Origin of the sequence: Pseudomonas sp. MWU16-30323 (assembly GCF_020515595.1) — a bacterium.
Lineage (GTDB): Bacteria > Pseudomonadota > Gammaproteobacteria > Pseudomonadales > Pseudomonadaceae > Aquipseudomonas > Aquipseudomonas yamanorum.
In genome coordinates this window covers 225,521-280,412 of the sequence record NZ_JAIWYM010000002.1, presented here as the reverse complement: position 1 = coordinate 280,412, position 54,892 = coordinate 225,521, and the positions used below count along the sequence as shown (strand labels likewise).

The following is a 54,892-nucleotide window of genomic DNA, read 5'->3' as shown; positions in this document are numbered from 1 at the left end:
TGGTGGGGGTGGGCAACATCTACGCGACGGAGGCGCTGTTTGCCGCCGGGATTGATCCGCGTCGGGAAGCCAAGGGCATTTCCCGTGGGCGTTACCTGAAGCTGGCGATCGAGATCAAACGCATCCTGGCGGCGGCCATCGAGCGCGGCGGCACCACGCTGCGGGACTTTATCGGCGGCGACGGGCAGCCGGGGTATTTCCAGCAGGAATTGTTCGTTTATGGCCGTGGTGGCGAGGCGTGCAAGGTCTGTGGGACCGAATTGCGCAGCGTGACGCTGGGACAGCGGGCAAGTGTGTTTTGCCCGCGGTGCCAGAGCTGACAATTTGTGGTGCTGCTGATGGCCTCTTCGCGAGCAAGCCCGCTCCCACATTCGTCCGAGTTCCACCTTTGGAATGCAGTCGAAGGTGGGAGCGGGCTTGCTCGCGAAGGGGTCTAATGAAGCGCCAAGGGACTTAGGCCTTCCCGGTAATCAACCGGTACTTCTCCATCAGTTGCTCTTCCGTCTCCGGATGAGCCTCGTCCAGCGGAATGCAATCCACCGGGCAGACCTGCTGGCACTGGGGTTCGTCGTAGTGGCCGACACACTGGGTGCACAGGTTGGGGTCGATCACGTAGATCTCTTCACCCTGGGAAATGGCAGCGTTCGGGCACTCGGGTTCGCAGACGTCGCAGTTGATGCAATCGTCGGTGATGATCAGGGACATGGAAACTCCTGCCAGGGCTGTCAGCCAAGGCATCTGAAAACGAATGCGCGCAATTGTGCCGCATTGACGCCCGCAGTGCGAGCGGGCGCCGATTGAGCGGTCTTACTTCTTGAAGCGCAGCGTCAGCGCATCCGCCACAGCCGGGTGCACAAACTTGGTGATATCCCCGCCCAACGCCGCGATTTCTCGCACCAATGTCGAGGAAATGAACGAATAACGCTCCGACGGTGTAAGAAACAGGCTTTCCACGTCCGGCGCCAGTTGGCGGTTCATGTTGGCCAGCTGGAATTCGTATTCGAAGTCCGACACCGCTCGCAGGCCGCGCAGGAAGACATTGGCGTTCTGTTCCTTGGCAAAGTGCGCCAGCAGCGTCGAGAAGCCGACCACTTCAACGTTGGGCAGATGCTTGGTGACCTCACGGGCCAGCTCCACGCGCTGTTCCAGGGGAAACAGCGGGTTTTTCTTGGGGCTGGCAGCGACCGCGATAATCACATGGTCGAACAAGCGCGAGGCGCGTTCGACCAGATCGCCATGGCCCTTGGTGATTGGGTCGAAGGTACCTGGGTACAACACTCGGTTCATCGCGTCGTCCTGGCGGAGTCCGTTGGGGAACCGGATGGTATCGCAGCCATCCCGGTCGGCCAAGTCAACTTATTCAGAAGAAAGCACTATAGACACCGCGAATACCCGGTTTTTTCAGGCCGTTTTCAGACGTTCGGCCAATGCTGTCGCCAGTTGCGCGGTCAATCCATACACCGATAGCTGCGGGTTAGCCCCAATGCTGGTAGGGAATAGCGAGCCATCGTGGATCGACAAGTTGCGCAGTTGGTGATGGCGCCCAAGGCTGTCGGCCACCGCGTTTTTCGGTTCTTCACCCATGGCGCAACCGCCCATCACATGCGCGCTGCCGAGCCGCGTGCGATGCAATTCGAGGTTCAGGCCGTCAATCATGCTGCGGGCTTCGGCCAGCGTGTTCACGTAGCGCGCATCCCCGTGCAGCGGCATGACCGACTTGGCGCCGCCGGCAAACTGAATCTCCGCCATGCTGTGGAACGCCCGGCGCAGGCCGTCCCAGGCGTAGGGCGAGACCTGATAATCGAGCACCGGGGTGCCATCGCCGCGCAATTCAACGGTGCCGCCCGGGCTGTCGGGGTGGAAACCGTCGCGCAAGAGGGCAAGCATTGCGTGGGTCTTGGGCAGTTGGCCCATATCCAGCGCGTTCTGCGTGCCGTAGCCGCCAAGCAAGGTACTGGCGAGGCCCGGATGCAGCGGCGGTACTTCGAGCTTGTAGGACATTTTGCCGGTAGTGCCGTCCTGCCATTGGAAGTGGTCGGAATAGATCGACTGCGGCGCCCCGTAGAACGGGTTGATCACCTCGTCGAACAGCCCGGCGGAAAAATTCACCAGGTGCAGAAAGGTCCGTTTGCCCAGGCGCGAGTGGGGGTCGGGTGCATCGGAACGAAGCAGCAGCGCCGGGCTGTTGATGCCGCCGCCGGCCAGTACGTAGTGCTTGGCCTTGACCGTGATTTTGCGGCCTGTCGGTGCCACGCAATACTGATCCATGGCCACACATTCGAGGCTGGTGATGCTGTCACCGCTGAACTTCAGGCGTTCGGCACGGGCCAGGTACAGCAGTTCGCCACCTTTCTCCAGGGTGGACGGAATGGTGGTCACCAGCATCGATTGCTTGGCATTGACCGGGCAACCCATGCCGCAATACCCCAGGTTGAAACAGCCGCGCACATTGCGCGGGATCACGTGCCAGCTGTAGCCGAGCTTTTCGCAGCCTTTGCGGATCACGTCATTGTTGGCGTTCGGCGGCATCGCCCAGGGCGCGATGCCCAGGCGCTGTTCCATTTTTTCAAACCAGGGCGCCATCTCGGCGCTGCTGTGGCCCTTGACCGCGTACTCGCTGGCCCAATGGGCGAGGGTCGGGTCCGGGGTGCGGAAACTGGAGGTCCAGTTGATCAGCGTGGTGCCGCCGACCGCGCGGCCCTGCAGGATGGTGATGGCGCCGTCCTTGCTCATGCGGCCAATGCCTTCCTGGTACAGGGTGGCGTAGGCCTCGTCCTCCAGCAGCTTGAAGTCGTTGCTGGTTTTCAGCGGGCCTTCTTCGATCAACAGCACCTTGTAGCCGGCGGCGCTGAGGATTTCGGCGGTGGTGCCGCCGCCGGCGCCGCTGCCGATGATTGCGACGTCAGCTTCCAGGGTCAGGTCCTGGTCGAGGGCGGCGCCATTGTGGGTTTTCCAGCCGCGGGCCATGCCATCGCGGAACAGATCAGGTACGGGCATCAGGGTCGTCTCTTGTTTTTATCGGGATGCGAATCAGATTTTCGGTGGGCCGGGGTAGCCGCAATGCGCCCAGGACTCGGGGCGGAAATACCAGGCCATGATCACCAGTTTGAGCAACGAGCACTGGCCCATGCGCAGCAGGTTCAGGTAGCTGTTTTCCCAGCGGTGCAGGAAGTTGCGGATCTGCTCGGCGCTGGCGTTTTCCCAACTGCCCCACACGCCGGTCAGCGGTCCACGGGTGACCGCCATGCCCAGTACGTCGAACAGTTGCTGGGTCAGCTTGAACATCTCGGGCGAGAGGTGTTGCAGGCTGAAATCGAGTTTTTTCAGGGTGTCGTCGATGCCGGCCACCACCACCTCGGCGCTGGCCACGCCCTCCAGCAGCACCGGGATCACTGCCCGCAAAAACGGCAGGTCACTGCTGCGCAACATCGCAAAGCCGCTGGCCGGGGTGCTGCTGGAGCAGCCGCTGAGGCTGGCGCCCAGCCCGGCGGTGGCCAGGAAGGCGCTGGCGCACAGGCCGAGTTTCAAGACGCCGCGCCGTGACAGCGCGGGTGATTCAGTCAGGCTAGGGTTCATTCTTATTGTTATCCCGGTGATGGGTGTGTTAGCGGACGAATAGCTTCTGGATCAACTTCTGGATGGATTTGCCATAGGGCGGGTAAATCAGCTTGGCGGCGTTCAGGCGTTGCTTGATCAACACACCCTTGGCCTTGCTGAAGGTCAGGAAGCCTTCATGGCCGTGGTAGTGGCCCATGCCCGACGGGCCGATGCCGCCGAAGGGCATGTCGTCCTGGGCCACGTGCAGCAAGGTATCGTTCAGGCACACGCCGCCGGAATGGGTCTCGTGCAGTACGCGGTCCTGTTCAGCCTTGTTGTAGCCGAAGTAATACAGCGCCAATGGGCGAGGGCGCTGATTGATGTAGGCGAAGGCCTGGTCGAGACCGCGATACGGCACGATCGGCAGCACCGGGCCGAAGATTTCCTCCTGCATCACCGTCATGTCGTCGCTGACATTCAGCAGCAGGCTGTGGGCCATGCGCCGGTCCTGGCCCTGGTCGTACAGCGGGACCAGGGTGGCCCCCTTGTCGGTGGCGTCTTTCACGTAGCCGTTGAGCCGGGCCAGTTGTCGTTCGTTGATGATGGCGGTGTAGTCCGGGTTGTCGGCCAGGGTCGGGTAAAACCCGCGAACCGCCTTGCTGTAGGCCTCGACGAAACCGTCCACACGGTCTTCCGGCACCAGCACGTAGTCCGGTGCCACGCAGGTTTGCCCGGCATTCAGCGCCTTGCCGAAGGCGATGCGTTCGGCGGCGTCCTTGAGCGGCACGTCGGCGGAAACAATCGCCGGTGACTTGCCGCCCAGTTCCAGGGTGACCGGTGTCAGGTGTTCGGCCGCCGCGCGCATCACGTGCTTGCCGATGCTGGTGGCCCCGGTGAACAACAGGTGATCGAAGCGCAACTTGGAAAACGCCATGCCGACTTCCGCTTCGCCGAGCACTACGCACACCAGGTCTTCGGGGAAGATCTTCGCCAGCAGCGCCTTGAGCAACTGGCCGGTGGCGGGGGTGGATTCGCTGAGCTTGAGCATCACCCGGTTGCCGGCCGCCAACGCGCCCACCAGCGGGCCGATGGCCAGGTACAACGGGTAGTTCCAAGGTACGATCACCCCGACCACGCCCAGCGGTTGATAGATAACCTTGGCCGACGCGGGCTGGAAGGCGATGCCCACAGCGCGGCGGGAAGGTTTCATCCAGCCCTTGAGGTGTTTGCTGGCGTAGTGAATGCCATGCAGGCTGGGCATCAATTCGGCGAACAGGGTTTCGTCGGCGCTGCGGTGGCTGAAATCACTGCTGATGGCGTTGATCAGCGCCTGGCGCTCATCGCTCAGCAGGTCGCGCAAGGCCTTGAGCCATTGCTGACGCTGGGCAGCGGGCGGCATCGGGTTGGCCGCGTAGGCCCGGCGTTGAGCGTCGAACAGGTCCTGGAGCTGGTCCAGCGCCTGGGAATCTTGCAGGTAGGCAACGTTGGCAGACATGGCGAAGTTCCCGGTTGTTATTGGAATGCTTCATTTATTAGAGTCATTACTCTAAATTGTCAAATAACATTGCACGTACGTGCCGATTTATCCGGACAAGGATAGTCCGTAAGATGCCGCCATCACGGGTCTAGAAGTTGATTTCCCATGGCACCACGAGTAAAGACCAGCGAGCGCATTGTGCAAACCAGCCTGGAGCTGTTTAACCAGCAGGGCGAGCGCAGTGTCAGCACCAACCATATCGCTGCCCATATGGAAATTTCCCCGGGCAACCTGTACTACCACTTCCCCAACAAGCAGGCGATTATCGCGGTGCTGTTTCGTGAGTACGAAGCGTTGGTGGACAGTTTCCTGCGCCCGCCCCAGGGCCGCGCGGTGACCGTGGAAGACAAGCGCTTCTACCTGCAGGCGGTGCTCGCCGGCATGTGGCGCTACCGCTTTTTGCACCGTGACCTCGAACACCTGCTGGAAAGCGACCCGGAGCTGGCTACTGGCTACCGGCGGTTTTCCCAGCGCTGCCTGATCCAGGGCGCAGCCATCTACCAGGGTTTTGTCGATGCCGGCATCCTGAACATGGACCCGGTACAAACCGAAGCCCTGACCCTCAATGCCTGGATCATCCTCACCTCGTGGGTGCGCTTCCTGTGCACCACCAATGAAAAGTCCGCGCACCTGAGCGCGGAGGCCATCAAGCGCGGTGTGTACCAGGTGCTGGTGCTGGAAGCCGGGTTTATCACCCCAAAAGCCAAGGACGCGGTGGATGCGCTGTTCAAAGAGTTTTACGTGCCGTTGAATCAGGCGCTGGAAGAAGTGAAGTAGGATGTTTCCCGAACGCTAACCTAGCCACAGGAGTCAGTCATGCCGCTTGCCCAACTGATCAGCCCCCAGCAACTGGCCGAGCGCCAGCAGTCCGGCGGGTTGGTGATCCTCGATTGCCGCTTTGCTCTGGAAGACCCGGATTACGGCCTGTGCAGCTACGCCGAAGGGCATATCGAAGGGGCGCAGTATGCCGATCTGGAACGCCACCTCAGCGGGCCGGTAACCAAGGGCGTGACCGGCCGCCATCCGTTGCCGGCGCCGGATGCGTTTATCCGGCAACTGCGGGCATGGGGCGTTAACGCCGACAGCGATATCGTTTTGTATGACGACGGCCCCGGTGCCTACGCCGCCCGCGCCTGGTGGCTGCTGGCCTGGCTGGGCAAGCGCGACGGCGTATTTATCCTCGATGGCGGCCTGAAAGCCTGGCACGCAGCGGGCTTCCCGTTGAGTCTGGATGCCCCGGCGATCGAGCCCGGCACCTTCAGCGGCTCGCCGGACAACCACCTGCAACTGGATGCCGAACACCTGCAAAAACGCCTCGGCCAACCCGGCCTGACCCTGATCGACGCCCGCGCCCAGCCGCGCTTTCGTGGTGAAGTGGAGCCGATCGATCCGGTTGCCGGGCATATTCCCGGTGCGCAATGTGCGGCGTTCAATGAAAACCTGGGCAGCGACGGCCGTTTCCTGCCGGCGGACCAGCTCAAGCAACGCTTCGCCGCCAAGCTGCAAGACCGCTCGCCGGATGACCTGGTGGCTTACTGCGGCTCCGGTGTGACTGCCTGTCACAACCTGTTTGCGCTGTGCCTGGCGGGTTACCCGTTGGGCAAGTTGTACGCGGGGTCGTGGAGCGAGTGGATCACTGATCCAAAGCGGGAAGTTGCAACAGGCGACTGAGGTTTACCAGACCTGGTCTGATCCAAAGTGTGGGAGCTCCCACATTTTTATCGGCGTTGTGCCAGCAGCCACTCCGGGATTCGTCGTTCCAGGTAGTAAGTTGGCTGTTTCAGTGAACCATCGACAAACCCCACATGCCCGCCCTTGGCCAGCAGTTCGAACTCGGTGCAGTCCGACAGTTCGCTGGCCTCGGGCAGGCTGTGGGCGAACACGAACGGGTCGTCCGCGGCCTGGATGATCAGGGTTGGTGTGCGAATGCCCCCGAGGTAATAGCGGCTGGAGGCGCGGCGGTAGTAGTCCTCGGCACTGAGGAACCCGTGCAGCGGCGCGGTGACGCGGCCGTCAAAGTCCCAGAATGTGCGCATCTTCTCCAGCGAGCCCAAGTCGGCCAGGGTTTTCAGGCCAGCCTCGTGGCCTTCCTTTAGAAAACGGCTTTGTTTGACGCGGATATAGGCCAGCATTTCGCGCATGAAGTGCTTTTGATAAACCCGTGAAAAGCCCAGGCCGATGCGATCTGCACACTGATCCAGGCGAAATGGCACCGACACGGCGGCCGCGCCTTGCAGCCCGGAGGCTTCGCCGGTTTCACCCAAGTGCTTGAGCAGCACATTGCCGCCCAACGAATAACCCACCGCATACAGCGGCGCCAACGGGCGCTTGGCCCGCAAGTGAGCGATGGTTTCGGCCAGGTCTTCACTGACGCCGGAATGGTAGCTGCGGGCGAGCAGGTTGGGTTCGCCGGAACAGCCACGCCAGTTCAGTGCCACGCTGGCCCAGCCTTGGGTTGCGAGGGCTTTTTGCAGGCCGGCTACATAGGGCGAGTTGGACGAGCCGGTCAGCCCGTGCAGCACCAGCACCAACGGGGTGGTTGCGTCATGGGGGCCGTGCCAGTCGAGGTCGAGAAAGTCCCCGTCTGCCAGCCACAGCCGTTCGCGCTGGCGTTCGATGTGGGTGGTTTTGCGCCACAGCGGTCCCCACAACGTTTGCAGGTGCGGGTTGCCGAGGCCGAAGGCGGGGGTAAAGCGGTCGGACGTTTTTGACACGATGGTTCTCGCGGCAGGTGGCAGAGCGGGTGAGCAACCTGTGGCGAGGGAGCTTGCCGTGGCGAGGGAGCTTGCCGTGGCGAGGGAGCTTGCTCCCGCTGGGCCGCGAAGCGGCCCTGAAAACTGACCCCTCAATCTCTCAGAAAACTCGGTCGCCTGCTTTGGGGCTGCTGCGCAGCCCAGCGGGAGCAAGCTCCCTCGCCACAGCAAGCTCCCTCACCACAGGGTTAGCTTTGTGTCGTACGTTGCCACAACGCGTAATACACCCGCCCGGATTTCTGCTCGCGGTGCAGGCGCCAGGTGCCCGGCAGGCCGAGTGTGGACGGTGCCGTTTCGCTTTCAGTGTAGATCCAGGCATCCGGCGCCAACCACTGACGCTCTTCCAGCAGCGCACATACAGTCGGCAGCAGGTTCTGGTTAAACGGCGGATCGAGGAAGACTACGTCAAACTCACGGGCTTCCTGGGTTTCCAGGTAGCGCAACGCATCAGCCGTCTGCACTTGCCCGGTGGTGCAACGCAGCGTGCCCAGGTGTTCCTTGAGGCTGGCGACCGCCACATTGCTGGCATCCAGCGCCTGGCCCAGCGCCGCGCCACGGGACAGCGACTCCAGGAACAACGCGCCGCTGCCCGCGAACGGGTCCAGCACCTTGGCCCCGGCGATATACGGCGCGAGCCAGTTGAACAGGGTTTCACGCACGCGGTCGGGCGTCGGGCGCAGGCCCACGACGTCAGGGAAGCTCAGCTTACGGCTGCCCCATTCTCCACCGATGATGCGCAGTTGGCCCACACCGTTGTGAACGTTGTGGACGGGTTTCTTGGGACGGGATGGACGGGCCATTAATGCTCCGGAACCCCGAGCGGCTGCTCGGCGGGTTTATCTGTGGGGGGCGGTAGTGGCTTTTGCGCAATCGTCGGGCCGGCGGTCACGATGACCAGCTTGTCGGCACTCAAATGTTTGTTCAAAGCAGCTTTGACCTGATCAACGGTCAGCGCCTGGGATTGTTTCATGAAATCTTCCAGGTAGCTCAGCGGCAGGTTGTAGAAACCCATGGCGCCCAGCTGCCCGACGATATCGGCGTTGCTCGCGGTGGACAGCGGGAAGCTGCCGGCCAGTTCGCGCTTGGCGTCATCGAGTTCTTTTTGCGTCGGGCCGGTCTTCAGGTAATCGGCCAGCACGTCCTGCACCAGTTTCAAGGTGCCAGCGCTCATTTCGGCGCGGGTTTGCAGGTTGATCATGAACGGGCCGCGCACCTGCATCGGTGAGAAACCGGAGTATACGCCGTAGGTCAGGCCGCGCTTCTCGCGCACTTCGCTCATCAAACGGGTGCCGAAACCACCGCCGCCGAGGATCTGGTTGCCCAGGGACAGCGCGGCGTAGTCCGGGTCGGCACGGTCGATACCCAGTTGTGCCAGCAGCAGGGTTGTCTGCTTGGACGGGAACTCGATGTGTGTGGTGCCAGCCTTGGGCTCCACAGGTTGGGCGATCTTCGCCAGCGCCGGGCCTTTAGGCAGTGAAGCGGAGACCTTGGCAGTCATGGCTTCGGCTTCGGCGCGGGTCAGATCGCCGACTACAGAAATCACCGCGTTGCCGGCGGCGTAGGCCTTGGCGTGGAAGTCCTTCAACTGCGCGAGGGTGACCTTCGGCACGCTCTCGGCGTTGCCTTCGCTTGGATGGGCGTAAGGGTGGTCGCCATAGAGCTGCTTGAACAGCTCGATGCTCGCCAGTTTGCCGGGGTTCTGCTTCTGGTATTCAAAGCCGGCCAGCAGCTGGTTCTTGATCCGCGCCAGGGAGTCGGCCGGGAAGGTCGGCTTGCCGATCACGTCGTCAAACAGCGACAGGGCGGCATCACGCTTGTCGCTGGCGCTCAGGCTGCGCAGGGAAACCAGCGCCATGTCGCGGTAGGCACCGTTGCTGAAGTCGGCACCCAAGCCGTCGAAACCGGCGGCAATCTGGCTGACGTCCTTGCCTGGCACGCCTTCGTTGAGCATTGCGTTGGTCAACAGCGCCAGGCCCGGTGTGTCGCCGTCCTGGCTGCTGCCGGCGGCGAACAGGATGCGCATGTCGAACATCGGCAGTTCATGGGCTTCGACGAACAGCACCTTGGCGCCTTCGGCGGTGGTCCAGGTTTGTACGTCGAGCTTGCGGTTGGTCGGTGCCTTGTTGTCCAGCTCGGCCAGGGATTGCAGCGTGTTGGCCGACTTGGCCTGCTCCAGCGCCTGGCTGGCGACGGATTCGCTCGGGCGCAGGAAATACACCGCGCACGCGGCAGCCAACGTGACCACGATCAAACCGGGCAGCACCAGACGGTTGTTTTTACGTTCACTCATGAGCGGTCTCCTCAGGCAAGACATGGGCGACGCTGAGACGTTCGCGGGTGAAATAGGTGCGTGCAGCTTTCTGGATATCTTCGGCGGTGACGCTTTGCAGCTCGGCCAGTTCGGTGTCCATGAGTTTCCAGGACAGGCCGACGGTCTCCAGGGAGCCGATGGCAGTGGCCTGGCTGGTGATCGAGTCGCGCTGGTAAACCACTCCGGCGATGACTTGGGCGCGGATACGCTCCAGTTCTTCTGCGCTCGGTGGCTTGGCCTTCAGTTCATCCAGCAGGCGCCACAGGCCGGCTTCAGCCTGGGCCACGGTCTTTTTCTTCTGCAGGTTCGGGGTGGCGGTCAGGGTGAACAGGCTGTCACCGCGGGTGTAGGCGTCGTAGCTCGACGAGCCGCCGGACACCAGCTCTTCGCCGCGCTCCAGTTGCGTCGAGATGCGTGCGCTGTAGCCGCCGTCCAGCAGGGCTGAAATCAGGCGCAAGGCGTTGACCGAACGCTTGTCTTCAGCGGTAGCGAGGCTCGGCACGTTGAATCCGAGGATCACGCTCGGCAGTTTGGTCTGTACGTGCAGGGTCAGCAGGCGTTCGCCGGGCTCGGCCAGTTCCAGCGGGATTTTCGCCGGTGGCACGTCGCGCTTGGGGATCGGGCCGAAGTAGCGTTGGGCCAGGGTCTTGACCTCATCCGGGGTCACGTCGCCCACCACTACCAGGGTGGCGTTGTTCGGCACGTACCAGGATTGGTACCAGTGGCGCAGTTCTTCAACCTTCATGCGGTCCAGGTCGGCCATCCAGCCAATGGTCGGCGTGTGGTAGCCGCTGGCGGGGTAGGCCATGGCCTTGAAGCGCTCGTAGGCCTTGGACATCGGGTTGTCGTCGGTGCGCATCCGGCGCTCTTCCTTGATCACCTCGATCTCGCGGCTGAACTCGTCGGCCGGCAGGCGCAGGCTGGCCATGCGGTCGGCTTCCAGTTCGAAGGCAACGCCCAGGCGGTCACGGGCCAGCACTTGGTAGTAAGCGGTGTAGTCGTCGCTGGTGAAGGCGTTTTCCTCGGCGCCCAGGTCACGCAGGATCAGCGAGGCTTCGCCGGGGCCGACCTTGGCGCTGCCCTTGAACATCATGTGCTCCAGGGCGTGGGACAAACCGGTCTGGCCCGGGGTTTCATAGCTGGAGCCAACCTTGTACCAGACCTGGGAAACCACCACCGGGGCGCGATGGTCTTCGCGCACGACGACCTTGAGGCCGTTGTCGAGGGTGAATTCGTGGGTGGGTTGTGGGTCGGCAGCCAAAGCTGAAAGGGGCAGACAAACTGTGCTGAGCAGCAGGCCTGCGGCGCGGCGGGCTAGAGCATTCATTCGTTTTTAAACCTGTTGAGCTGCCCGCTTGGTCTTAGCGTCGGCGGGCGAGGAGGTGCTAGGATACTGATCCGACCTAGGGACGGCCACTACGGCTGTCTTGTTGAGGCCTTATTTAGGCCTTACAAAATGTTGCGCATGAACGAGCTGGCTAAAAAACAGTCTGTTACGCATCGAATTTTATTTACCGACGTGCCCCCTGGCGCGTCGCTACCTTGAGATAGCCGTCTCCATGTTTGGTTCCAACGACGACAAGAAGACCCCAGCTGCGGCTGGCGAGAAAAAAGGCCTGTTCGGATGGCTGCGCAAAAAGCCGCAGGAAACCGTCGTCGAACAGCCACAGGTTCAAGCAGAACCGATCCCTGAATCCCCAGTAGAAGCCGAACGGGTTGCCGAAACCCCGGCCCCGGTGGTGTTGCCGATGGCCGAGCCGGTGTTGCAGCCGGTGGTTGAGGCAGAGCCAGAGCCAGAAGCCGAGCCTGAGCACAAACCGTGGCTGGTGTTGCCGGTGGCGGAAGAGCCCGTGGCACTGGTTGAAGACGAGCAGGCCGCGCATGTGACGCCGCCGATTCCGGCCCTCGTGGAGCCTGCGCCGGTTGTGGTCGAAGCGCCGCCAGTGATTGAGGTGCCTGCACCGGTTGTCGCCGAGCCTGCTCCGGTCGCAGTCGCCGCGCCAGCCATCATCGAAGAGCCTGCTGCTCCTGTCGAAACCAGCAAGACCGGCTTCTTTGCCCGCCTCAAGCAAGGCCTGAGCAAGACCAGCGCCAGCATCGGCGAAGGCATGGCCAGCCTGTTCCTCGGCAAAAAGACCATCGATGACGAGCTGCTGGAAGACATCGAAACCCGTCTGCTGACGGCCGACGTGGGTGTCGAAGCCACCGCCGTGATCATCCAGAGCCTGACCCAGAAGGTCGCGCGCAAGCAGCTGACCGACGCCGATGCGCTCTACAAGTCGCTGCAGGCCGAGTTGGCCAACATGCTCAAGCCGGTGGAAGCACCGCTGGTCATCGATACGCAGAAAAAGCCATTTGTGATCCTCGTGGTCGGCGTCAACGGCGCCGGCAAGACCACCACCATCGGCAAGCTGGCGAAGAAGCTGCAACTGGAAGGCAAGAAAGTCATGCTCGCCGCCGGTGACACCTTCCGTGCCGCGGCCGTGGAGCAGTTGCAGGTCTGGGGCGAGCGCAACAAGATCCCGGTCATCGCCCAGCACACCGGCGCCGATTCGGCTTCGGTGATCTTCGATGCGGTGCAGGCTGCCAAGGCCCGCAACATTGACGTGCTGATCGCCGATACCGCCGGTCGCCTGCACACCAAAGACAACCTGATGGAAGAATTGAAGAAAGTTCGCCGCGTGATCGGCAAGCTCGACGCCGACGCCCCCCACGAGGTGTTGCTGGTGCTGGACGCCGGTACTGGTCAGAACGCCATCAGCCAGGCCAAACAATTCCACCAGACGGTCCAACTGACCGGCCTGGCATTGACTAAGCTCGACGGCACGGCCAAAGGCGGTGTGATCTTCGCCCTGGCCAAGCAGTTCGGGTTGCCGATTCGTTATATCGGCGTCGGTGAAGGCATCGACGACCTGCGCACTTTTGAAGCCGAACCCTTTGTACAGGCGCTGTTTGCCGAGCGGGAGCGTTCATGATTCGTTTCGAACAGGTCGGTAAACGCTACGCCAACGGGCATGTCGGCTTGCATGAGCTGAGTTTCCGGGTGCGTCGCGGCGAATTCTTGTTTGTGACCGGCCATTCGGGTGCCGGTAAAAGTACCTTGCTGCGCCTGCTGCTGGCCATGGAACGCCCCACCACCGGCAAATTGCTGCTGGCGGGCCAGGACCTGGCCACCATCAGCAACGCACAGATTCCATTCCTGCGCCGGCAAATCGGCGTGGTGTTCCAGAATCACCAGTTGCTGTTCGATCGCACGGTGTTCAACAACATCGCCTTGCCGTTGCAGATTCTCGGGCTGTCCAAGGCCGAAATCATCAAGCGCGTGGATTCGGCCCTGGAGCGCGTCGCGCTCTCGGACAAGACCGACCTGTACCCGGGCGACCTGTCCACCGGCCAGCAACAGCGCGTCGGCATCGCCCGCGCCATCGTCCATCGCCCGGCCTTGCTGTTGGCGGACGAACCTACCGGTAACCTCGACCCGCGCCTGGCCGCCGAAATCATGGGGGTGTTCGAAGACATCAACCGCCTGGGCACCAGCGTGCTGATCGCCAGTCACGACCTGGCGCTGATCGCCCGCATGCGTCACCGCATGCTGACCCTGCAGCGCGGCCGCCTGATTGGCGACGGGGAGGCTGGGGTATGAGTGCGACACGCAGCCCTAAGGTTTCCGAACGCGTCGCGCCCAAAGCGGCCGACCCGCAACCTCAGAAAAAGAAACGCGACGAAGACGACGGCCCGGACTTCGGCACCCTGGTGCATGCCTGGATCGAAAGTCACCGTGCCAGCCTGGTCGACAGCCTGCGTCGCCTGGGCAAACAGCCGATCGGCAGCTTCTTTACCTGCCTGGTCATGGCCGTGGCCTTGAGCCTGCCGATGGGGTTGTCGCTGCTGCTCAACAACGTCGAGCGCCTTGGCGGCTCATGGCAGCGGGCGGCGCAGATTTCTCTGTACCTGAACCTGGATGCCAGCACCAAGGACGGCGAGTCCCTGCGCGACGAGATCAAAGAGCTTCCAGGTGTGGCCGAGGCTGAATACATCAGCCGCGACCAGGCCCTGGAAGAGTTCCAGCAACAGTCCGGCCTGGGCGAGGCGCTCAAGGAGTTGCCGCAGAACCCGCTGCCGGGCGTGGTGCTGGTTACCCCGAACGAAGTCGACAAGACGACCCTGGAAGCCCTGCGACAAAAACTCGCAGAGCTGCCGAAGGTGCAGCAGGCCCAACTTGATCTAGTCTGGGTAGAGCGGTTGGCGGCAATTCTCAAGCTGGGCGACCGGTTTGTGTTCGGCCTGACGGTGTTGCTGGTGTCTGCATTACTTTTGGTGATAGGCAATACCATTCGTCTTCATATCGAAAACCGCCGCACCGAGATAGAAGTGATTAAACTCGTCGGCGGCACGGACAGCTATGTGCGTCGTCCTTTTCTGTACATGGGCGCGCTTTATGGCTTCGGTGCGGGGATTTTGTCCTGGGGCGTACTGGCTTTTGGCTTGAACTGGCTGAACGACGCAGTGGTAGGGCTCGCCGGTTTGTACGGCAGTGATTTCGCCCTGGCCGGCGTGCCGGCAGCCGATGGTCTGTCATTGTTGCTTGGGGCAGTGCTCTTGGGGTATATCGGTGCGTGGATTGCGGTCGCACGGCATTTACGTGAGCTGGCACCGAAGTAGTTAATGTCAGGGTAATGTGGTTTCGTTTGTATTGACCGTATCAGTGGTTTAGGGAACTTGTACTACGGTTCCCGGTCAATTTTCGCAGTGCTGAACTGCACGAGTTATGTGAGTCGGAGGTTTTTTCGTATGACCACTTCTTTGCAACCTGCTTATGCCTTGGTCCCGGGTGCGAACCTGGAGGCCTATGTGCACACGGTCAACAGCATTCCATTGCTGACGCCCGAGCAGGAGCGTGAACTGGCCGAGAGTCTCTACTATGAGCAGGATTTGGGGGCGGCTCGGCAGATGGTGCTCGCCCACCTGCGTTTTGTCGTACATATCGCCCGTAGCTATTCCGGCTACGGCCTGGCCCAGGCTGACCTGATTCAGGAAGGCAACGTTGGCCTGATGAAAGCGGTAAAGCGCTTCAACCCGGAAATGGGTGTGCGCCTGGTGTCGTTTGCTGTGCACTGGATCAAGGCGGAAATTCACGAATTCATCCTGCGCAACTGGCGCATCGTGAAAGTCGCGACCACCAAGGCCCAGCGCAAACTGTTCTTCAACCTGCGCAGCCAGAAGAAACGCCTGGCTTGGCTGAACAACGAAGAAGTGCATCGCGTGGCCGAAAGCCTTGGCGTAGAGCCACGTGAAGTGCGTGAGATGGAAAGTCGCCTGACCGGCCATGACATGGCCTTCGACCCGGCCGCCGAAGCGGACGACGACAGCGCCTTCCAATCGCCGGCCAACTACCTGGAAGACCACCGGTACGACCCGGCGCGTCAACTGGAAGACGCTGACTGGAGCGACAACTCCAACCACAACCTGCACGAAGCGCTGGAAGTGCTGGACGACCGCAGCCGTGACATCCTCTACCAGCGCTGGCTGGCAGAAGAAAAAGCCACGCTGCACGACCTGGCGCAGAAGTACAACGTGTCGGCCGAGCGGATTCGCCAGCTCGAGAAGAGTGCGATGAACAAGCTGAAACTGTCGATCGCCGCCTGACACAGGTAGCCAGGACAGCGCGATCGAAATGTGGGAGCGGGCTTGCTCGCGAAGGCGGTGGATCAGTCACCTGAGGTATTGACTGGCACACCGCTTTCGCGAGCAAGCCCGCTCCCACTTTTGTTTTGTGGGGTGTCAGTCCGCCCAAGGCGCCTTGCGCGAATTGTTCAGCTCATTCAAATAGCTGTCACCACCCAACTGGCTCATCTGCTGCCGAATCCAGGCAGCCCGTCGCGCCACATACGATGTTGGATGGCTGGCGCTCCACACCCGTGGGTTAGGCAGCACCGCCGCCAGGTAGCTGGCCTGCTGGCGGGTCAGCGCCTTGGCACTCACCCCAAAATGATGCCGCGCCGCCGCTTCGGCGCCGAACACGCCTTCATCCCATTCCACGCTGTTGAGGTAGACCTCAAGAATTCGCTGCTTGGGCCAGAGAATCTCGATCAGCCCGGTAAACCAGGCTTCCAGGCCCTTGCGGAAATAGCTGCGACCGGCCCATAAAAACAGGTTCTTCGACACCTGCTGGCTCAAAGTGCTGGCGCCGCGAATCGAACCGCCGCGCTCGTTATGCAGCAACGCCGCCTGGATCGCGTCGAAGTCAAAACCCCAATGCTGCGGGAAGCGCTGGTCTTCGCCCGCCATCACCGCCACTTTAAGCTCGTCGGAGATCTGATCCCACGGCACCCAGGTGCGCTGTACGTCAATCGGCTCGCCGTCGACCCAGGATTCGACCTTGCGCTCAACCATCAGCGCAGTTCCCGGTGGCGGCACGAAACGGAACAGCAGCACCAGCAGCACGCTGCCGATGGCAAACCACTTGAGGACTTTGAGAAAACGCTTGAAGAGGAGACGCAGCATAGAGATGGCTTGGCCGAACCCGTTGAGCGGGCCATTATACAGACCCTGCCCACTGAGTCTGACTGGAGTTCCTCATGTTGCGTGGCTTTCTGATGCTGGCTGCCTTTTTCGGTTTCACCGGCGTTGCCCTGGGCGCGTTTGCCGCCCATGGCCTGAAAAATCGCCTGAGCGCCGAGTACCTGGCGATTTTCCACACCGGCGTGACCTACCAACTGGTGCACACCCTGGCGCTCTTCGGCGTGGCATTGCTGGCGGTGCACATTCCCGGTCGACTGGTCACCTGGGCGGGCATTTCGTTCACCGTGGGCATCCTGCTGTTCTCCGGCAGCCTGTATGTGCTGACCATGACCGGCATCAGCAAGCTCGGCATCATCACCCCGTTTGGTGGCCTGGCGTTCCTGCTGGGCTGGTTCTTCCTCGGTTTGGCGGCGTGGCGTCTACAGGCCGCCTGACCAAGGGGCTTGGGCCAGCAACGCCAATCACGCTAGAATGCTGGCCCCTAAAAACGATGGCGGCCCGTGGCATGCGCATTCAGTTGAACGGCGAATCCTTTGAACTGCCCGACGGTGAAACCGTTTCGGCCCTGCTGACCCGTCTGGATTTGACCGGTCGTCGCGTCGCAGTGGAGCTCAACCAGGATATCGTCCCGCGTAGCCAGCACGCCGAGACCGCGCTCACCGAAGGTGACCAGGTCGAAGTGGTCCACGCCATCGGCGGCGGCTAGCCGCCCGGCGCTCAAGAGCGCCAACCCGTATTCTGCAGAACCTCACCCCAACTCGAGGATTTCCCATGACCATCGTTCGTAGCGACAAGCCTTTCGTCCTGGCCGGTCGTACCTTCCAGTCGCGTCTGCTGGTCGGCACCGGCAAGTACCGCGACATGGAAGAAACCCGCCTGGCCATCGAAGCCTCGGGTGCCGAGATCGTCACTTTCGCCGTGCGCCGCACCAACCTCGGCCAGATCGAGGGCGAGCCGAACCTGCTCGACGTGCTGTCGCCGGATCGCTACACCTTCTTGCCGAACACCGCCGGTTGCTACGACGCCATCGAAGCCGTGCGCACCTGCCGCCTGGCCCGTGAGCTGCTCGACGGCCACAACCTGGTGAAGCTGGAAGTGCTGGCCGACCAGAAAACCCTGTTCCCCAACGTGATCGAAACCCTCAAGGCCGCCGAAACCCTGGTCAAGGAAGGCTTCGACGTGATGGTTTACACCAGCGATGACCCGATCATCGCCCGCCAACTGGCCGAAATCGGCTGCATCGCCGTGATGCCGCTGGCCGGTCTGATCGGTTCCGGCCTCGGTATCTGCAATCCGTACAACCTGCAGATCATCCTCGAAGAAGCCAAGATCCCGGTGCTGGTGGATGCGGGCGTGGGCACTGCCTCCGACGCCACCATCGCCATGGAACTGGGTTGCGATGCGGTGCTGATGAACTCGGCCATCGCCCATGCCCAGCAACCGGTCATGATGGCCGAAGCCATGCAACACGCAATCGTCGCCGGCCGCCTGGCGTACCTCGCCGGGCGCATGCCGAAGAAACTTTACGCCAGCGCCTCCTCGCCGCTGGATGGTCTGATCAAGTAAGAGCCATTGATGACTGAATCAAACGAAACGCCGAACACCCTGGAAGAAGGCGACGAGTCCAAGCACCGCCGCATCAAGAGTTTTGTGATGCGCGCCGGTCGCATGACCGAAGGCCAGCAAAAAGGCCTGGAGCAGGGCACGCCACTGTTCGTCCTGCCGTTGGTGGACGCGCCGGTGGATTACGACCAGGTGTTCGGCCGCTCGGCGCCACGCTCCCTGGAAATCGGCTTCGGCATGGGTCATTCCCTGCTGGAAATGGCTGCAGCTTCGCCGGAGCAGGACTTTATCGGGGTTGAAGTACACCGTCCGGGTGTTGGTGCGCTGCTGAACGGCGTGTTGACTCAGGGCCTGACCAACCTGCGGGTCTACGACTGCGACGCGATCGAAGTGCTCAACCGCTGCATTGCCGACAACAGCCTCGACCGCTTGATGCTGTTCTTCCCGGACCCCTGGCACAAGAGCCGCCACCACAAGCGCCGCATCGTCCAGGCTTCCTTCGCGGAACTGGTGCGCAGCAAGCTGAAAGTGGGCGGCATCCTGCACATGGCCACCGACTGGGAGCCGTATGCCGAATACATGCTGGAAGTGATGAACGTCGCCCCTGGCTACCGCAACCTGGCGGAAGACGGCAAATGCGTCCCGCGCCCGGCCGAACGGCCGATCACCAAGTTCGAACGTCGCGGCGAGCGACTCGGGCATGGGGTTTGGGATTTGAAGTTCGAGAAAGTGGACTGATTAGCTAGAAGCCAATAACGCAATCAACTGTGGGAGCTGGCTTGCCTGCGATCGCATCACCTCGGTATCACTGATACACCGAGGTGTCTGCATCGCAGGCAAGCCAGCTCCCACAGTTTGTTTTGTGTGGGGCTTGAGTCAGCGGCGATCCGCCACCACCCCAATCAACACCAGCACCACCAACAACACCGGTGCCAGGCTGTAGTTGTTGAACTGGCTCAACCCGCGAACAATCCACGGCGTGGCATAAATCAGCGCAGCACCGCTGCCGATCATGCACACCAGCGCCATCAGCGGTACGCGCAACGCGCCCGCGATGCTGCCCAGTCGTGCTTCGACCCAGCCCTTGATGTCGGCGCCAAACAGCACCAGCAGGCAGCCTACCAACGCCAGGGAGATTTCCGACAGGTTGCTACGGCTCCAGCGGGATACGGTGGCGAGCAGGTCGAGTACCAGGTCCATTCGATTTCCTTAAGAGCAATCAGCTCAAAAACTTCTGCAGCAGGTCATTGAGAAAGAGTTGCCCGCGGTCGGTGGCCGCCAGGCGTGACGGTTCGACCTGCATTAAGCCACTTTGTTCTGCCTCGCGGCGGGCTTCATCGAGGCTCGCCAGCTCAAGGCCGGTGCGCTCGGCATAAAGCCTGGCTTCGACGCCGTCGGTGAGGCGCAGGGCGTTCATCAGGAACTCGAACGGTAACTCTTCGTTGGTCAGTTCTTTCGCGCCGGCCTGGTAGTTCTTCGCCGGGTTGAGGTAGTCCTTCGGCGCCCGGGTTTTCCAGGTGCGCACGATGCGCCCGTCTGGATGGCTGAGTTTGCCGTGGGCACCGGCGCCGATGCCGATAAAGTCGCCAAAGCTCCAGTAGTTCAGGTTATGCCGCGCCGGCCGGCCCGGTTGGGCGTAGGCCGAGACTTCGTACTGGGCGTAACCGTGTTCGGCGAGCAGCGCCTGGCCGGCTTCCTGGATGTCCCACAGGGTGTCGTCTTCCGGCAGCACGGGCGGCTGGTTCCAGAACACGGTGTTGGGTTCCAGGGTCAGTTGATACCAGGACAGGTGTGTGGGCTTGAGGGCAATGGCCTGGCGCAGGTCGTTCAGGGCGTCGTCCAGGGACTGATCGGGCAAGCCGTGCATCAAGTCCAGGTTGAAGTTGTCGAACCCGGCCTGGCGCGCCATCCCGGCGGCACGCACGGCTTCGTCACCGTTGTGGATACGGCCCAGGGCTTCGAGTTTTTCCTGCTGGAAACTCTGGATACCAATCGACAGCCGATTGATCCCCAGCTTGCGGTACGCCACGAACTTTTCTTGCTCGAAGGTCCCGGGGTTGGCTTCCAGGGTGATCTCGATGTCGCTGGCAAACGGGATGCGCGCCTCTACGCCCTTGAGCAACCGGCCCAGCGCCGCGGCGCTGAACAGGCTCGGGGTGCCGCCGCCGAAGAAGATCGAACTCAGCTCACGGCCATACACCGCGTGCAGGTCCTGATCGAGGTCCGCCAGCAATGCGTCGACATACTCTTCTTCCGGCAGCACCTTGCTGGCGGTGTGGGAGTTGAAGTCGCAATAAGGGCATTTGCGCACGCACCACGGGATGTGGATATACAGCGCCAGGGGCGGCAGGTGGGGCAGGGCCGCCCGAGGTGTTTGCGCGCCACCGAGGATCAGTGGCTGCGCGGAGGTGTTCTGGGTCATTTCAGGCCCAGACGCTGGCGCAGCAAATCCATTGCGCGGGCGCGGTGGCTGATCTGGTTCTTGTCGGCCGGGCTCAGTTCGGCACTGGAGACATTGCGCTCCGGCACCCAGAACAGCGGGTCGTAGCCAAACCCGTGCTCGCCGCTGGCCGCGTGCAGGATGCGCCCGTGCCACAGGCCTTCACAGAGGATTGGCAGTGGATCATCGGCGTGACGCACCAGGGCCAGTACGCAGACGAACTGTGCGCCGCGCATCGCGTCGGGCACGTCCTTGAGGGCGTCGAGCAGCTTGGCGTTGTTGGCCGCGTCGCCTTTGCCGTCGGCGTAACGCGCCGAGTAGATGCCCGGGGCGCCACCGAGGAAGTCCACGGCCAAGCCCGAATCATCGGCCAGTGCCGGCAGGCCGGAAATGCGCGCGGCATTGCGGGCCTTCAGGATGGCATTCTCGACAAACGACAGGCCGGTCTCTTCCGGCTCTACCTGGCTGAACTCGCCAATCGAGCGCAGTTGCACCGAGTTGCCGAGCATGGCCTGGAGTTCTTTGAGCTTGCCGGCGTTATGGCTGGCCAGTACGAGTTGTGTGAGGTTCATCATTCGGCCGGAAACAGTTCCTGGTTGAAACTGAAACCGTGGGCTTTGCCACCGGTTTCAACGTTGATGGTGAAAATCTTGGTTTCCTGCTGCGGCACCGGGTACTGGGCGACGTAAAGCGTAGAACCTTTCTGGGTGATTTTCTTGAACGTCAGCATCTCGCTCTTGCCGCTCAGGTCTTTGATGGTGCCGGTGACGGTGGCGTCTATCGATTCGACGCCCTTGTTCACGAACACATTGATCATGCCCAGCTCTTTGCTGCGTACGATCCCGGCTTCCTGGGCCATTTCCGGTGTCAGGAAACTGGTGGTCAGGGTGTTGTAGTGCACCGTGATATCGCCGAATTCTTTCTGGCGATTACCGTCGATAACATCCGCCGCCATAGCGCTGACGCTCAGACACGCGGTGAGTAAAAAAGTAGCCAAACGACTCATGTTCGTCCTCCTTGAAAATGGTTAGACGGCAATCTGGTGGTCCGTCAGGCCCGGGCTGCTGACCCGGTAGATCCCGATCTCACCCAGCAGGTTGGGCCATAGCTTACTCGCCCAGCCGTGACGGTGCTGTTGATCGACCGCAAGGCGGTTGATGACTTTGGCTTCGCGCTCGCTGCACAGCGCTTCGAAGTCTTCGAAGGTGCAGAAGTGGATGTTGGGCGTGTTGTACCAAGTGTAGGGCAGGAAATCCGACACCGGCATGCGGCCCTTGGTGGCCAGGTACCAACGGCAGCGCCAGTGGCCGAAATTGGGGAAGGTGATGATGCACTGGCGGCCGACCCGCAGCATTTCGTCGAGGATCCGGTCGGGGTAGTGCACGGCTTGCAGCGCCTGGGTCATGACCACGATGTCGAAGCTGTTGCTGGCAAAGTTGCCGAGGCCCTTGTCCAGGTCCTGCTCGATCACATTGATGCCCTTGGCCACGCACTGGGCGATGTTGTCCGGGTCGTTTTCCAGGCCATAGCCGGTGACTTGCTTGTTGTCGCGCAGCCAGCTCAGCAGTTCGCCATCGCCGCAACCCAGGTCGAGCACGCGGCTGCCGGCGGGGATCCAGTCTTGGATGATTTCCAGGTCGGCTCTCATGGCGTTCTCACAGTGCTATTCGGTTCATGTAGTTGCTAAAGGCCTGCAAGTAACGCGGGATCGGGATCAGAAAGGCATCGTGGCCTTGCGGTGCATCGATCTCCAGGTAGCAGACGTCTTTCTTGGCGGCCATCAGCGCATCCACCAGTTCTCGCGAGCGGGCCGGGGAGAAGCGCCAGTCGGTGGTGAACGACATCACGCAGAACTTGGCGGTGGCCGCCTCGAAGGTGCGCGCCAGGTCGTCGTCGAAGTTCGCCGCCGGGTCGAAGTAGTCCAGGGCCTTGGTCATCAGCAGGTAGGTGTTGGCGTCGAAACGCCCGGAAAACTCCTCACCCTGATAACGCAGGTAGCTCTCGACCTGGAACTCGACGCTGTGGAAGTCGTAGTTGAGCTTCTCGCTCTTGAGGCCACGGCCGAATTTCTCGCCCATGGAGTCATCCGACAGGTAGGTGATGTGCCCGACCATGCGCGCGAGCATCAGCCCGCGCTTGGGGATCACACCGGCTTCCTGGAACGAACCGCCGTGGAACTCCGGGTCGGTGAGGATCGCCTGGCGCGCCACTTCGTTGAAGGCGATGTTCTGCGCCGACAGCTTGGGGGCCGAGGCGATGGCCAGGCAATGGCGCACGCGGTCCGGGTAGGTGATGGTCCATTGCAGGGCCTGCATGCCGCCCAGGCTGCCGCCGATCACGGCGGCCCATTGGGCGATGCCCAGTACGTCGGCCAGGCGCGCCTGGCTGTGCACCCAGTCTTCCACGGTCAGTACCGGGAAATCCGCGCCAAACGGCTTGCCGGTTTCCGGGTTGAGGCTGCTGGGGCCGGTGGAGCCGTTGCAGCCGCCGAGGTTGTTCAGGCTGACCACGAAGAACTTGTTGGTGTCGATCGGTTTGCCGGGGCCGATGCAGCTGTCCCACCAGCCGGGCTTGCGCTCGTCCATGCTGTGGAACCCAGCCGCGTGGTGATGGCCGGACAGGGCGTGGCAGATCAGCACGGCATTGCTGCCCGTGGCGTTCAGTTGGCCGTAGGTTTCATAGATCAGGTCGTAGGCGGGCAGCGAACGGCCGCAGGCCAGGGCCAGCGGTTCGCTGAAGTGCGCCACTTGGGGCACGACCAGTCCAACAGAATCGGGGGGGAAGGCAGTTGGCATCGACCCTGCTCTCGTTTAAATGAGGCGTAAGTCTAAAGACCGCTGCACCCAGCGGCAAGCGAAGGCCTGCTGCCGGTGTTTTTAAGGCTTTTTGTGGCGAGGGAGCTTGCTCCCGCTGGAGCGCGAAGCGGTCCCGGCCCGGCTGCCGCGATTTCGCAGATGCAACGCGGTCGGCCTTTTTGGGGCGGCTGCGCAGCCCAGCGGGAGCAAGCTCCCTCGCCACAGTGTTGTCAGATCAGACCGAACAGTTCTTTGGGCATGAATGCGTAGAAAGCCAGGCGCGGAATCACCCAGCTTTGCAACAGCTGAATGGCGATAAACGCGAAGATCGGCGAGATATCCAGGCCACCCAGGTTGGGTATCAGGCGACGGAAAGGCGCCAGCACCGGTTCAGTGATCTGCCCCACCAACTCTGCGCCAGGGCTGCGGCTGCCTGGAGCGACCCAGGACAGGATCACGCTGATGATCATCGACCAGAAAATGATCTTCAAAAACAGCGAGAAAATCCCGATCAAGGCCCACGGCAGCAACAGCAGCGTGGTGGCCTGGTAGCCGTTGAGCAGCAGGATGACCGCGAACAGCAGGATCTGCAGCAGCAGCGCCAGCACCAGCGAGGACATGTCCAGGCCGAACATACTCGGGATTACCCGGCGCAGTGGCTTGAGCAGCGGCTGCGTGGCCTTCACCACGAACTGGCACAGCGGGTTGTAGAAGTTCGCCCGCACCAGTTGCAGGATAAAACGCATCAGCACGATCAGCAGGTACAGGCTGCCCAGGGTCTGGATGATGAAAATGGCAGCGTCATTGATTCCGAGCATGTTTAATTCCTATGTGGGGGACGACTATTTGCCCAGCTGCTCGGCCATTTCGGCCGAACGATGTGCTGCGGCACCCAGAGCTTTTTCCACCAGGGCTTCAAAGCCCCCGGCCTGGAACGATTCGATTGCCGCTTGGGTAGTACCGCCCGGCGAGGTCACGCGACGGCGCAGCTCGGCGGCGTCGACATCACTGGTCACAGCCATCTGCGCGGCACCCAGTGCGGTTTGCTCGGCCAATTGCTCGGCGACTTCCTGTGGCAGGCCGAGTTTCACGCCGGCGGCGGTCATGGCCTCGATCAGCAGGAAGAAGTAGGCCGGGCCGCTGCCGGACACGGCGGTGACAGCGTCCAGTTGCTGCTCTTGCTCCAGCCACACGGCGATACCCACGGCGGACAGCAGCTCTTGTGCCTGATCACGCTGTTGGGCAGTGACTTCGGACGTGGCGTACAAGCCGCTCACACCCTTGCGCAGCAGCGCCGGGGTGTTGGGCATGCATCGCACAATCGGCTGGGCGCCGAGCCAGTGGGTCATGCTGGCGCAGGTGATGCCCGCGGCGATGGACACCACCAGTTGATGGGGCTTGAGGCTTGGGCGCAGGCTTTCGCACACGGCTTTCATGGCTTGTGGCTTAACCGCCAGCACCACCACGTCAACGCCTTCAATGGCTTCTGCGTTGTCGGCGAAGGTGTCGATGCCGTGCTCGGCGCTGACGCGGGCGCGGGTGTCGGCGCCCGGGTCGCTGGCGCGAATCTGTTGTGCTTCCAGGCCCTTAGCCCGCAGGCCGCCGATCAGGCTGGCCGCCATGTTGCCGGCGCCGATAAAGGCAATACGCGTGTTGCTCATGACAGGTCCTTATTCAGATGGAAGTCAGCCATTTCACGGCTGGCCGTAGTCGCGGGCGCCAAACAGGGCGGTACCGATCCGCACCCAGGTGGCCCCTTGGGCAATGGCCGACTCAAGGTCGTGGCTCATGCCCATGGAAAGTGTATCGAGCCCCAGGTTCAGGCTCGCTTGCAGGTCGCGTACGGTGGCGAAGGCTGCGTCCTGCTCTGCACGGTCGTCGGTTGGCTCGGGGATCGCCATCAAGCCACGCAGCTTCAGGCGCGGCAGGGCGCTGATGGCTTCGGCCAGGGCGGGCAGGTCGGCGGGTGTACAGCCGGACTTGCTGGCTTCGCCACTGACGTTGACCTGGATGCAGATATTCAGCGGCGGCAGGTCAGCCGGGCGTTGCTCGGACAGGCGTTGTGCGATTTTCAGGCGGTCCACGGAATGCACCCAAGCGAAGTTCTCGGCGATCGCACGAGTCTTGTTCGATTGAATGGGGCCGATGAAGTGCCAACTCAAGGGCAGGTCGGTTAATTCGGTCTGTTTGCCCAGGGCTTCCTGCAGGTAATTCTCGCCAAAATCACGCATCCCGGCGGCATAGGCCTCGCGTATGGCTTGTGCGGGTTTGGTCTTGCTCACGGCCAGCAGGTGCACGCTGCCTGCGTCGCGCTGCGAGGCTTGGGCCGCAGTTCGGATCCGCTGGGAAACCAGGCTGATGTTGTCTGCTATGGTCGACATTCAAGTTGCGCCCGTGGATATGGAGTCCGCGGCATTCTACTGGAAATGGAAAGCCCTATGGATATCACTGAATTGCTGGCTGCCGGCGTACGCCTGCGGGCCTCAGACCTGCATTTGTCGGCCGGGTTGGCGCCGATGTTGCGAGTGGATGGCGAAGTCTGGCCCCTCGATTGGCCGGTGCTTGAGCCTACGCAAGTGGCGGAGTTACTCCACCCTTTGCTGAACAATCATCAGCAAAAGGATTTCGAAACATCTCTTGAAACGGATTTTGCCTTCGAGTTGCCCGAGGTGGCGCGGTTTCGGGTGAATGTGTTCCGGCAGCACCGGGGCATGGGCGCGGTGTTTCGGACCATTCCGTCCACGGTGCGGAGCCTGGAGGGCCTGGGGTTGGGCGAGGTGTTCCGGCGCATCGCGGACCTGCCCCGAGGGCTGGTGCTGGTCACCGGGCCGACCGGTTCCGGCAAGTCCACGACCCTGGCGGCGATGATCGATTACCTCAACACCCATCGTCGCCAGCACATCCTCACCCTTGAAGACCCGATCGAGTTTATCCATCAACCGAAAAATGCCCTGATCAGCCAGCGGCAGGTGCATCGCGACACCCACAGCTTCTCGACCGCCCTGCGTTCGGCATTGCGGGAGGACCCGGATGTGATTCTGGTGGGCGAGCTGCGGGACCTGGAAACCATTCGGCTCGCACTGACGGCGGCGGAAACCGGGCACCTGGTGTTTGGCACGTTGCACACCACGTCGGCGGCTAAAAGCGTGGATCGGGTGGTGGATGTGTTTCCGGCAGGGGAAAAGGCCATGGTCCGCTCGATGCTCTCGGAGTCATTGCAGGCGGTGGTGTCTCAGGTGCTGGTGAAGAAAGTCGGCGGCGGGCGGGTGGCGGCTCACGAAATCATGCTCGGCACGCCGGCAATTCGTAACCTGATCCGCGAGGACAAGGTGGCGCAGATGTATTCGGCGATCCAGACGGGTGGGTCGCTGGGGATGACAACACTGGATATGAGCTTGAAGGCATTGGTCAGCCAAGGGCTGATCAGCCGGGAACATGCCCGGGAGAAAGCGAGGGTGCCTGGGGATATTTGAGATCGCTTGGACGATGAATATTTAATGCAGGACTGGCTTATGTGGGAGCTGGGCTTGCCCGCGATGCAGGCACCCCGGTGTATCAGTCACACCGCAGTGATGCTATCGCAGGCAAGCCAGCTCCCACACAAGCCCGGTCACCACAGCAAGCCCGCTCCCAAGTCAGCCGGGTATCAGCGCTGCACAATCCGCAGATTGTTCTGTTCTTTAGGCAGGACACGCTTGGCAATCACGTAGTTCTTGTCCCAGAACGGCTTCTTCAGGGTGTCGATGCTCACGGACTTGCCACGGCGCGGTGCGTGGATAAAACGGTCGTTGCCCAGGTAAATGGCAACGTGGTTCACCTGGCGGCTCTTCAGTTTGAAGAACAGCAGGTCACCCGGTTTCAAGTCCTTGCGCTCAACCTTCAGCCCGTGGCCGGCGGCCATGGCGTTGGAAGTGCGTGGCAAATCCACGGCTTTTACGTCGTTAAACGCATATTTCACCAAACCACTGCAGTCGAACCCTTTACTTGGGCTGCTGCCGCCCCAACGATAAGGGGTACCGAGCACGTTGACGGCACGGCTGAGGACGTTGCTGCTTTGCTTGGTGTTGACGGCCATCAGCCCTGGCGCTGTTTTACCGTGGGCCTTGCTCAGTTGAGTCGGGCGTTTCACGGTCAGCTTTACCGATTTGGCGGAGCTGGTGGTAGCGTGAACTTTAGGGGTGAAACCGTTAACGTTGGGAAGTCGTTGCTCACGATTGGTGGCGTGGGCGGCCAGTGGCATTAATAGGCAAATGGTTAGCCATGTCTTGAAAAATGGTCGCATTAGGCGTGGCTCTTTTAGGTTTGCGCGCAACTTTATAACAGCTTTTTGTGTCGTTCTAAGGCCGTTTGTCGACTGAACCCTGGGGTCAAATTCAGGAAAAACGCGACGAATTGCCGCTATTGTCCTACTCAGGTCAGGTGGCATAAGGCTTTGCGGGAAGGAAGATACCATTTGCCGTGCGTCGGGCGCCCGTAAAAAAGTCACAAAGAAAATGAAAAAATTTATCTATCGAGGCAAAAGAGGTACTCCATGAACACCTATCGACAGGATGTTTCGCAACAAGACACCCACAGCAAGGTGATCGGTTACCTGCTCTGGATTTTCGGTTTTACCGGTGCTCACCGCTTTTATTACGGCAAGCCGGTGACCGGGACGATCTGGTTTTTCACCTTCGGTTTGTTCGGGATTGGCTGGCTGATCGACTTGTTCCTGATTCCGGCAATGGACCGGGAAGCGGACCTGCGATTTACGGCCGGGCCGATTGAATACAACGTGGCCTGGATCCTGTTGGCGTTCCTGGGTGTGTTCGGGTTGCACCGCATGTATCAGGGCAAATGGATCAGCGGGATCATTTACTTGCTGACTGGGGGCTTGTTCCTGATTGGCGTGCTGTATGACTTCTGGACGCTGAATACGCAGGTTTCGATCCGCAATGCCGAGCGCAACGGCGGTCGTTAAGCCTCACACAAATCCCATGTGGGCACGGTCAATGGGGGAGCCGGGCTTGCCCGCGATAGCGTCACCTCGGTGCATCAGATACACCGAGGTGCCCGCATCGCAGGCAAGCCAGCTCCCACACTGACTGTGCCCACTCTGGATCGGATTTAAGCCTGGTAGCTGATCCGCCCATCCACCAAGGTGTAGCGCACAGTCGCCGGCAGGCTATGGCCGATGAACGGGCAGTTCTCGCCCTTGGACAGCCAGTGCTCCCCGGCAATCGTGGAGCTGGCCGGATCAAACAGCACCAGGTCCGCCGCCGAACCCACTGCCAACTTGCCCGCCGGCAGGCGCAGGGCCTCGGCAGGGCCCGCACTGAGACGCGCCAGCAGCGTCGGCAGGTCCAGCAAGCCATCCTCCACCAACGTCATCGCCAGCGGCAGCAGCAGCTCGACACTGCTGATGCCCGGCTCTGTCGCGCCGAACGGCGCCAGCTTGGCGTCCCGCTCGTGGGGTTGGTGATGGCTGGAAATCGCCGAAACCACCCCGGACTTCACCGCCGCCCGCAAACCGTCACGGTCAGCGCGAGTACGCAGGGGGGGCTGCACGTGATACAGGCTGGAGAAGTCGATCAGCGCCTCGTCCGTCAAAATCAGCTGGTACAACGCCACATCCGCCGTCACCGGCAAACCGCGAGCCTGGGCCTGAGCGATCAGGGCCACGCCCCGAGCGCTGGTCAACTGGCTGAAGTGCGCGCGCACGCCGCTTTGCTCCACCAGCAGCAGGTCCCGGGCCAGGGCCACGGTCTCGGCGGTTTCCGGGATGCCCGGCAGGCCGAGGAAACTGGCGGTGGCGCCTTCGTGGGCCAGGCCGCCTTCGGCCAGGTCGCGGTCCTGGGAGTGGAAAATCACCGTCAGGTCGAAGGTCGCTGCATATTCCAGGGCGCGGCACAGGGTGCGGGTGCTGCGAAAGCTCTCCAGGCCGTTGCCAAAGGCCACGCAGCCGGCGTCGCGCAAGGCGATCAGCTCGGCCAGTTGTTCGCCGTCCAGGCCTTTGCTCAGGGCGCCGATGGGGAACACTTTGCAGTTGCCGGCTTCACGGGCGCGGTCGAGGATCAGCTCGGTCACGGCCGAGGTGTCCAGCACCGGCTTGGTGTGGGGTGGGCAGCACAGGCTGGTGACGCCACCGGCCGCGGCGGCGCGGGTTTCGCTGGTGATGTTGCCCTTGCGGCTGTAACCCGGCTCGCGCAGGGCGACGTTCAGGTCCACCAGCCCGGGCGCGGCGATCAGGCCTTTGGCTTCAATGGTTTCGCTGGCGCTGAAGCCTGCGGGTGCGGCGCCGATGGCAATGATCTTGCCGGCTTCCAGGTGCAGATCGGTGACTTGATCCAGGCCGCTGGCCGGATCAATGACTCGGGCGCCGAGAATGCTGAGCTTCACTGGGCGTTCTCCTGCTCGAATTGACGTTGTGCGGTTTGCCCGCTCATGGCCATGGACAACACGGCCATGCGGACGGCGATGCCGTAGGTCACCTGGTTGAGAATCACCGACTGCGGGCCGTCGGCCACTGCCGACTCAATCTCCACGCCACGGTTGATCGGCCCCGGGTGCATCACGATGGCGTCCGGCTTGGCGCCGGCCAGGCGCGCGGTGGTCAGGCCGAACAGGCGATAGAACTCGCCCTCGCTCGGCAACAGCCCGCCCGCCATGCGCTCGCGCTGCAGGCGCAGCATGATCACCACGTCCACATCCTTCAGGCCTTCGGTCATGTCGGTGTAGACCTTCACGCCGTACTGCTCGATGCCGACCGGCAGCAGGGTTTTGGGGGCGATCACGCGGATGTCCGGACAACCCAGGGCTTTGAGGGCCAGCATGTTCGAGCGCGCAACCCGCGAGTGCAGGATGTCGCCGACGATGGCCACCGAGAGGTTTTCAAAGCTGCCCTTGTGCCGACGGATCGTCAGCATGTCGAGCATGCCCTGGGTCGGGTGGGCGTGACGGCCGTCGCCGCCGTTGATGATCGCCACATTCGGGCACACGTGCTCGGCAATGAAGTGCGCAGCACCGGAGTCGCCGTGGCGCACCACGAACATGTCGGCGGCCATGGCTTCCAGGTTGCGCAGGGTGTCGAGCAGGGTTTCGCCCTTGCTCGCCGACGAGGTGGACACGTTCAGGGTGATCACGTCGGCCGACAGGCGCTGGGCCGCCAGCTCAAAGGTGGTGCGGGTGCGGGTCGAGTTCTCGAAGAACACGTTGCAGATAGTCTTGCCGCGCAGCAACGGGACTTTTTTCACCGCCCGGCCGCCGACTTCGAGGAACGAGTCGGCCGTGTCGAGGATTTCGGTGAGTAGTTCGCGGGGCAAGCCGTCGAGGGACAGGAAGTGTTGCAGCTGGCCCTGAGCATTGAGCTGCAGCGGGCGCTTGGCATCTAGAGGCGTCATCGCGGGGACTCTTTACAAGGCGGTTTAAAGGGCAAGGTCTTGCAGTTCGAGTTCGAGCGGCGTGGGACCGGACAATTTTACCCGCTGGTGGGCTTCCAGGGACAGGGTAGCGCCAACCACGTCCGGGCTGATCGGCAATTCGCCGGCGTCCAGGTCCAGCAGGCAGACCAGCGTCACGCTGGCCGGGCGGCCGTAGTCGAACAGTTCGTTCAGAGCGGCGCGGATGGTACGACCGCTCATCAGGACGTCATCGATCAGCACCAGGTGCTGGCCTTCGATCTCGAACGGCAGGGCCGAAGGGCGCACTTGCGGGTGCAAGCCGTTCTGGCTGAAGTCGTCACGGTAGAAAGACACGTCCAGAGTGCCCAGGGGCGAGTCGCTGCCCAGTTCTTCCAAGAGCGCCTGGGCCACCCACACGCCACCGGTACGAATGCCGATAAAACGCGGCTCGCTGATGGCACGGTGTTCCAGGTGCGCCTTGAGGCGGATCGCCATCTGGCTGATCAGGTCGGCGGGATTGGGCAGGCTCATGGTGGCTCCTTCAAGGCCTTGCGCGGCGGGGTGCCGGCAAGGTCCGGGCTCAAACGTAAGAAGACGCGGCAAGCCGCGTCAGTCAGGATTCAAATAAAGCAGTGTTTTCATCCAGCCAGCCCTGCAACAGCAGGGCCGCAGCGATGGCATCCACCGGGTTGTCGCGGTAACTGCCTTTCTGCCCGCCACGGTCGCGGCGCTCGCCCTTGGCTTCAAAGGTGGTCAGGCGTTCGTCGTGGGTATAGAAGGGCAGGTTGTAGCGGCCATTCAGGCGGCGGGCAAACTTTTCGGCCCGCAGGCACATCTCGCTCGGGGTGCCGTCCATGTTCAGGGGCAGGCCGACCACGACGGCATCGGGCTTCCATTCCTTGATCAGGGCTTCGACCTGGTTCCAGTCCGGCACGCCGTTCTGGGCTTTCAAGGTGCACAGCTCGCGGGCCTGGCCGGTGATCACCTGGCCGACCGCTACGCCGATCTGTTTGGTGCCGTAGTCAAAACCGAGGATCAGACGCAAGGCCATCAGGCGTGCCCCGCCTGGCTGGTCAGCAGGCTGAGGTTGATCCGCAGCTTGGCGGCGGCGGCTTCCAGGCGCAGTTCGCTGGGGGTGTTGAACAGGATGTCGGCGTCAAACGGGCAGGTCAGCCAGGCATTGCTCGCCAGCTCGGCCTCCAGTTGCCCGGCTTCCCAGCCGGCGTAGCCCAGGGTGATCACACTTTGATCAGGCCCGATGCCGTCGGCGATGGCGAACAACACATCCTGGGACGTGGAAAGCGACAGCCCTTCAAGGTCCACGGTCGCCTGGAATTTCGGCCCGGTAGGGTGCAGCACAAAACCCCGGTCAGTCTGCACTGGCCCGCCGATGTAGATCGGTACGTGCTGGCAGTTGGCGGGCGGGTCGATGTCCGGGCGCAGTTGCTCGAGGATATCGGCCAGGTTCAGGTCTTGCGGGCGGTTGACCACCAACCCCATCGCACCATTGGCGGTGTGCTCGACGATGTAGGTCAAGGTCTGCGCAAAGTTCGGGTCGGCCATATGGGGCATGGCGATCAGGAATTGGTGCTTGAGGTAGGTCGGGCTGACATTTTTCATGTCCGCTAGTGTGGCGTTGGAGGGGCGAACTGACAAGCTGAGGATGCGCAGGAAATCACCGTCAGCGTCAATTGCTCGACAGCCGATCACCTTTGGCAAAGCGCCAGGTGCGAATGATTTCCAGGCGGTCAATGTCACTCAAGTCCCCGGTAAACGGCGCAAAAGGCGCCGCCAGGCGCACGATACGTTGCGCTGCCTGGTCCAGCAGCGGTTGGCCGGAGGACTCCAGCACCTGCACTTCGTACAAGGTGCCATCGCGGTTGATCGACACCAGCAGTCGCAAATTGCCGTAGATCTGCTGGCGGCGGGCTTCGTCCGGGTAGTTCAGGTTGCCGATGCGCTCGACCTTCTTGCGCCACTCGTCCTTATACCAGGCGCCTTTGTCGCGCATGGTGGAGGCAGCATTCAGGCGGTAGATCCGCGGGCGCTTGGCGTACAGCTGTTGTTCGTGGGCCAGTTCGGCTTCCAGGCTGGAGATTTCACTGGAGAGTTGCGAGCTGTCAAACGTCGGGGCCGGCGGGGCGGGCGTGGGTTCGGTCTTGGCCTTTTCGCGCTGGGTCGGGGCTTTTTGCGGTTTGGGTGCGACGGTAGTGACAGCGGCCTTGGGTGCAGCCTGTTTCACCTCCGGCTTGGGCGCTGGCGGTGGCGTGACCTTATTGACCTTGTTGTCCTGGAACGGCGCCACTTCGGTGGTCTTGGGCACGGCCTTCTTGTCGAGGGTGCCGCTGCCTTGCTGGTTGTCCTGGGCGAGAAAATCAGCCTTCTCCGGCTTCTTTTCACTTTTGAAGGTGGCGAGGGTGATTTCCAGGGTCTTGGTGATCTGCTTGGGTTCGGCAAAGGTGAAGCCCAGGCCGAGGATCAACGCCAGGTGAATCAACGCCGCGAGAAACAGGGTAAATCCGAGCCGATCAGCCGGGCGCACGCCGCTGTAGGAGAGTTCGGGGGGCAGATCGGGCGGGAGCGTCATGACAAGAAAACCAACATCGCGCGTTTCACAGGTGGCGCATGATAACGCAATGTTGGTTTGTGTCCGGCTGTTCTATGTCACTTGGCTTGTAGCTTGGAGGCAATGGCCGCCATCAGCATTTCGCCGATGTTCGTGCCAAATGCAGTGTCGATCTCGCGAATACAGGTCGGACTGGTGACGTTGATTTCGGTGAGGTTCTCGCCAATTACGTCCAGTCCTACAAACAGTAGGCCCTTTTCGCGCAGGGTTGGGCCGACTTGGGCGGCAATCCAGCGGTCCTTGTCCGTCAGCGGGCGGGCTTCCCCCCTACCGCCGGCTGCCAGGTTGCCACGGGTCTCGCCGGCCGCCGGTATGCGCGCCAGGCAATAAGGCACCGGCTCGCCATCGATCATCAGGATGCGCTTGTCGCCGTCCTTGATTGCCGGAATGTAGGCCTGGCCCATGATCTGCTGGGTGCCCAGCGCGGTCAGGGTTTCCAGGATCACCGACAGGTTCGGGTCGCCCGCACGATGGCGGAAGATCGAGGTGCCGCCCATGCCGTCCAGCGGCTTGAGGATCACATCACCGTGCTTGGCAGCGAATTCACGCAGCACATCGGCGCGACGGCTGACCACGGTGGGCGGCGTGCACTGTGGGAACAAGGTAGCGAACAGCTTTTCATTGCAGTCGCGCAGGCTCTGGGGCTTGTTGACGATCAGCACGCCCGCGCGCTCGGCCTGCTCCAGCAGGTAGGTGGAGTAGACGAACTCCATGTCGAACGGCGGATCCTTGCGCATCAGGATCACGTCGAGGTCGCTCAGGGGGCTGTCGATTTCGTCTTGCAGTTCGAACCACTTCTCAGGGTTGGCAAACACCTGCAGTGGGCGCATCCGCGCCCGCGCTTCACCGTCGCCCTGGTAAAGGTCCGGCTGCTCCATATAGAACAGGCTCCAGCCGCGGGCCTGTGCGGCCAGCAGCATGGCCAGCGAGCTATCCTTTTTATAGGAGATGCTGGCGATAGGGTCCATGACAATGCCGACGCGAACGCTCATGGGGGATTTCCTCTAGCAAATAAGGGCGCATAAAAGTGGCGTCAGAGTGGCGCTGCGGCTGTTGTGGGTCAAGGAAAAACCACCACGCGGGTCGGCCGATAGATTGCGTTCTGAGACTGTGCTAAAAAGGCTGCCATGGCACATCAGCCCTTGAATTCCGAGGCTTTTGGCGCTCGACCTGTGCAACATCAGGCAGTACACACCGAAAACCTATTCGCTGTGGCGATGGTAGAGCAGATATGGAACAGCATTCCAACGCCTTGAAAGTGATGGTGATCGACGATTCGAAAACGATTCGCCGCACGGCCGAAACGCTGTTGAAGAACGTAGGGTGCGACGTCATCACGGCCATCGACGGTTTCGATGCCCTGGCCAAGATTGTTGACCATCACCCGCACATTATCTTTGTCGACATCATGATGCCGCGCCTGGATGGCTATCAGACCTGCGCGCTGGTGAAGAACAACCCGGCGTTCAAGTCGATCCCGGTGATCATGTTGTCCTCCAAGGATGGTCTGTTCGACAAGGCCAAGGGGCGCATCGTCGGTTCTGATCAGTTTTTGACCAAGCCTTTCAGCAAGGAAGAACTGCTGAGCGCGATCAAGGCCTATGTACCGGGCTTCGCCGCAGTAGAACAAGCACACTGACGAGGGCCCCACGAGGGCTTGCGTCTACTAAAGAAGTGGGGATAACCATGGCACGTGTTCTGATCGTCGACGATTCGCCGACTGAAATGTACAAACTGACCGGTATGCTGGAAAAACATGGTCACTCGGTTCTCAAGGCGGAGAACGGTGCCGATGGCGTCGCGCTTGCCCGACAGGAAAAGCCTGACGCCGTGCTTATGGATATCGTCATGCCCGGCCTCAACGGTTTCCAGGCCACACGGCAACTGAGCAAGGATGCCGATACCAACCACATCCCGGTGATTATCATCACCACCAAGGACCAGCCAACTGACAAGGTTTGGGGCGAGCGCCAGGGCGCCAAGGATTACCTGACCAAGCCCGTGGACGAAGAAACCCTGATCGCCACCCTGAACAAGGTGCTGGCCGGCTGACGGCACGTTCCCATGACCGAGTCGCAAACCGCCTTCGAGCTGCTGCTGGACATCGACCGCCGCTGCCGTTTGCTGGCCGCCGACCTGCCGTCCCAGGAAACCCGGCTGCACAGTTGGAGCGGGATCGGGTTTCGCCTGGGTGAACACTGGTACGTGGCGCCCATGGGTGAAGTCGCGGAAGTGCTGCACGAACCGCGCTGCACCTTGATGCCCGGGGTCAAGCCGTGGGTCAAGGGCGTGGCCAACCTGCGCGGGCGCTTGCTGCCGGTGATGGATTTGGGCGGGTTCCTCGGCCTTGAGCTGTCGGTGGCGCGCAAACAACGGCGGGTGCTGGTGGTGGAATATCAGGACGTGTTTGTCGGCCTGTTGGTGGACGAGGTGGTGGGCATGCAGCATTTCGCACAAGACGCATTGTCGACGAGCAGCGCAGGCGGCGCGCCGTTTATCCAGGGCCAGTTCGACGGCGACCCGCTGTGGCAGGTCTTCAGCCCCTTCGCCCTGGCCCAGGCTCCAGGCTTCATGGATGTTGCCGCATGAGTACCGTTACCCCCGCCAAACCCCAGGAAGCGTCCCGCAGCCGCTCGCAGATCATCGTGCTGTTTATCGCGCTGATCGTATTCATCATGCTGCTGTTCGCCAACTTCGCGTACCTCAATACCCAGTCCACCTACGACAAACAGTACATCGGCCACGCCGGGGAGCTGCGGGTGCTATCCCAGCGCATCGCCAAGAACGCCACCGAGGCCGCCGCCGGCAAGGCCGCTGCGTTCAAGCTGCTGGGGGATGCGCGCAATGACTTTGCCCAGCGCTGGGGTTACCTGAAAAAAGGCGACCCGGCCACCGGTCTGCCCGCCGCACCCACCGCCGTGCGTGCAGAAATGCGCGCCGTGCAGACCGACTGGGAAGCGCTGCTGAAAAACGCCGATGCGATTCTGGCCAGCGAGCAAACGGTGCTGTCACTGCATCAAGTGGCTGCGACCCTGGCGGAAACCGTTCCGCAATTGCAGATGGAGTCGGAAAAGGTCGTCGATATCCTCCTGCAGCGCGGTGCTCCGGCCAGCCAGGTGGCGTTGGCCCAGCGCCAATCGTTGCTGGCCGAACGCATCCTCGGTGCGGTGAACACTGTGCTGGCGGGCGACGAAACCGCCGTGCAGGCCGCCGATGCCTTTGGCCGCGATGCCAACCGTTTCGGCGTGGTGCTCAACGGCATGCTCAACGGCAATCCCGGGCTGCGTATTACCCAGGTTGAAGACCACGACGCCCGCGCCCGGTTGGCGGAAATTTCCGAGCTGTTCGAATTCGTCTCCGGCTCCGTGGATGAAATCCTCGAGACTTCGCCGCAGCTGTTCCAGGTACGCGCCTCGGCGAGCAATATTTTCAACCTGTCGCAAACCCTGCTGGACGAAGCCTCGCACCTGGCCACCGGTTTTGAAAACCTGGCGGACGGGCGCACCTTCGACACCATCGGCGGCTACGTGCTGGGCTTGCTGGCGCTGGCCTCGATCATCCTGATCGGCCTGGTGATGGTCCGCGAGACCAACCGCCAGTTGCGGGAGACCGCCGAGAAGAACGAGCGCAACCAGAACGCGATCATGCGCCTGCTGGACGAGATTGAAGACCTGGCCGACGGCGACCTGACCGTCACCGCCTCGGTCACCGAAGACTTCACCGGCACCATCGCCGACTCCATCAACTATTCCGTGGACCAGCTGCGCGACCTGGTGGCGACCATCAACCTCACCGCCGGCCAGGTGGCCGGCGCGGTGCAGGACACCCAGGCCACCGCCATGCACCTGGCCCAAGCGTCGGAGCACCAGGCGCAGCAGATCGCCGAAGCGTCCACGGCGATCAACCAGATGGCCCAGTCCATCGACCAGGTATCGGCCAACGCCGCCGAATCGTCGGCCGTGGCCGAGCGTTCGGTAGAGATTGCCAACAAGGGCAATGAGGTGGTGCACAACACCATCCACGGCATGGACAACATCCGCGAACAGATCCAGGACACCGCCAAGCGCATCAAGCGCCTGGGGGAATCGTCCCAGGAGATTGGCGACATCGTCAGCCTGATCGATGACATCGCCGAGCAGACCAACATCCTCGCGCTCAACGCCGCGATCCAGGCGAGCATGGCCGGTGATGCCGGGCGTGGTTTTGCGGTGGTGGCCGATGAGGTACAGCGCCTGGCTGAGCGCTCTTCGGCGGCGACGCGGCAGATCGAAACCCTGGTGCGAGCGATCCAGACGGACACCAACGAAGCCGTGATTTCCATGGAGCAGACCACCACCGAAGTGGTGCGCGGTGCGCGGCTGGCCCAGGACGCCGGGGTGGCGCTGGAAGAGATCGAAGGCGTGTCGAAAACCCTGGCGGCGTTGATCCAGAGTATCTCCAACGCGGCGCAGCAGCAGACGTCGTCGGCGGGGCAGATTTCCCTGACGATGAACGTGATTCAACAGATCACCACTCAGACTTCGTCGGGCTCTACGGCCACTGCCGAGAGCATCGGCAACCTGGCAAAAATGGCCAGTCAGTTGCGGCGGTCGGTGTCGGGGTTCACCTTGCCGGCGGCACGGCAGGTGGATGAGTGAAATGCTATCTGTCAGGCACCACCGAATCCTTGTGGGAGCTGGCTTGCCTGCGATAGCGGTGTGTCAGTGCCGAAGATGCAAACTGATGCACCGGCATCGCAGGCAAGCCAGCTCCCACATTCGATCTCCATGGTCCTTGGAGTCGTCATTCACAAAGCGACAAATGAATTCAGACGGGAGCGGTTATGGTTGATCGGCACGACTACGTGGCCCTCGAATGGGTCAAGGGCGAAATTGCCGAAACCCTGAAACAGGCCCGTTCGGCGCTGGACGCCTATGTTGAAGAAGGCAGCAGCGAGGCCATCGGCCAATGCCTGGAATGCATCCATCAGGTCCATGGCAGTTTGCTGATGGTCGAGTTTTACGGCGCAGCCCTGTTCGCCGAAGAAATGGAGCAACTGGCCCTCGCCCTGCAATGCGCTCGGGTCAGCCAGCGCGACGAAGGCATTCGCCTGCTGCAACAGGGCCTTGGCCAACTGCCGCTGTACCTCGACCGCGTGCACAGCGCCCGGCGCGACCTGCCCCTGGTGGTGCTGCCGCTGCTCAACGACCTGCGCAGCGTGCGCGGTGAAAGCCTGCTCTCGGAAACCAGCCTGTTCAGCCCGCAACTGCTGGTGATCCCGCCGCTGCCCGAGGACGCATTGGCCCAGCGCTCGCCGGAGGATTTTCCCGAGCTGCTGCGTCAGTGGCGGCAGATGCTGCAACAGGCGTTGGTCGGCTTGCTGCGCGAAGACCACGGCCCCAGCAACCTGGAAGACATGGCGCGGGTGTTCGCCCGCCTCGAAGCCCTGTGCCATGGTGCACCGCTGTTACCGTTGTGGCAGGTGACCTCGGCGCTGGTGGAAGGCATGCTCATTGGCGTGGTCGCCAACAGCCCGGCGTTGCGCAGTTTGCTCAAGGCCTGCGACAAGCCACTCAAGCGCCTGCTGACCCAGGGCATCAACGGCATCAACACCCCGGCCCCGGATGAGTTGCTCAAGAGCCTGTTGTTCTACGTCGCCAAAGTCACCCGACCGACTCCACGGATGCAAAGTTTGAAAGAACGTTATGGCCTCGATGAAGCCCTGCCCGACAGCGCCGTGGTAGACGCCGAACGTGCCCGCCTGGCCGGCCCGGACCGCGACGCGATGGGCTCGGTGCTCGGCGCGTTATGCGAGGAGTTGGTACGGGTCAAGGAGCGCCTGGACCTGTTCGTCCGCAGCGACCGCCAGCACGCCTCGGACCTTGAGGCGTTGCTGGCGCCCTTGCGGCAGATCGCCGATACCCTGGCGGTATTGGGTTTCGGCCAGCCGCGCAAAGTGATCATCGACCAATTGGCGGTGGTGCTCGGCCTGGCCCAGGGTCAGCGCGAGCCCAACGACGCGGTGTTGATGGACGTCGCCGGCGCCTTGCTCTACGTCGAAGCGACGTTGGCGGGGATGGTCGGCACGGTCGAGCCGGAACGCCGGGAAGAAAGCCGCCTGCCCACCACCGACCTGACGCAGATCCACCACCTGGTGATCCGCGAATCCTGCCAGTGCCTGACCCAGGCCAAAGAGCTGGTGATCGACTGCATCGAGGCCCATTGGGACCGCCAGCGCCTGGAGTCACTGCCCGAGTTGCTGACCCAGGTGCGCGGTGCGCTGGCGATGATTCCGCTGCCCCGTGCGGCGAGCCTGATGCGCGGCTGCAACGATTACGTCAACGAGCAATTGATGGTCAGTGAGGCCGCGCCTTCCGAGGCGCAGCTCGAGCATTTTGCCGATGTGCTCACCAGCCTCGAGTACTACCTGGAGCGCATGCTTCAGGACCACGACGCCCCAGGCGAACGGGTGCTGGAAGTCGCCGCCGAAGGCCTGGCAGCGCTGGGCTATTTGCCGGCCGAGAAGCCGTGGCGCCAGGCACTGCTGGCCCAGGATGATGCGCCGGCGGAACAGACCCCGTTTCTCGCGGATGCGCTGGCCAGCCCCACCTCGCGCCTCAACCCGCCGGCCCTCCAACGCCCAGGCAGCCTGCTGCCACCGCCTGCCGGCGAGGAGCCCATCGACGACGAACTGCGGGAAGTCTTCCTCGAAGAAACCGCCGAAGTCCTCGACGTGCTGCACCGCTACGTACCTGCGGGTACTGCGAGCCTGGCAGACAAGGCCACCCTGAGCGAAATGCGCCGCGCCTTCCACACCTTGAAAGGCAGTGGCCGCATGGTGCGTGCCCTGGTGTTGGCGGAGCTGGCCTGGGCCGTGGAAAACCTGCTCAACCGCGTGCTGGAACGCAGCGTCGCGCCGGGCCCTGATGTGCAAGCGGTGCTGGATGACGTGCTGGAATTGCTGCCTGAGCTGATTACCGATTTCGCCGACGATGCCCAGCGCCAGCGCGACGACGTAGACGAACTGGCGGCGCGGGCGCATGCCTTGGCCAGCGGGGTCGAGCCTTCGGCCACCGACCCGGCCACCCTGGACCCGCAGTTGCTGGAAATCTTCCGCAACGAAGCCCAGAGCCACCTCGACAGCCTCAACCATTTCCTGCAACAGGCCACCGAGCACCTGCCGCTGCAGGTCAGCGATGAACTGCAACGGGCGCTGCATACCCTCAAGGGCAGCGCCTACATGGCCGGCGTGTTGCCCATCGCCGAACTGGCGCGGCCGCTGGATCACCTGACCCGCGAATACAAGGCCCATCGCCTGCCGCTGGACCTGGATGAAATCGAATTGCTGCTGGAGGCCGAGGCGTTGTTCCAGCGTGGTGTGCGCCAGTTGGACAGTGATCCCCACGCGCCCATCAACGGCGCAGCAGCCTTGATCGAACGCACGCAAAACCTGCTGAACAGCCAGCTCGAAGCCCTGCTGAATGCACCCAGCACTGGGCTGCGCATCAAGCGCGACCCGCAGTTGATCACCAACTTCCTGGCCCAGGGCATGGACATCCTGCTGGATGCTGAAAGCCTGTTGCGCCGCTGGCAACAGCACCCCGGCGAACGCCAGGAACTGAGCGCGCTGCTGGACGAACTGACCACCCTCGGCGAAGGCGCGCACCTGGCCGACCTGCACCCGATGGATGAATTGTGCGAAGCCTTGCTCGACCTCTACGGTGCGGTGGAGGAAAGCAGCCTGGCGGTCAGCGAACGCTTCTTCCACGAGGCGGAACAGGCCCACGAAGCCCTGATCAACATGCTCGACCAACTGGCCGCCGGCCAGGAAATCAGCGCGGCGCCGGCACGGGTTCGAGCCCTGCGCGAGCTGCTGGATGAAGGCCTCGACCCGTCCGCCACCGGGCTGATCAAAACCGATGGCAGCCGCGCGCTGAGCATCTCCGAACTGGGCGCCGCCACGGCGCAGCTGGACCAAGGTTTTGCGGTAGACGATGAGATCGTCGAGATATTTCTTGAAGAGGCGGTGGACATCCTCGACAGCGCCGGCCAGTCCCTCAAGCGCTGGCTGCTGGACCCGGATAACGCTGCCCCCCTCTCATCGTTGCAACGGGATTTGCACACCCTCAAGGGTGGCGCGCGCATGGCGGAAATCGGTGCGGTGGGCGACTTGGCCCTTGAGTTGGAAAACCTTTACGAAGGCCTGGTCGACCGTCGCTACAGCTATTCCAGCGAGTTGGCGAACGTGTTGATGGCCGGTCATGAGCGACTGGCGCTACTGCTTGAGCAACTGCAACACCAACAACTGCTGAGCGACTCCACCGAGCTGATCAGCCACTTGCGTGAGTTGCGCCACGGCACCGGACAAGCGGCGCCTGCCGCAGCCGCCGAAGTCGAGACGGCGGGCAGTGATCCCGAGCTGCTGGATATCTTTCTCGAAGAAGCCGCCGACATCCTCGACAGCTCCGGCGCCGCGCTGTTGCGCTGGCAGGCCGAGCCGAAAAATCGCCAGGAAGTCGAGACCCTGCTGCGGGACCTGCACACCCTCAAGGGCGGCGCGCGTATGGTCGAGATCGGCCCGATTGGCGACCTGGCCCATGAGCTGGAATTTCTCTACGAAGGCTTGTCGGCAGGTTTGCTGGCGCCCTCGGCGGAACTCTTCGGGTTGCTGCAAGGCTGCCACGACCGCCTGGCGCAGATGATCGATGCAGTGGCGGCGGGTATGCCGGTGGGCTCGGTGGATCTGCTGATCGAGCGGATCAAAAGCCTGGTGCATCCGGCTGAAGTGACCGCCGCACCAGTCGCCTTGGCGGCGACCAAAACCGACGCGGCGCCGGCCAGTGATCCGGCCGCTGACATGGTGAAGATCTCTGCCGACTTGCTGGATGACCTGGTCAACCTGGCCGGTGAGACTTCTATCTTCCGTGGGCGCATCGAGCAGCAGGTCAACGATGCGCGCATTGCCCTCAACGAAGTGGAAACCACCATCGAGCGCATGCGCGACCAACTGCGTCGGCTCGACACCGAGACCCAGGGCCGTATCCTCAGCCGACAGCAGGCGGAGGCCGAACGCCTGGGCTACGAAGAATTCGACCCGCTGGAAATGGACCGCCATTCCCAACTGCAACAACTGTCCCGGGCCCTGTTCGAGTCCGCCTCCGACCTGCTCGACCTCAAGGAAACCCTCGAGCGTCGCAACCAGGACGCCCACAACCTTTTGCAGCAACAGGCGCGTATCAACACCGAGCTGCAAGAAGGCCTGATGCGCACGCGCATGGTGCCCTTCGAACGCATGCTGCCACGGCTCAAGCGCATCGTGCGGCAAGTGGCGGGCGAGCTGGGCAAGGATGTGGAATTCATCGTCGGCAACGCCGAAGGCGAGATGGACCGCAACGTGCTGGAGCGCATGGTCGCGCCGCTGGAGCATATGCTGCGCAACGCCGTCGACCATGGCCTGGAATCCCGCGATGCGCGATTGCTGGCCGGTAAACCCGAGAAAGGCCGGATCACCCTGGACCTGACCCACGAAGGCGGCGACATCGTTTTCGACATGCGCGACGACGGCGCCGGCGTGCCGCTTGAAGCCGTGCGGCGCAAGGCGATCAAGCGTGGCTTGCTCGACCCCAACCTGGAAATCAGCGACCGCGACGTGCTGCAGTTCATCCTGCAACCGGGGTTTTCCACCGCCGAAAAAATCACCCAGATTTCCGGGCGTGGCGTGGGCATGGACGTGGTGCATGAAGAAGTGCGCCAGTTGGGCGGCTCGATGGTCATCGATTCGACGCCGGGGGAGGGGGTGCACTTTCGCATTCGCCTGCCGTTCACCGTGTCGGTCAACCAGGCGTTGATGGTGCAGTGCGCGGACGATCAATACGCGATCCCGCTGAACACCATCGAAGGCCTGGTGCGGGTCATGCCCCATGAGCTGGAGGGGCACTATCAGCTGAATCCGCCGCGTTACGAGTACGCCGGCCAGCGCTACGAACTGTTCTACCTTGGCGACCTGCTGCACACCGTCGGCCGCCCGAACCTGCTGGGCCAGTACCAGCCACTGCCGGTGCTGCTGGTGCAGTGCAACGAACGGCGCGTGGCGGTGCAGGTGGATGCCATGGCCGGGACGCGGGAGATCGTGGTCAAGGGCCTGGGGCCGCAATTTGCCGGGGTGAAGGGCCTGTCGGGTGCAACCATCCTCGGCGATGGTCGCGTGGTGCTGATCATCGACCTGCTGGCGCATATCCGCGCGCGGCCACCGGCGTTGCCGGCCCAGGCAGCCGATGCACCGTTGACCCTCAACGACCCCCTGAAAAAGCGCCCGTTGCTGGTGCTGGTGGTGGACGACTCGGTCACCGTACGCAAAGTCACCAGCCGCCTGCTGGAGCGCAACGGCATGAACGTCCTCACCGCCAAGGACGGCATCGACGCCATGGCCGTGCTGGAAGAACACACGCCGGACCTGATGCTGCTCGACATTGAAATGCCACGCATGGACGGCTTCGAAGTGGCCATCCAGGTGCGTGACGACCCACGGTTGATGCGCATGCCCATCATCATGATCACCTCCCGCACCGGGCAAAAACACCGTGATCGTGCGATGGCGATTGGCGTCAACGACTACCTCGGCAAGCCTTATCAAGAGTCGGTGCTGCTGGAAAGCATCGCTTACTGGAGCAAGTCCCGTGCTTGATCACCGCGCTACCCAACTCACCGGCTTGCTGCTGCCCTTGGCGGATCGCTACCTGTTGCTGCCCAACGTCGCCGTGGCCGAGTTGATCGACTTCCAGCGCGGCGAACCGGCCAGCGACGCGCCGCCGTGGTACCTGCGGCAAGTCACCTGGCGGGATCGGCAGTTGCCGTTGATCAGCTTTGAGGCCGCGTGTGGCGAGTCGGGCGTGGTGGGGGAGCGGGCACGGATTGTGGTGCTGAACACCTTGGGCGGACGGCCGACGTTGAAGTTTATTGCGTTGGTGATCCAGGGGATTCCGCGCTCGTACAAGCTCGATAGCCAGTTGAGTTATGTGGACGTGCCATTGTGCCCGCTGGAACTGGCGGCGGTGCAGGTGGGAGAGCATGTGGCGAAGGTGCCGGACTTGATGGGGTTGGAGGCGTTGTTGGTGGAGGCGGGTTTGGCTTGAGCTACCCATTTCCATAAGCAATAACATGCGCTCAACTACGCACGAAAGCTTGAAGCGGGCCGTAGTCATTTATGTCGGCGGCACGCAGTGCATGGATATATAACGTGCGTACTTCACTGGCTGCTATCAGGCTCGCGCTTCCCCAAGAGAACGGAGCGAGCCCTTGCTGCCTTAGGAGGCAGTCGGCCATAAGGCGTGAGTGTCGTCCGTTTCCATTGGGGAATGGGTGCAACGACACGAGTTGGTGGTGGAAGCGCATAGCCACCTCTTCGGCAGGGAACACGTCGTGCTCCAGCCAGTAGGCCGTGTTATCGAGTAACTGGCGCAGGTTGACTGAGATTTTTGTCCAGTCGCAGCCAATATTTTTGTCGGACTTGCGAAACGTCCCGGCCCAGATCCAGGTATCGCTGAACATTTTGATGTGAAGTTGACGGCAGAAGTGTTCGTCCAGGACGTCCAACTTTTTTTGCCGCCCAAGCCAGCGCATGGCCTTGATGATGTTTGCCGCTTCCCATTCATCAAGTTCACCTTGAGTACCGATGTGCTTTGGCTTCAGGCCTGCAGCTTCATCAAGGTCTAACGGTGTTTGCCCAGGTTTGAGTTCAAGTTCTATCGCCATAGTCGAGCCCACGATCCGGAGAGCAGTTCTTTGCGTCGATCGTCTACCTGGCTTTCGATGAACGTATCTGAAGGCCGCTGATCTTCAAGGCTCATTGTGTGGGTGACACCCATAATCTCTTGCCTGGCCAGCCACTCGGCGCGGGCTTCAACCGTCTGGTGCAGTGGTTTTCGCGGCACCAGGGCGTAAACGAGTTCGCAGTCCAAACCCGCCGCCAGCTTGCGTAATTGCGCGAGTGTGATCCGATCTTCGGCTTCGGCCCGTTCCGACTGTTGCAAAGTTGCGAAGGCTACGCCAACCAAGGCTGCTTGAGCCCTTAACGATCGGCCCAGTGCTTCCCTGATGGAGCGTAGCCAGCCGCCCGGCGGCGTGGGCTTGCCTCGCAGGGCTTCAAAGGGTTCGAGTGCCCGCTCCACTTGGGCAAGGCGCAATTTGGAGAGATCGGATGAGGCCATGAGATGCCACCTTTTTTAGCTTGGAAGTATTCATATCCTGTCTATTGTATGCCCTTAAGCATACGTTTAAATATTTATTGATAGGCTATGAGCATACATTATTATTCATAATGTATGCCTAAGTGCGATCAATAGTGGATATATAGTATGGTTATAGGCAATCGGTATGGATGAGTTCCTGTGATCCTTGTAGTGAGCGGGGTAAGCCCGCTCACTACAACTGCGCTTGGTCGTTGGCGCTTTGCATTCGGCCGCTTTCAGCGGCTATACGATTTGGAAATGAAGGCTAGATGGGACGATTCCGAGCAACAACCCGAAAAGTTCGTAGGAACAATCGGCGCGTGTTTGCCTTCGGATTTTTCCTGCAACCTCTCGCGCTGTGCATGAACTTGTTGTGCCCGGCGATCGCGCCTAGTCTTCGTGCGTCATCGCAAAAAACGGTGACACGGACGTGCAAGTCCGACGAAACTGTTTAGGCGTACAAACGCCCAGCCATCCAACGGGCGTTTTTTGTGCTCGCTGCTCTATGGCGGCTGCGCGCAGGAGGTCTTCGGACCTGCTGGGTGTCCTAAACAGGCCCGGTCTTGCACACCTGCGCACGGTCGCCACCCTCATTCGCGTGCAAGCGAACGGTGGCGCTCCTCATCTGTTTAGGAGTTTCATCATGTTCAAACCTACCCCCAATCCTCCCCACAACGCCGAAATCGAACACCGCAAACTCCAGGCCGCCGCCGAGCGTGCCATGGATCATTACTTTCCGACTTCGGCTTCATCTTCACTCTTTACCGTCACCCCCTCTCAATCCACCGAAGCCCTGTTGGCCAACGCTTCTGAAACCTTTGCCTCACTCAACGCCCTGACTTCCAACCTGGCCTTTGAATTGGAAGGTTCCCAGCGCGGCGTGGTGCTGGCCATTCAGCAGATGAGTGAGCTGGGGCAGTTACTGGTTGATCAAGCGTTGGAGCAGGTAAGCCCAGCGGCGATGTGACGAAGTGGGATCGGTCCCAAAAAGGGACTGATCGTTCCCATTTTGGGACTCTTGCGTACGTTCTTAAGAACACAGCCGATCAAAATGTGGGAGCTGGCTTGCCTGCGATGCGGGCGACTCGGTGAGTCAGGCTCACCGCAGCGATGCCATCGCAGGCAAGCCAGCTCCCACATTTGATCTCTGTCGGTTCCAAACCAGCATTTGCTAATTAACCATTACTCCAATCGTAACGGTTCACCGCCCAGCTTGATTGATGCCCCCCCAATACCCTCCTAAGGTACAGCCCACGACAGCAAATCCCGTGGAGCGACCATGACAACAACAACTTCCCCCGACTCGCGCTGGACGCGGCGGCGCGATGAGAAGCAGCGCCGCCTCGCATTGGTGCGATCCTTCGCCGATGGCGCCGTGCTCCCCAGCGAGCGCATTGTCGAAGCCCTGGAAGCCCTGATCCTCCCCGGCGACCGTGTGGTGCTGGAAGGCAACAACCAGAAGCAGGCCGATTTCCTCTCGCGCTCCCTGGCCAAGGCCGACCCCGCCAAGCTCCACGACTTGCACATGATCATGCCCAGCGTCGGGCGCTCCGAGCACCTGGACCTGTTTGAAAAGGGCATCGCCCGCAAGCTGGATTTCTCTTTCGCCGGCACCCAATCCCTACGCATCAGCCAGTTGCTGGAAGACGGCCTGCTGGAAGTTGGCGCCATCCACACCTACATCGAACTCTACGCGCGGCTGGTGGTGGACCTGATTCCCAACGTCGTGCTCTCCGCCGGTTTCATGGCCGACCGCGCCGGCAATATCTACACCGGCCCGAGCACCGAAGACACGCCAGCGCTGATCGAGCCGGCCGCCTTCAGCGATGGCATCGTCATCGTCCAGGTCAACCAGTTGGTGGATGACGTCACCGACCTGCCTCGCGTCGACATCCCGGCAAGCTGGGTCGATTTCGTGGTGGTCGCCGACAAGCCCTTCTATATCGAACCGCTGTTCACCCGCGACCCACGGCACATCAAGCCGGTGCATGTGTTGATGGCGATGATGGCGATCCGTGGCATCTACGAAAAACACAACGTCCAGTCCCTGAACCACGGCATCGGTTTCAACACCGCGGCCATTGAATTGATCCTGCCCACCTACGGTGAATCCCTGGGCCTGAAGGGCAAGATCTGCCGCAACTGGACGCTCAACCCGCACCCAACCTTGATCCCGGCCATCGAAAGCGGATGGGTCGAAAGCGTGCATTGCTTCGGCACCGAACTGGGCATGGAAAACTACATCGCCGCCCGGCCGGATGTGTTCTTCACGGGGCGCGACGGCTCGCTGCGTTCCAACCGAATGTTTTGCCAGCTGGCCGGCCAGTACGCGGTGGACCTGTTTATCGGTGCCACCTTGCAAGTCGACGGCGACGGCCATTCCTCCACCGTCACCCGTGGCCGCCTCGCCGGTTTTGGTGGTGCGCCGAACATGGGCCACGACCCGCGCGGTCGCCGCCACGGCACACCCGCCTGGCTCGACATGCGCCACGACGATGCCCCGGAAGCCTTGCTCGAACGCGGCAAAAAGCTCGTGGTGCAAATGGTCGAGACCTTCCAGGAAGGCGGCAAACCGACCTTCGTTGAAACCCTCGATGCAGTGGAAGTCGCACGCAAAAGCGGCATGCCCCTGGCGCCGATCATGATCTACGGCGATGACGTCACCCACTTGCTCACCGAAGAAGGCATCGCCTACCTGTACAAGGCCCGTTCCCTGGAGGAGCGCCAGGCGATGATCGCCGCTGTCGCCGGGGTGACCGCCATCGGCATGCGCCACAACCCCAAGGACACCGCGCGCATGCGCCGCGAAGGCCTGATCGCGCTGCCCGAAGACCTCGGCATCCGCCGCACCGACGCCACCCGCGAGTTGCTGGCCGCCAAGAGCGTGGCCGATCTGGTGGAATGGTCCGGTGGCTTGTACAACCCGCCCGCCAAGTTCAGGAGCTGGTAAATGCACGCACTCAAACTGCACGACCTGACACTGGCCGAACGCCTGGCCGACATGGCCGTCGACGCATTGATTGATGAAGCCGACCTGTCACCGAAACCTGCCCTGGTGGACCGTCGCGGCAATGGCGCCCATACCGATTTGCACCTCGGCTTGATGCACGCGTCGGCGCTGTCGTTGTGGCCGGCGTTCAAGGAAATGGCCGAGGCCGCGATCGAATGTGGCGAAGTCGGACTGCCCTTGCGTGAAGCCCTCGGGCGGATCGGTCGCGAAGGCGAACAGGCGATGCTCGTGACCACCAGCGGCGTAAATACCCATCGGGGTGCGATCTGGGCGCTCGGCCTGTTAGTCGCCGCCGCCGCACTGCAACCCGAATCCTGCACGGCCAACGCAATGACTTTGCGCGCTGCCCGCCTGGCCTTGCTCAACGACCGCTACGCACCGCAACCGCTGAGCCACGGCGCCCAGGTCGCACAACGCTATGGCGCTCGCGGTGCCCGTGAAGAAGCGCAACTGGGCTTCCCGTCAGTGCTGCAACGCGGCCTGCCACAGCTGAAACAAAGCCGCCTGCAACAACACGGCGAACAAAACGCGCGCCTCGATGCCTTGCTGGCGATCATGACCGAACTGGCCGACACCTGCGTGCTCTACCGCGCCGGCCCCGAAGGCTTGCAGGCCATGCAACAAGGCGCTCAAGCGGTGCTGGACGCCGGCGGCAGTGCGAGCCTCGCCGGCCGCCGCCAACTGCATGAGCTGGACCAGCAACTGCTGGCGCTGAATGCCTCCCCCGGTGGCGCCGCCGACCTGTTGGCCGCCTGCCTGTTTATCGACCGCCTCGACGGAGCGCTGTGATGGAAACCTTATCCTTTGAATTCCCCGCCGGGCAGCCCGCCAAGGGCCGTGCGCTGGTAGGTTGCGTCGGCTCCGGCGACCTGGAGGTGCTGCTGGAACCGGGCACTGCCGGCACCCTGACGATTCAGGTGCAGACCTCGGTGAACGGTGCGCAGCTGCGTTGGCAGCATCTGTTCGAACGGATCTTCCAGGAACAGACACCCCCCGCATTGAACATCGATATCCACGACTTCGGCGCCACACCCGGCGTGGTGCGCTTGCGTCTGGAGCAAGGCTTCGAGGAGATCGGTCATGACTGACTTGCTGAACACACACAGCTTCGTCGAACTCGGCGCCCGGCAGCGGGCCAAGGCCTTGCTCGACGCGGGCAGCTATCGCGAACTGATCGATCCGTTCCAGCGCGTCATGTCGCCGTGGCTGAGTCGCCAGGGCGTGGTGCCGCAGGCAGACGACGGCGTGGTGATCGCCAAGGGCAGCATCGCCGGCTTGCCGGTGGTCATCGCCGCTATCGAAGGCAATTTCCAGGGGGGCAGTCTCGGTGAAGTCGGCGGCGCAAAGATGGCTGGCGCACTGGAGCTGGCCGCTGAAGACAACCGCAACGGCATCCCGACGCGCGCCATCCTGCTGCTGGAAACCGGCGGCGTGCGCTTGCAGGAAGCCAACCTGGGCCTGGCCGCCATCGCCGATATCCACGCGGCGATTGTCGACCTGCGCCAGTACCAGCCGGTGATCGGCGTGGTGGCGGGCAGCGTCGGTTGCTTTGGCGGCATGTCCATCGCGGCAGGTTTGTGCAGTTATCTGTTGGTGACCCGCGAGGCGCGCCTTGGCCTGAACGGCCCGCAGGTGATCGAACAGGAAGCCGGCCTTGAAGAATACGACTCCCGCGACCGGCCCTTTATCTGGAGCCTGACCGGCGGCGAGCAACGCTTTAACAGCGGCTTGGCCGACCGCTATGTGGCCGACGACGTGGCGCAGATTCAGCAGCAAATCACTGAGCTGCTGCAACAAGGCTTGCCGGAAAACCAGCGCAGCCGTCAGGTTGATCACTATCTGGAACGCCTGGCCGCACTGAACGCCGAACCGCAAATCGACCCGGCGACGGTTCGCGATCTGTACCAGGGAGAACGCTCATGAGAGGTTTGCAGTGGTTCAACGCATTGAGCGGCGGTGCAGCGCTTGTGAGCGGTTTGCCGAACTCGCTGAAAGTCGCCGACGGTGTGCTCGGTGATCAGCCCGTGCGCTTTATCGCGGTGGTCACCGATGCGCAAAATCGCTTCCCTCGCGCTCGCAACGGTGAAGTCGGTTTGCTGGAAGGCTGGGGTTTGGCCAAGGCGGTTGATGAAGCGATCAACACCGGCGACAAGCGTCCGCTGATTGCCATTGTCGATGTGCCGAGCCAGGCCTACGGTCGTCGCGAAGAAGCCTTGGGCATTCACCAGGCATTGGCCGCCGCTGCCGACAGCTACGCCCGCGCCCGCTTGGCCGGTCACCCGGTGATCGCGCTGCTGGTGGGCAAGGCGATGTCCGGTGCCTTTCTCGCCCACGGTTACCAGGCCAACCGCCTGATTGCCCTGCGCGATCCCGGCGTGATGGTGCATGCCATGGGCAAGGCCTCGGCGGCGCGGGTGACCCTGCGCAGTGTCGAAGAGCTGGAAGCCTTGGCCGCCAGCGTGCCGCCGATGGCGTATGACATCGACAGTTATGCCAGCCTCGGCTTGCTCTGGGAGACCTTGTCGGTTCGTCAGATTGAGCAACCCACCACCGAAGATGTGGCGCGGGTCAGCGATTGCCTGGTGCAGGCGATCAAGGATGTGCAAGCGGGCGGCCGTGACCTGAGCGGACGCCTGGGTGCCACCAACCGCGCGGCCTCCAGCCAGGTGCGCCAACTGCTGCGGGAACAATGGTGAACGCCCACGACTTGCTCTGGGGCATGACCCCGGTGCATGCCCCCGCTGACGCGCCGGCCTGGGTGCTGGAAGCATTGGCCGCTGGGCATCCGGTGGTGGTGCGGCGTGCCATCGCGCCGCCGGGCCATGTGCCGGTGGGTGTGCGTGGGCGCTTGCGCGAGCAGCGCTTCGCCGCCGTAATGCCGCTGGCCGCGGTGCAACGGCGCGTGGTACCGGAAGACCTGCGCGGTGTGATCTCTTCACGGGATTTACCGGCGTTGCAGGCCCTCGCTCAACTGCGTCCGGTGCTGGCGAAGAAGAACTGGGGCGTCACCGGCAGTGCCGGTTTCGAACTGGCGAGTGGCATTGAAGCGCTGCACGCCAAGAGCGATCTGGATTTGATTCTGCGCACGCCCGAGCGACTTGATCGTGGCGATGCCGAAGACTTGCTGGCAATACTCGACACGGCGGTGTGCGCCGTAGACCTGCAACTGCAAACGCCGTTTGGCGCCGTCGCGTTGCGCGAGTGGGCCGGTGGATCACGTCGCGTGCTGCTGAAAAATGCCGGTGGCGCGCAGTTGGTGATCGACCCGTGGCAGGCCGTTGCATGAGCAGCCTCCTGGCCTTCCCGGGGCAGGGCGCCCAGCGTCCCGGCATGCTCCAGCAGTTGCCGCGCGCGGTGCTGGACGAAGCCAGTGCTGCCTTGAATGAGGACGTGTTGAAACTCGACTCTGCCGAAGCCCTGGCCTCGACCCGGGCCGTGCAGCTCTGCCTGTTGATTGCCGGCGTGGCCAGTGCACGCTTGTTGGAACACGTCCCCGATTACGTCGCCGGCCTGTCCATCGGCGCCTATCCAGCAGCCGTGATTGCCGGCTCCCTGGGCTTTGCCGATGCGCTGAGACTCGTCAGCCTGCGGGGCGAATTGATGCAACAAGCGTATCCCCACGGCTACGGCATGACCGCGCTTATCGGCCCGGACCTGTCCACCGTCGAAGCCTTGCTTGCTCAGGTCCACAGCCCGCAAACCCCGGTTTACCTGGCCAATATCAATGCCGACAACCAGACGGTCATCGCCGGCAGCGATGAGGCCATGAAGGCGGTCGCCAATCTGGTGCGCGGCAACGGCGTCGCCAAACGCCTGGCCGTCAGCGTGCCGTCCCATTGTGCGCTGCTGGAAAAGCCTGCCGAAACACTGGCTCAAGCCTTCGCTGAAGTGACACTGAAACCGCCGAGCATCACTTACCTGAGCAGCACCCGCGCCCGGCCAATCCACAACACCGAACACCTGCGCGACGACCTCGCTTTCAACATGTGCCGCATCGTCGACTGGCGCGGCACCGTGCAAAGCGCCTTCGAGCGCGGTGTGCGCCTGCATCTCGAACTGCCTCCCGGCGCCGTGCTCACGGGCCTCGCGCGCCGGGTGTTCGAGCAAGGCACCGTCATTGCCTTCGAAGGTGCCCGCCTGGACACCTTGCAGGCCTTGCTGCAAGAGGAGGGAAACCATCACCGATAGAGCTCCACCAAGGCCGATGCTGGTCGGTCAAGAGATAGAGCGGGTCACCAATGACCTGTGGCGAGGGAGCTTGCTCCCGTTGGAGTGCGCAGCGCTCCCAGGATTTCAGGGCCGCTACGCAGCCCAACGGGAGCAAGCTCCCTCGCCACAGGTACGGTATTCATCTTTATCGGATCGGCATTGCCGCCCAAGGCTTTCGAAGCACAAAAACAACAATTTCGATGAAGCACTTTGAGGACAACCATCATGATTATTTACGGTGTGGCGTTGCTGGCGATCTGCATGTTGGCAGGCGTGATTCTGGGAGACATGCTCGGCGTGTTGCTGGGCGTGAAATCCAACGTGGGCGGAGTCGGGATCGCGATGATCCTGCTGATCTGCGCACGGCTGTGGATGCATAAGCACGGCGGCATGACCAAGGAATGCGAGATGGGCGTCGGCTTCTGGGGCGCTATGTACATCCCGGTGGTGGTGGCGATGGCGGCCCAGCAAAACGTGGTGACCGCGCTGCACGGCGGCCCGGTGGCGGTGCTGGCGGCGATTGGTTCGGTGGTGGTGTGCGGTTGCACGATTGCCTTGATCAGCCGCACACACAAGGGCGAACCGCTGCCCGATGAAGAGCCGCTGATTGCGGCTGCACCTGTCGCGGGAGGTCGCTGATATGTGGGAACTCATCGAGAAAGGTCTGGCGAATAACGGGCTGGTCACCGCCTTTGCATTTGTTGGCGTGGTGATGTGGATTTCGGTGGTGCTGTCCAAGCGGCTGACCTTCGGACGCATCCACGGTTCGGCCATCGCGATTGTGATCGGGCTGGTGTTGGCCTGGGTGGGCGGCACGTTGACCGGCGGCCAGAAAGGCTTGGCGGACGTGGCACTGTTTTCCGGGATCGGCTTGATGGGCGGCGCCATGCTGCGGGACTTTGCGATCGTGGCCACGGCGTTTGAAGTACAGGCCACCGAGGCGCGCAAGGCGGGTTTGATTGGTGCGGTTGCCTTGCTGCTGGGCACAGTGTTGCCGTTTATTGTGGGCGCGAGTATGGCCTGGGTGTTTGGTTATCGCGATGCGATCAGCATGACCACCATTGGTGCGGGCGCGGTGACTTACATCGTTGGGCCGGTCACGGGGGCCGCGATTGGCGCGACGTCCGATGTGATGGCACTGTCCATCGCGACCGGGTTAATCAAGGCGATCCTGGTGATGGTCGGCACGCCGGTGGCGGCTCGCTGGATGGGCCTGGATAACCCGCGCTCGGCCATGGTGTTCGGTGGCCTGGCCGGTACGGTGAGCGGCGTGACGGCAGGCCTGGCGGCGACGGACCGGCGGCTGGTGCCGTATGGCGCGTTGACCGCCACCTTTCACACCGGGCTTGGGTGCTTGCTGGGGCCTTCGTTGCTCTACTTCATCGTGCGCGGGATTGTCGGCTAACCCGAGATGTGTCGACCGCTTTTGTGGCGAGGGAGCTTGCTCCCGCTGGAGCGCGAAGCGGTCCCAATGCATTCTTCCTGAAACAACGCGGGCGCTGATTTTACGACTGCTGCGCAGCCGAGCGGGAGCAAGCTCCCTCGCCACAGGTGATCATTGTCAGGTTTGGCGATTGGCATACATCCGGCACTCCGCCAACAGCGCGAGCAAATTCGGGTCGCGCTCCTTGGCTTTCAGAAACACCACGCCAATGTGCTGCTGCAAACGGTAGCGCGGTTGCAGGGGAATCAGTTTGACCCGGTTCTCATACACCGCCGCAATCCGTCCCGGCAGCAGCGCATAGCCCACACCCGAGCTGACCATGCTCAGCAGGGTGAAGATGTCGTTGACCTGCATCGCCACCTTCGGCTCGAACCCTGCCTGCTTGAATACGCGGTTGCCGTCCTGGTGGGTGGCGAAGCCTTGGGTGAGGGTGATGAAGGTGGCATCACGCACGTCCGCCAGGTCGATTTCCTGCTCGCGGTCGAAGGGTGAGTCGGCCGGGGTGGCGAGGAAGATATCGTCGGAGAACAGGGCGATCTGCTCGCAGTCGGGATCGTTGG

At 62.2% G+C, this 54,892-nt stretch carries 59 protein-coding genes (2 of these 59 cut by a window edge); 29 read left to right on the top strand and 30 right to left on the bottom strand.

Annotated elements, in window-relative coordinates; all coding sequences use genetic code 11:
- Positions 1–320, top strand: partial view of a bifunctional DNA-formamidopyrimidine glycosylase/DNA-(apurinic or apyrimidinic site) lyase gene (mutM, locus tag LIY45_RS04240; RefSeq protein WP_226475469.1) — the 3' portion only. It extends 493 nt beyond the left edge of the window; the window shows 320 of its 813 coding nt (coding positions 494–813); the start codon falls outside the window, past its left edge; its stop codon occupies positions 318–320.
- A 133-nt stretch (positions 321–453) separates the two neighbouring features.
- Here mutM and LIY45_RS04235 read toward each other — a convergent pair whose 3' ends face one another.
- From LIY45_RS04235 to LIY45_RS04215, 5 genes are all read right to left on the bottom strand, one after another.
- Positions 454–705, bottom strand: coding sequence for a YfhL family 4Fe-4S dicluster ferredoxin (locus tag LIY45_RS04235; RefSeq protein ID WP_003213796.1), 252 nt, complete (start codon positions 703–705; stop codon positions 454–456).
- A gap of 102 nt (positions 706–807) precedes the next feature.
- Positions 808–1,287 (bottom strand): pantetheine-phosphate adenylyltransferase, encoded by a 480-nt coding sequence (gene coaD, locus LIY45_RS04230; protein WP_003176711.1) that lies wholly within the window; start codon positions 1,285–1,287, stop codon positions 808–810.
- 114 nt (positions 1,288–1,401) lie between these two features.
- Positions 1,402–2,997 carry a GMC family oxidoreductase gene (locus LIY45_RS04225; RefSeq protein ID WP_017476542.1) on the bottom strand — a complete coding sequence of 532 codons (1,596 nt, stop codon included), beginning with the start codon at positions 2,995–2,997 and terminating at the stop codon, positions 1,402–1,404.
- A 33-nt stretch (positions 2,998–3,030) separates the two neighbouring features.
- Entirely contained in the window at positions 3,031–3,576 is a 546-nt protein-coding gene (locus tag LIY45_RS04220) for a twin-arginine translocation pathway signal protein (protein ID WP_226475468.1), read from the bottom strand.
- A 28-nt stretch (positions 3,577–3,604) separates the two neighbouring features.
- A complete protein-coding gene (locus tag LIY45_RS04215; RefSeq protein ID WP_226475467.1) occupies positions 3,605–5,032 on the bottom strand; it encodes a coniferyl aldehyde dehydrogenase in 1,428 nt (475 codons plus the stop codon).
- 147 nt (positions 5,033–5,179) lie between these two features.
- Here LIY45_RS04215 and LIY45_RS04210 point away from each other — a divergent pair, with 147 nt between their 5' ends.
- Both LIY45_RS04210 and LIY45_RS04205 read left to right on the top strand, forming a co-directional pair.
- A complete protein-coding gene (locus tag LIY45_RS04210; protein WP_226475466.1) occupies positions 5,180–5,851 on the top strand; it encodes a TetR/AcrR family transcriptional regulator in 672 nt (223 codons plus the stop codon).
- A 39-nt stretch (positions 5,852–5,890) separates the two neighbouring features.
- Positions 5,891–6,745: a sulfurtransferase gene (locus LIY45_RS04205; RefSeq protein ID WP_017476539.1), complete on the top strand. Its 855-nt coding sequence runs from the start codon at positions 5,891–5,893 to the stop codon at positions 6,743–6,745.
- A 47-nt stretch (positions 6,746–6,792) separates the two neighbouring features.
- On the opposite strand, the gene LIY45_RS04200 is transcribed toward LIY45_RS04205, so the two are convergent.
- From LIY45_RS04200 to LIY45_RS04185, 4 genes are all read right to left on the bottom strand, one after another.
- Positions 6,793–7,788 carry a hydrolase gene (locus LIY45_RS04200; RefSeq protein ID WP_226475465.1) on the bottom strand — a complete coding sequence of 332 codons (996 nt, stop codon included), beginning with the start codon at positions 7,786–7,788 and terminating at the stop codon, positions 6,793–6,795.
- 227 nt (positions 7,789–8,015) lie between these two features.
- The gene (gene rsmD / locus LIY45_RS04195) at positions 8,016–8,627 is read right to left on the bottom strand and encodes a 16S rRNA (guanine(966)-N(2))-methyltransferase RsmD (RefSeq protein ID WP_063026488.1); all 612 of its coding nucleotides are present in this window, start codon (positions 8,625–8,627) and stop codon (positions 8,016–8,018) included.
- Positions 8,627–10,117, bottom strand: coding sequence for a pitrilysin family protein (locus LIY45_RS04190; protein ID WP_226475464.1), 1,491 nt, complete (start codon positions 10,115–10,117; stop codon positions 8,627–8,629). Before LIY45_RS04190 ends, rsmD begins: the two co-directional genes overlap by 1 nt.
- Complete coding sequence (locus tag LIY45_RS04185) at positions 10,110–11,465, bottom strand: pitrilysin family protein (protein ID WP_226475463.1); 1,356 nt, start codon at positions 11,463–11,465, stop codon at positions 10,110–10,112. Before LIY45_RS04185 ends, LIY45_RS04190 begins: the two co-directional genes overlap by 8 nt.
- 232 nt (positions 11,466–11,697) lie before the next feature.
- Here LIY45_RS04185 and ftsY point away from each other — a divergent pair, with 232 nt between their 5' ends.
- From ftsY to rpoH, 4 genes are all read left to right on the top strand, one after another.
- Positions 11,698–13,113, top strand: coding sequence for a signal recognition particle-docking protein FtsY (ftsY, locus tag LIY45_RS04180; RefSeq protein WP_226475462.1), 1,416 nt, complete (start codon positions 11,698–11,700; stop codon positions 13,111–13,113).
- The gene (gene ftsE, locus LIY45_RS04175; protein WP_017476533.1) at positions 13,110–13,781 is read left to right on the top strand and encodes a cell division ATP-binding protein FtsE; all 672 of its coding nucleotides are present in this window, start codon (positions 13,110–13,112) and stop codon (positions 13,779–13,781) included. Before ftsY ends, ftsE begins: the two co-directional genes overlap by 4 nt.
- Positions 13,778–14,800 (top strand): permease-like cell division protein FtsX, encoded by a 1,023-nt coding sequence (gene ftsX / locus LIY45_RS04170; protein WP_017476532.1) that lies wholly within the window; start codon positions 13,778–13,780, stop codon positions 14,798–14,800. The genes ftsE and ftsX overlap by 4 nt, the downstream gene beginning before the upstream one ends.
- 129 nt (positions 14,801–14,929) lie before the next feature.
- Positions 14,930–15,784 (top strand): RNA polymerase sigma factor RpoH, encoded by an 855-nt coding sequence (gene rpoH / locus LIY45_RS04165; RefSeq protein ID WP_003176698.1) that lies wholly within the window; start codon positions 14,930–14,932, stop codon positions 15,782–15,784.
- Positions 15,785–15,919: 135 nt separating this feature from the next.
- Here the strand turns inward: rpoH and mtgA are convergent, their stop codons facing one another.
- Positions 15,920–16,642 carry a monofunctional biosynthetic peptidoglycan transglycosylase gene (mtgA, locus tag LIY45_RS04160; RefSeq protein WP_017476531.1) on the bottom strand — a complete coding sequence of 241 codons (723 nt, stop codon included), beginning with the start codon at positions 16,640–16,642 and terminating at the stop codon, positions 15,920–15,922.
- 74 nt (positions 16,643–16,716) lie between these two features.
- Between mtgA and LIY45_RS04155 the strand changes: the two genes are divergently transcribed.
- The 4 genes from LIY45_RS04155 (at position 16,717) to trmB (ending at position 18,961) form a co-directional block, all read left to right on the top strand.
- Positions 16,717–17,094 (top strand): DUF423 domain-containing protein, encoded by a 378-nt coding sequence (locus tag LIY45_RS04155; protein WP_226475461.1) that lies wholly within the window; start codon positions 16,717–16,719, stop codon positions 17,092–17,094.
- A gap of 71 nt (positions 17,095–17,165) precedes the next feature.
- Positions 17,166–17,366, top strand: a complete 201-nt coding sequence (thiS, locus tag LIY45_RS04150; protein WP_063026500.1) for a sulfur carrier protein ThiS — start codon at positions 17,166–17,168, stop codon at positions 17,364–17,366.
- A 65-nt stretch (positions 17,367–17,431) separates the two neighbouring features.
- Entirely contained in the window at positions 17,432–18,226 is a 795-nt protein-coding gene (locus LIY45_RS04145) for a thiazole synthase (protein WP_226475460.1), read from the top strand.
- 9 nt (positions 18,227–18,235) lie between these two features.
- Positions 18,236–18,961 carry a tRNA (guanosine(46)-N7)-methyltransferase TrmB gene (gene trmB, locus LIY45_RS04140; RefSeq protein WP_010167706.1) on the top strand — a complete coding sequence of 242 codons (726 nt, stop codon included), beginning with the start codon at positions 18,236–18,238 and terminating at the stop codon, positions 18,959–18,961.
- Between the two features lie 138 nt (positions 18,962–19,099).
- Here trmB and LIY45_RS04135 read toward each other — a convergent pair whose 3' ends face one another.
- The 9 genes from LIY45_RS04135 to LIY45_RS04095 all read right to left on the bottom strand — a co-directional run bounded on the left by LIY45_RS04135 (position 19,100) and on the right by LIY45_RS04095 (position 25,839).
- The gene (locus tag LIY45_RS04135) at positions 19,100–19,423 is read right to left on the bottom strand and encodes a DUF3392 domain-containing protein (protein ID WP_003213776.1); all 324 of its coding nucleotides are present in this window, start codon (positions 19,421–19,423) and stop codon (positions 19,100–19,102) included.
- 19 nt (positions 19,424–19,442) lie between these two features.
- Positions 19,443–20,645 (bottom strand): radical SAM family heme chaperone HemW, encoded by a 1,203-nt coding sequence (gene hemW, locus LIY45_RS04130; RefSeq protein WP_226475459.1) that lies wholly within the window; start codon positions 20,643–20,645, stop codon positions 19,443–19,445.
- Positions 20,642–21,238 carry an RdgB/HAM1 family non-canonical purine NTP pyrophosphatase gene (rdgB, locus tag LIY45_RS04125; RefSeq protein WP_226475458.1) on the bottom strand — a complete coding sequence of 199 codons (597 nt, stop codon included), beginning with the start codon at positions 21,236–21,238 and terminating at the stop codon, positions 20,642–20,644. The genes hemW and rdgB overlap by 4 nt, the downstream gene beginning before the upstream one ends.
- Positions 21,235–21,669, bottom strand: a complete 435-nt coding sequence (locus LIY45_RS04120) for a DUF4426 domain-containing protein (protein ID WP_017476526.1) — start codon at positions 21,667–21,669, stop codon at positions 21,235–21,237. The genes rdgB and LIY45_RS04120 overlap by 4 nt, the downstream gene beginning before the upstream one ends.
- A 21-nt stretch (positions 21,670–21,690) precedes the next feature.
- On the bottom strand, positions 21,691–22,311 hold the full coding sequence (gene metW, locus LIY45_RS04115; RefSeq protein ID WP_076012994.1) for a methionine biosynthesis protein MetW: 621 nt from the start codon (positions 22,309–22,311) through the stop codon (positions 21,691–21,693).
- Between the two features lie 7 nt (positions 22,312–22,318).
- Positions 22,319–23,458 (bottom strand): homoserine O-acetyltransferase, encoded by a 1,140-nt coding sequence (locus LIY45_RS04110; RefSeq protein ID WP_226475457.1) that lies wholly within the window; start codon positions 23,456–23,458, stop codon positions 22,319–22,321.
- Between the two features lie 230 nt (positions 23,459–23,688).
- Positions 23,689–24,276, bottom strand: coding sequence for a YggT family protein (locus tag LIY45_RS04105; protein WP_017476523.1), 588 nt, complete (start codon positions 24,274–24,276; stop codon positions 23,689–23,691).
- A gap of 24 nt (positions 24,277–24,300) precedes the next feature.
- Positions 24,301–25,119 (bottom strand): pyrroline-5-carboxylate reductase, encoded by an 819-nt coding sequence (proC, locus tag LIY45_RS04100; RefSeq protein WP_226475456.1) that lies wholly within the window; start codon positions 25,117–25,119, stop codon positions 24,301–24,303.
- Between the two features lie 33 nt (positions 25,120–25,152).
- A complete protein-coding gene (locus LIY45_RS04095) occupies positions 25,153–25,839 on the bottom strand; it encodes a YggS family pyridoxal phosphate-dependent enzyme (RefSeq protein WP_226475455.1) in 687 nt (228 codons plus the stop codon).
- Positions 25,840–25,896: 57 nt separating this feature from the next.
- On the opposite strand from LIY45_RS04095, the gene LIY45_RS04090 reads away from it, so the two are divergent.
- The gene (locus tag LIY45_RS04090) at positions 25,897–26,931 is read left to right on the top strand and encodes a type IV pilus twitching motility protein PilT (RefSeq protein WP_226475454.1); all 1,035 of its coding nucleotides are present in this window, start codon (positions 25,897–25,899) and stop codon (positions 26,929–26,931) included.
- A gap of 173 nt (positions 26,932–27,104) precedes the next feature.
- Here the strand turns inward: LIY45_RS04090 and LIY45_RS04085 are convergent, their stop codons facing one another.
- Complete coding sequence (locus LIY45_RS04085; RefSeq protein ID WP_032868331.1) at positions 27,105–27,740, bottom strand: C40 family peptidase; 636 nt, start codon at positions 27,738–27,740, stop codon at positions 27,105–27,107.
- A gap of 249 nt (positions 27,741–27,989) precedes the next feature.
- Here LIY45_RS04085 and LIY45_RS04080 point away from each other — a divergent pair, with 249 nt between their 5' ends.
- Complete coding sequence (locus LIY45_RS04080; RefSeq protein ID WP_226475453.1) at positions 27,990–28,418, top strand: TM2 domain-containing protein; 429 nt, start codon at positions 27,990–27,992, stop codon at positions 28,416–28,418.
- A gap of 146 nt (positions 28,419–28,564) precedes the next feature.
- On the opposite strand, the gene LIY45_RS04075 is transcribed toward LIY45_RS04080, so the two are convergent.
- From LIY45_RS04075 to gshB, 7 genes are all read right to left on the bottom strand, one after another.
- Complete coding sequence (locus LIY45_RS04075) at positions 28,565–29,836, bottom strand: dihydroorotase (RefSeq protein WP_017476517.1); 1,272 nt, start codon at positions 29,834–29,836, stop codon at positions 28,565–28,567.
- Positions 29,833–30,837, bottom strand: coding sequence for an aspartate carbamoyltransferase catalytic subunit (locus tag LIY45_RS04070; RefSeq protein WP_017476516.1), 1,005 nt, complete (start codon positions 30,835–30,837; stop codon positions 29,833–29,835). The genes LIY45_RS04075 and LIY45_RS04070 overlap by 4 nt, the downstream gene beginning before the upstream one ends.
- Positions 30,838–30,861: 24 nt before the next feature.
- Positions 30,862–31,368: a bifunctional pyr operon transcriptional regulator/uracil phosphoribosyltransferase PyrR gene (gene pyrR, locus LIY45_RS04065; RefSeq protein ID WP_167664095.1), complete on the bottom strand. Its 507-nt coding sequence runs from the start codon at positions 31,366–31,368 to the stop codon at positions 30,862–30,864.
- Positions 31,369–31,450: 82 nt separating this feature from the next.
- Entirely contained in the window at positions 31,451–31,888 is a 438-nt protein-coding gene (gene ruvX / locus LIY45_RS04060; protein WP_003213744.1) for a Holliday junction resolvase RuvX, read from the bottom strand.
- Positions 31,888–32,457, bottom strand: a complete 570-nt coding sequence (locus tag LIY45_RS04055; RefSeq protein ID WP_063026519.1) for a YqgE/AlgH family protein — start codon at positions 32,455–32,457, stop codon at positions 31,888–31,890. Before LIY45_RS04055 ends, ruvX begins: the two co-directional genes overlap by 1 nt.
- A 67-nt stretch (positions 32,458–32,524) precedes the next feature.
- Entirely contained in the window at positions 32,525–33,424 is a 900-nt protein-coding gene (locus LIY45_RS04050; protein WP_226475452.1) for an energy transducer TonB, read from the bottom strand.
- A gap of 77 nt (positions 33,425–33,501) precedes the next feature.
- Complete coding sequence (gshB, locus tag LIY45_RS04045; RefSeq protein ID WP_226475451.1) at positions 33,502–34,455, bottom strand: glutathione synthase; 954 nt, start codon at positions 34,453–34,455, stop codon at positions 33,502–33,504.
- Between the two features lie 239 nt (positions 34,456–34,694).
- Between gshB and pilG the strand changes: the two genes are divergently transcribed.
- The 6 genes from pilG (at position 34,695) to LIY45_RS04015 (ending at position 44,574) form a co-directional block, all read left to right on the top strand.
- Positions 34,695–35,102, top strand: a complete 408-nt coding sequence (gene pilG, locus LIY45_RS04040; RefSeq protein WP_003213736.1) for a twitching motility response regulator PilG — start codon at positions 34,695–34,697, stop codon at positions 35,100–35,102.
- A gap of 47 nt (positions 35,103–35,149) precedes the next feature.
- Positions 35,150–35,515 carry a twitching motility response regulator PilH gene (gene pilH / locus LIY45_RS04035; RefSeq protein ID WP_226475450.1) on the top strand — a complete coding sequence of 122 codons (366 nt, stop codon included), beginning with the start codon at positions 35,150–35,152 and terminating at the stop codon, positions 35,513–35,515.
- Between the two features lie 12 nt (positions 35,516–35,527).
- Positions 35,528–36,052, top strand: a complete 525-nt coding sequence (locus tag LIY45_RS04030; protein WP_226475449.1) for a chemotaxis protein CheW — start codon at positions 35,528–35,530, stop codon at positions 36,050–36,052.
- Positions 36,049–38,100 carry a methyl-accepting chemotaxis protein gene (locus LIY45_RS04025; protein WP_226475448.1) on the top strand — a complete coding sequence of 684 codons (2,052 nt, stop codon included), beginning with the start codon at positions 36,049–36,051 and terminating at the stop codon, positions 38,098–38,100. Before LIY45_RS04030 ends, LIY45_RS04025 begins: the two co-directional genes overlap by 4 nt.
- A 185-nt stretch (positions 38,101–38,285) precedes the next feature.
- On the top strand, positions 38,286–44,126 hold the full coding sequence (locus LIY45_RS04020; RefSeq protein ID WP_226475447.1) for an Hpt domain-containing protein: 5,841 nt from the start codon (positions 38,286–38,288) through the stop codon (positions 44,124–44,126).
- Positions 44,119–44,574, top strand: coding sequence for a chemotaxis protein CheW (locus tag LIY45_RS04015; RefSeq protein ID WP_017476508.1), 456 nt, complete (start codon positions 44,119–44,121; stop codon positions 44,572–44,574). The genes LIY45_RS04020 and LIY45_RS04015 overlap by 8 nt, the downstream gene beginning before the upstream one ends.
- A 31-nt stretch (positions 44,575–44,605) precedes the next feature.
- On the opposite strand, the gene LIY45_RS04010 is transcribed toward LIY45_RS04015, so the two are convergent.
- Together LIY45_RS04010 and LIY45_RS04005 are read right to left on the bottom strand one after the other, a co-directional pair.
- Complete coding sequence (locus tag LIY45_RS04010; protein WP_226475446.1) at positions 44,606–45,193, bottom strand: mobile mystery protein B; 588 nt, start codon at positions 45,191–45,193, stop codon at positions 44,606–44,608.
- Positions 45,184–45,648 (bottom strand): mobile mystery protein A, encoded by a 465-nt coding sequence (locus tag LIY45_RS04005; protein WP_177048536.1) that lies wholly within the window; start codon positions 45,646–45,648, stop codon positions 45,184–45,186. Before LIY45_RS04005 ends, LIY45_RS04010 begins: the two co-directional genes overlap by 10 nt.
- Before the next feature lie 664 nt (positions 45,649–46,312).
- Here LIY45_RS04005 and LIY45_RS04000 point away from each other — a divergent pair.
- The 10 genes from LIY45_RS04000 (at position 46,313) to madM (ending at position 54,293) form a co-directional block, all read left to right on the top strand.
- Positions 46,313–46,636: a DUF6124 family protein gene (locus tag LIY45_RS04000; RefSeq protein WP_102604127.1), complete on the top strand. Its 324-nt coding sequence runs from the start codon at positions 46,313–46,315 to the stop codon at positions 46,634–46,636.
- A gap of 312 nt (positions 46,637–46,948) precedes the next feature.
- On the top strand, positions 46,949–48,619 hold the full coding sequence (gene mdcA / locus LIY45_RS03995; protein ID WP_226475445.1) for a malonate decarboxylase subunit alpha: 1,671 nt from the start codon (positions 46,949–46,951) through the stop codon (positions 48,617–48,619).
- Positions 48,620–49,468, top strand: a complete 849-nt coding sequence (locus LIY45_RS03990; RefSeq protein ID WP_017476504.1) for a triphosphoribosyl-dephospho-CoA synthase — start codon at positions 48,620–48,622, stop codon at positions 49,466–49,468.
- Positions 49,468–49,767 (top strand): malonate decarboxylase subunit delta, encoded by a 300-nt coding sequence (locus tag LIY45_RS03985; RefSeq protein WP_003216806.1) that lies wholly within the window; start codon positions 49,468–49,470, stop codon positions 49,765–49,767. The genes LIY45_RS03990 and LIY45_RS03985 overlap by 1 nt, the downstream gene beginning before the upstream one ends.
- On the top strand, positions 49,760–50,602 hold the full coding sequence (locus tag LIY45_RS03980; protein WP_226475444.1) for a biotin-independent malonate decarboxylase subunit beta: 843 nt from the start codon (positions 49,760–49,762) through the stop codon (positions 50,600–50,602). Before LIY45_RS03985 ends, LIY45_RS03980 begins: the two co-directional genes overlap by 8 nt.
- Positions 50,599–51,375, top strand: a complete 777-nt coding sequence (gene mdcE, locus LIY45_RS03975; RefSeq protein WP_226475443.1) for a biotin-independent malonate decarboxylase subunit gamma — start codon at positions 50,599–50,601, stop codon at positions 51,373–51,375. Before LIY45_RS03980 ends, mdcE begins: the two co-directional genes overlap by 4 nt.
- Positions 51,369–51,965 (top strand): malonate decarboxylase holo-ACP synthase, encoded by a 597-nt coding sequence (locus tag LIY45_RS03970; protein WP_226475442.1) that lies wholly within the window; start codon positions 51,369–51,371, stop codon positions 51,963–51,965. Before mdcE ends, LIY45_RS03970 begins: the two co-directional genes overlap by 7 nt.
- Complete coding sequence (mdcH, locus tag LIY45_RS03965) at positions 51,962–52,867, top strand: malonate decarboxylase subunit epsilon (RefSeq protein WP_226475441.1); 906 nt, start codon at positions 51,962–51,964, stop codon at positions 52,865–52,867. Before LIY45_RS03970 ends, mdcH begins: the two co-directional genes overlap by 4 nt.
- A 246-nt stretch (positions 52,868–53,113) precedes the next feature.
- The gene (gene madL, locus LIY45_RS03960; protein ID WP_003216818.1) at positions 53,114–53,527 is read left to right on the top strand and encodes a malonate transporter subunit MadL; all 414 of its coding nucleotides are present in this window, start codon (positions 53,114–53,116) and stop codon (positions 53,525–53,527) included.
- Position 53,528: 1 nt separating this feature from the next.
- Positions 53,529–54,293, top strand: a complete 765-nt coding sequence (madM, locus tag LIY45_RS03955) for a malonate transporter subunit MadM (RefSeq protein WP_226475440.1) — start codon at positions 53,529–53,531, stop codon at positions 54,291–54,293.
- A gap of 156 nt (positions 54,294–54,449) precedes the next feature.
- Here madM and LIY45_RS03950 read toward each other — a convergent pair whose 3' ends face one another.
- Positions 54,450–54,892, bottom strand: partial view of a LysR substrate-binding domain-containing protein gene (locus LIY45_RS03950; RefSeq protein WP_003216822.1) — the 3' portion only. Its footprint extends 472 nt past the window's final position; 443 of the gene's 915 nt are visible here — the last part of the coding sequence; its start codon lies beyond the right edge, outside the window — the gene reads right to left on this strand; the stop codon is at positions 54,450–54,452.

Coding starts and splice junctions, on each gene's coding strand:
- LIY45_RS03970 (WP_226475442.1), top strand. CDS start 51,369: ATGGTGAACGCCCACGACTTGCTCTGGGGCATGACCCCGGTGCATGCC.
- mtgA (WP_017476531.1), bottom strand. CDS start 16,642: ATGCTGCGTCTCCTCTTCAAGCGTTTTCTCAAAGTCCTCAAGTGGTTT.
- pyrR (WP_167664095.1), bottom strand. CDS start 31,368: ATGAGCCTGCCCAATCCCGCCGACCTGATCAGCCAGATGGCGATCCGC.
- LIY45_RS03980 (WP_226475444.1), top strand. CDS start 49,760: ATGACTGACTTGCTGAACACACACAGCTTCGTCGAACTCGGCGCCCGG.
- LIY45_RS04010 (WP_226475446.1), bottom strand. CDS start 45,193: ATGGCGATAGAACTTGAACTCAAACCTGGGCAAACACCGTTAGACCTT.
- madM (WP_226475440.1), top strand. CDS start 53,529: ATGTGGGAACTCATCGAGAAAGGTCTGGCGAATAACGGGCTGGTCACC.
- LIY45_RS04105 (WP_017476523.1), bottom strand. CDS start 24,276: ATGCTCGGAATCAATGACGCTGCCATTTTCATCATCCAGACCCTGGGC.
- LIY45_RS04190 (WP_226475464.1), bottom strand. CDS start 10,117: ATGAGTGAACGTAAAAACAACCGTCTGGTGCTGCCCGGTTTGATCGTG.
- proC (WP_226475456.1), bottom strand. CDS start 25,119: ATGAGCAACACGCGTATTGCCTTTATCGGCGCCGGCAACATGGCGGCC.
- LIY45_RS04185 (WP_226475463.1), bottom strand. CDS start 11,465: ATGAATGCTCTAGCCCGCCGCGCCGCAGGCCTGCTGCTCAGCACAGTT.
- LIY45_RS04155 (WP_226475461.1), top strand. CDS start 16,717: ATGTTGCGTGGCTTTCTGATGCTGGCTGCCTTTTTCGGTTTCACCGGC.
- LIY45_RS04135 (WP_003213776.1), bottom strand. CDS start 19,423: ATGGACCTGGTACTCGACCTGCTCGCCACCGTATCCCGCTGGAGCCGT.
- LIY45_RS04050 (WP_226475452.1), bottom strand. CDS start 33,424: ATGACGCTCCCGCCCGATCTGCCCCCCGAACTCTCCTACAGCGGCGTG.
- pilH (WP_226475450.1), top strand. CDS start 35,150: ATGGCACGTGTTCTGATCGTCGACGATTCGCCGACTGAAATGTACAAA.
- LIY45_RS04235 (WP_003213796.1), bottom strand. CDS start 705: ATGTCCCTGATCATCACCGACGATTGCATCAACTGCGACGTCTGCGAA.
- ftsE (WP_017476533.1), top strand. CDS start 13,110: ATGATTCGTTTCGAACAGGTCGGTAAACGCTACGCCAACGGGCATGTC.
- metW (WP_076012994.1), bottom strand. CDS start 22,311: ATGAGAGCCGACCTGGAAATCATCCAAGACTGGATCCCCGCCGGCAGC.
- thiS (WP_063026500.1), top strand. CDS start 17,166: ATGCGCATTCAGTTGAACGGCGAATCCTTTGAACTGCCCGACGGTGAA.
- pilG (WP_003213736.1), top strand. CDS start 34,695: ATGGAACAGCATTCCAACGCCTTGAAAGTGATGGTGATCGACGATTCG.
- LIY45_RS04000 (WP_102604127.1), top strand. CDS start 46,313: ATGTTCAAACCTACCCCCAATCCTCCCCACAACGCCGAAATCGAACAC.
- LIY45_RS04145 (WP_226475460.1), top strand. CDS start 17,432: ATGACCATCGTTCGTAGCGACAAGCCTTTCGTCCTGGCCGGTCGTACC.
- LIY45_RS04055 (WP_063026519.1), bottom strand. CDS start 32,457: ATGAAAAATGTCAGCCCGACCTACCTCAAGCACCAATTCCTGATCGCC.
- rpoH (WP_003176698.1), top strand. CDS start 14,930: ATGACCACTTCTTTGCAACCTGCTTATGCCTTGGTCCCGGGTGCGAAC.
- LIY45_RS03990 (WP_017476504.1), top strand. CDS start 48,620: ATGCACGCACTCAAACTGCACGACCTGACACTGGCCGAACGCCTGGCC.
- LIY45_RS04095 (WP_226475455.1), bottom strand. CDS start 25,839: ATGTCGACCATAGCAGACAACATCAGCCTGGTTTCCCAGCGGATCCGA.
- LIY45_RS04220 (WP_226475468.1), bottom strand. CDS start 3,576: ATGAACCCTAGCCTGACTGAATCACCCGCGCTGTCACGGCGCGGCGTC.
- hemW (WP_226475459.1), bottom strand. CDS start 20,645: ATGACCCAGAACACCTCCGCGCAGCCACTGATCCTCGGTGGCGCGCAA.
- mdcA (WP_226475445.1), top strand. CDS start 46,949: ATGACAACAACAACTTCCCCCGACTCGCGCTGGACGCGGCGGCGCGAT.
- LIY45_RS04070 (WP_017476516.1), bottom strand. CDS start 30,837: ATGACGCCTCTAGATGCCAAGCGCCCGCTGCAGCTCAATGCTCAGGGC.
- LIY45_RS04205 (WP_017476539.1), top strand. CDS start 5,891: ATGCCGCTTGCCCAACTGATCAGCCCCCAGCAACTGGCCGAGCGCCAG.
- LIY45_RS04030 (WP_226475449.1), top strand. CDS start 35,528: ATGACCGAGTCGCAAACCGCCTTCGAGCTGCTGCTGGACATCGACCGC.
- LIY45_RS04110 (WP_226475457.1), bottom strand. CDS start 23,458: ATGCCAACTGCCTTCCCCCCCGATTCTGTTGGACTGGTCGTGCCCCAA.
- LIY45_RS04090 (WP_226475454.1), top strand. CDS start 25,897: ATGGATATCACTGAATTGCTGGCTGCCGGCGTACGCCTGCGGGCCTCA.
- LIY45_RS04215 (WP_226475467.1), bottom strand. CDS start 5,032: ATGTCTGCCAACGTTGCCTACCTGCAAGATTCCCAGGCGCTGGACCAG.
- madL (WP_003216818.1), top strand. CDS start 53,114: ATGATTATTTACGGTGTGGCGTTGCTGGCGATCTGCATGTTGGCAGGC.
- LIY45_RS04120 (WP_017476526.1), bottom strand. CDS start 21,669: ATGAGTCGTTTGGCTACTTTTTTACTCACCGCGTGTCTGAGCGTCAGC.
- LIY45_RS04005 (WP_177048536.1), bottom strand. CDS start 45,648: ATGGCCTCATCCGATCTCTCCAAATTGCGCCTTGCCCAAGTGGAGCGG.
- gshB (WP_226475451.1), bottom strand. CDS start 34,455: ATGAGCGTTCGCGTCGGCATTGTCATGGACCCTATCGCCAGCATCTCC.
- LIY45_RS04225 (WP_017476542.1), bottom strand. CDS start 2,997: ATGCCCGTACCTGATCTGTTCCGCGATGGCATGGCCCGCGGCTGGAAA.
- rdgB (WP_226475458.1), bottom strand. CDS start 21,238: ATGATGAACCTCACACAACTCGTACTGGCCAGCCATAACGCCGGCAAG.
- mdcE (WP_226475443.1), top strand. CDS start 50,599: ATGAGAGGTTTGCAGTGGTTCAACGCATTGAGCGGCGGTGCAGCGCTT.
- LIY45_RS03985 (WP_003216806.1), top strand. CDS start 49,468: ATGGAAACCTTATCCTTTGAATTCCCCGCCGGGCAGCCCGCCAAGGGC.
- ftsX (WP_017476532.1), top strand. CDS start 13,778: ATGAGTGCGACACGCAGCCCTAAGGTTTCCGAACGCGTCGCGCCCAAA.
- LIY45_RS04080 (WP_226475453.1), top strand. CDS start 27,990: ATGAACACCTATCGACAGGATGTTTCGCAACAAGACACCCACAGCAAG.
- mdcH (WP_226475441.1), top strand. CDS start 51,962: ATGAGCAGCCTCCTGGCCTTCCCGGGGCAGGGCGCCCAGCGTCCCGGC.
- LIY45_RS04020 (WP_226475447.1), top strand. CDS start 38,286: ATGGTTGATCGGCACGACTACGTGGCCCTCGAATGGGTCAAGGGCGAA.
- coaD (WP_003176711.1), bottom strand. CDS start 1,287: ATGAACCGAGTGTTGTACCCAGGTACCTTCGACCCAATCACCAAGGGC.
- LIY45_RS04085 (WP_032868331.1), bottom strand. CDS start 27,740: ATGCGACCATTTTTCAAGACATGGCTAACCATTTGCCTATTAATGCCA.
- trmB (WP_010167706.1), top strand. CDS start 18,236: ATGACTGAATCAAACGAAACGCCGAACACCCTGGAAGAAGGCGACGAG.
- rsmD (WP_063026488.1), bottom strand. CDS start 8,627: ATGGCCCGTCCATCCCGTCCCAAGAAACCCGTCCACAACGTTCACAAC.
- ftsY (WP_226475462.1), top strand. CDS start 11,698: ATGTTTGGTTCCAACGACGACAAGAAGACCCCAGCTGCGGCTGGCGAG.
- LIY45_RS04025 (WP_226475448.1), top strand. CDS start 36,049: ATGAGTACCGTTACCCCCGCCAAACCCCAGGAAGCGTCCCGCAGCCGC.
- ruvX (WP_003213744.1), bottom strand. CDS start 31,888: ATGGCCTTGCGTCTGATCCTCGGTTTTGACTACGGCACCAAACAGATC.
- LIY45_RS04210 (WP_226475466.1), top strand. CDS start 5,180: ATGGCACCACGAGTAAAGACCAGCGAGCGCATTGTGCAAACCAGCCTG.